This window comes from Streptomyces typhae (assembly GCF_009755605.1).
Classification (GTDB): domain Bacteria; phylum Actinomycetota; class Actinomycetes; order Streptomycetales; family Streptomycetaceae; genus Streptomyces; species Streptomyces typhae.
Genome location: NZ_WPNZ01000004.1, coordinates 230,687 through 287,458, shown reverse-complemented (window position 1 = coordinate 287,458; position 56,772 = coordinate 230,687). Strand labels below are relative to the sequence as shown.

The window sequence follows — 56,772 nt, the reverse complement described above, 5'->3', positions numbered from 1 at the left end:
ACGGCGCGATGTCCACGTACGAGGTGGACGGCATCTCGGCCGACATGTCCTTCCTGGAGATGCTCGACACCCTCAACGAAGAGCTGATCGTCAAGGGCGAGGACCCCGTCGCCTTCGACCACGACTGCCGCGAGGGCATCTGCGGGGCCTGCTCGCTCGTCATCAACGGCGACGCGCACGGACCCGAGCGCACCACCACCTGCCAGCTGCACATGCGGTCCTTCGAGGACGGCGACACCATCGACGTCGAGCCGTGGCGCGCGGCCGCCTTCCCGGTCATCAAGGACCTGGTCGTCGACCGCTCCGCCTTCGACCGCATCATCCAGTCCGGCGGCTACATCAGCGCGCCCACCGGCTCCGCCCCCGAGGCGCACGCCACGCCCGTGCCGAAGCCGGACGCCGACTTCGCCTTCGAGCACGCCGAGTGCATCGGCTGCGGCGCCTGCGTCGCGGCCTGCCCCAACGGCTCCGCGATGCTGTTCACCTCGGCCAAGGTCAACCACCTCAACGTGCTCCCGCAGGGCGCCCCCGAACGCGAGACCCGGGTCCTCGACATGGTCACGCAGATGGACGCCGAGGGCTTCGGCGGCTGCACCCTCACCGGCGAGTGCGCCACCGCCTGCCCGAAGGGCATCCCGCTGCCGTCGATCGCGGCCATGAACAAGGAGTGGCTGCGGGCCACGCGCAAGGCGCGGCGCTGACGGCGCCTGCCGCCGGCTACGGCCGGGGCCGCAGGTCGGCCCCGTACGCCGTCCGGTAGTCCGGCACCACGATCCGCGAACCCGGACTGACCTCACGAGCTCGGTCGAGGAAGTCGTCCAGGTCCGTGCCGTCCCTGCGGGGCGGCAGGGTCAGCGGTCGCTCGAAGTCGTCCCAGTGCACCGGCACCAGCACCCCGGGGCGGCCGAGCGCGTCGAGCAGCCTCGGCACATAGCGGTGCGTCGACGCGGTCGACGCCACCGCGACCATCGCGATGTCGGGGGCGAGCCCGGCGAAGGACCGCTCGTCGAAGTCGCTCGCCCCCATGAACAGCGCCGACGGGGCGCCGTCGGGCGTCACCTTGAAGGCGAGCGTGTCGCCCTCGGGCAGGTCGCCGACCGTGCGGGGCGCGGTCGCGGGCGGTGCGTGCAGGGTGCCGGGCGCGAAGTAGGAGTGGGCGGCGTTGCGGCTGTGCCGGGAGCTCGCCACCTCGATCACGTATCCGTCGAAGGCGAGCACCTCGCCGCCCTTCACGACGGAGAGCTGCTCCGCCGCGACGCCGAAGGAGCGCAGGACGTGGTACGTCGTCTCCGTGCCGATGACGCGCGCTCCCGTGGTCCGCGCCAGGTGGGGGACGTCGTTGAGGTGGTCCCAGTGGGTGTGCGTGACGCAGATGACCTCGGGGGTGCCCGCGTGCCTGCGTACCAGGGGCTTGTCCACGCGCAGCCGCGTGCCGGGGTCGAAGGCGCCGGAGAACAGGCCGGTGGGGAACCGGGTGACGTAGGGGTCGACCAGGACGGTCGCGGCCCTCGGCCGCCGCCCGGCTCCTGTCCGGGCGCCGGTCCCGCCGCCCGTCCCGCCGCCCGTCCCGATGTCGATCCGCCAGCCCGAGGTCCCCAGCCAGCGGTACGAGACGGAGTCCGCGGCCCGTGCGGGGGCGCCCGGCGCGGGGGAGCCGGCCACCGCCGTGCCGGACAGGAGCGGGGCGGCCGTGCCGAGGGCGGCGCCGCGCAGGAGGGTGCGGCGGCCGGGGTGCCGCTCTTCGGCGGCTCTCTCGTCGATGCGCATGACGGAAGAAGACCAGGACGGTGACCGTCATGTCCAAGATCTGATCGATCTGTTAACGATACGGATTCCGATATGACGGCAGCTCAGAGACCGCGCTCATCGGGTCAGTCGGGGCGCGAAGTCGCACGGGCCAGATACGGCGCCGTCCGGCTCCCCGCCGCCGCGGCCACCTCCGCGGGCGTGCCGGCCGCGACCAACCGGCCCCCTTCCGTGCCGCCGCCGGGACCGAGGTCGATCACCCAGTCCGCTCCGGCGACCACGGACATGTCGTGCTCGACGACGACCACGGAGTGGCCCGCGTCGACGAGTTCGTGCAACCGCCCGACGAGTACCTCCACGTCGGCGGGGTGCAGCCCGGCGGTGGGCTCGTCGAGGAGGTAGAGGGTGTGCCCCCGGCGCACCCGCTGCAACTCGCTCGCCAGCTTGATCCGCTGGGCCTCGCCGCCGGACAGCTCCGTCGCGGGCTGCCCGAGCCGCAGATAGCCGAGCCCGACGTCGAGAAGCGTGCGCAGGCTGCGCAGCACCGCGGGGGTGTCGGCGAAGAAGTCCGCGGCGGCCTCGACGGTCAGGTCGAGGACATCCGCGACGGAGAGCCCGGCATGGGTGACCTGAAGGGTCTCCGGGTTGTAGCGGGCGCCCCCGCAGTCCGGGCAGGGGGCGTAGGTGCTGGGCAGGAAGAGCAGCTCGACGCTCACGAAGCCCTCGCCCTGGCAGGTCTCGCAGCGGCCGCCCGCCACGTTGAAGGAGAACCGCCCCACCCCGTAGCCGCGGGCCCGCGCCTCGTCCGTGTCCGCGAAGACCTTGCGGACGACGTCGAACAGCCCGGTGTACGTGGCGAGATTGGAGCGCGGTGTGCGCCCGATCGGCTTCTGGTCCACGCACACGAGCCGGTCCACGCCTGTGAGGTCCTCGGTCAGCTCGCCGATCAGCGTCGACTTGCCCGAGCCCGACACCCCGGTCACCGCCGTGAACGCGCCGACCGGGAACTCGGCGGTCACGTCCCGCAGGTTGTGCCGCGACACCGGACCGACCTTCAACCAGCCGCGCGGCGAACGCAGCTGACGTCGCGTCACCGGTTCCCGGCGGAACAGGAAGCGCGCCGTCGCCGACCCGGCCACCTTCTCCAGATCGGCCACCGGTCCGCTGTGCAGCACCCGGCCGCCGTGCTCGCCCGCCCGCGGGCCCACGTCCACGAGCCAGTCCGCGTGCCGTATCACGTCGAGGTGGTGCTCGACCACGAACACCGAGTTGCCCGCGGACTTGAGCCGGTCGAGGACGGTGAGCAGCGACTCCGTGGCGGCGGGGTGCAGCCCCGCCGAGGGCTCGTCCAGGACGTACACGACGCCGAACAGGCCCGAACGCAACTGCGTGGCCAGGCGCAGACGTTGCAGCTCGCCTGCCGACAGGGTGGGGGTCGCGCGATCGGGCGAGAGGTAGCCGAGGCCCAGCTCGGTGATGGTGGCGATGCGGGCGAGCAGGTCGTCGGTGAGGACACGCGCCGTCTCCGCGCCCGCCGCTCCCGCGCTCGATCCGGCCGCCTCCCGCAGGCACCGCGCGAGCTCCGCGAGGGGCAGCGCCGCCAGCTCCGCGACGGTGCGGCCCGCGAAGGTGACGGCGAGCGCCTCCGGGCGCAGCCTGCTGCCGCCGCACACCGGGCACGGCTCGCTGGTCAGGAAGCGCTCCGCCTTCGCGCGCAGCGTCTGGGACTTGGAGTCGGCGAACGTCTTCATGACGTACCGCCGCGCGCTCATGTACGTGCCCTGGTAGGGGCGCTGGATGCGGCCCGCCTCGCGCACCGGGTGGACCGTGACGACCGGCTGCTCGTCGGTGAACAGGATCCACTCGCGGTCCGCCCGCGGCAGCTCCCGCCACGGCCGGTCCACGTCGTGCCCGAGCGCGTCGAGGACGTCCCGCAGGTTCTTGCCCTGCCAGGCGCCGGGCCAGGCCGCGACGGCGCCCTCGCGGATCGACAGGGAGGGGTCGGGGACCAGGAGCTCCTCGCTCGTGCGGTGCACCCGGCCCAGGCCGTGGCACTCGGGGCAGGCCCCGGCCGCCGTGTTCGGCGAGAAGGCGTCGGAGTCGAGGCGGTCCGCGCCCGGCGGGTAGTCGCCCGCGCGGGAGAACAGCATCCGCAGCGAGTTGGACAGCGTGGTGACCGTACCCACGGAGCTGCGGGACGTCGGCGCCGCGCGGCGCTGCTGGAGCGAGACCGCCGGCGGCAGGCCAGTGATCTCCCCGACCTTCGGCGCGCCGACCTGGTGGATCAGGCGGCGCGCGTACGGGGCGACGGACTCGAAGTAGCGCCGCTGCGCCTCGGCGTAGATCGTCCCGAAGGCCAGCGAGGACTTGCCGGACCCGGAGACCCCGGTGAAGACGGCGAGGACGTCGCGCGGCACGTCCACGTCGACCCCGCGCAGATTGTGCTCCCGGGCACCCCGGACCCGTACGCAGGGATCGTGGCCGTGGTCGGGGCGGCTGTGCATGGGCGGGCTCCGTACGCGGATCGGGGGCAAACCCCACGATTCTAGGCCGGGAGGTTCTCCGCACCCCGGGGGCGTCCGGTGTCCGGTGCGGCGCCCCGCGCCGGGGCGGTGCCCGCGGGCGGGGTCAGCCCGGCGATCCGGGCGAGGCGCCGGAAGGAGTCGCGCAGGCCCTCGCGGTCGTAGGTGCTGGTGGTCACCAGGACCTCCTGCGCGCCGCTCTGCGCGATCAGCGTCCGCAGCGCATCGGCGACCTGGTCCTCGGTGCCGTGGAGGTGCCCGCCGAGCCCCGACTCGTAGAACTCGCGTTCCTTCCGGCCCATCGCGCCGCTCGCCGCGCGCTCCTCGACGCGTTCGGCGGGCGGCAGCGGCGGGAACGTGCCGCGGGTGCGCGAGTGCGCCATCGACCAGGCCTCCGGTACGAGCAGACGGCGGGCCGCAGCCTCGGACTCCGCGACGGCGACGGTGCCCGAGACCACCACGTACGGCTCGTCCGACCAGACGGAGGGCCGGAACGCGGCACGGTAGCGGTCGATCGCGGCCAGCATCTTCGCGCGCCCCCTGATGTCTCCGACGACCATCGGCAGGCCCGCCGCCGCGGCGATCGACGCGCCCTCCCCGATGGCGAGGACGAACGGCGGGACACGCAGGCCCTCGCTCGGCCGGGCGCGCACACCCGTCCCCGACGTGCCGCGGAACCAGCCGAGGAGTTCCTCCAGGCCGGCGGCGAAGTCCTGCGCGTCGTCCTTGCCGTGGCCGAGCGCCTTGCGCACCCCGTCGGTGAAGCCGACCGACCGGCCGAGCCCCATGTCGATCCGCCCCGGGAACAGCGCTTCGAGCACCCCGAACTGCTCCGCCACCACCAGCGGCTGGTGGTTCGGCAGCATCACCCCGCCGGTGCCCACGCGGATCGAGCGCGTGGCCGCGGCGACCGCCGCCGCGAGCACGGTCGGCGCCGAACCCGCGACCCCGGGCACGCCGTGGTGCTCGGACACCCAGAAGCGGTGGTAGCCGAGGTCTTCGACCTCCTGCGCCAGGGCGACGGTGTCCCGCAGGGCCTCGGTGCCGTCGTGCCCCTCACGGGTGCGGGAGCGGTCGAGCACCGAGAAGCGCACGGCTGCTCCGGCTCCTGAGGTCTCCCCGGCTTCCCCGGTCTCTCCGGTTCTTTCGGCTTCCCCATGGGAGTGGGGTCCGGCCGTCGCCCGGCTGGTCTCCTGTGCGCGCTCCATGATCGGTCAGCGGTTCGGGGCGGGCAGAAATTCCGTTCAGGCCCCGTGCCGTACGAGGACGGCCTCGACGAACGCGACGAGCCGTTCCCCGACGCGGTCCACGCTGCCGTTCTGCACGCTCACCTGGGCACCCTCGAAGACGAAGGTGATCTCGGCCGCCGCGTCCTCGGGGTCGGTGAGCCCGGCCGCCGCGCACATGGCGGTCAGGCGGGCGAGCTGGCGAGCCTTGTGCGTCTCGATCACCTGACGCGCGGGATGGTCGCGGTCGGGCAGCTCCGCCAGGGAGTTGATGAAGGGGCAGCCGCGGTGCGAGACCGTCGACAGCGTGTCGACGACGAACGCGGCGACGCCCCTGATCTGCGCCAGGGGCTCGTCCGGCCACCGCTCCTCGACCCGGTCGAACGCGGCGACGTAGTCCGCGGCGACGATCAGCAGCCACTGCGCCACCAGCGCGTCCTTGGTGCCGAAGTGGCGGTACAGGGCGGCCTTGGTGGTGCCCGCCCGGTCCGCCACGGCCTGGACGCCGACGCCTCTGATCCCCTCGGCGTGGAACAGCTCCTCGGCGGCGTCGAGGATGCGCTCCCGGGGCGGCAGCTTGGCCACGCGGGTCGCGCGGCCGGGCCTCGCCTCTTCCTCCGGCTCCGGCATGGCTGTCCCTTTCCGTTCGGGCTCTTCCCGTTCAGGCGATCGGCGCTCCGCGCCTCGTCCTCAAACGCCGGACGGGCTGGAACGGCCTCGTCCCCCGTCGGGGGGCTGAAACGGCCTCGTCCCCCCTCCGCCGGAAGGACCGCAAGGGTCATGTTACGGTACCGACCAGTCCTAGCTGGTACCGATCGGTATCACACAAGACTGAGCGGTTTCGCTCAGGAGGAGGGAGAGGGTTTCTCATGAAGCTGTCCGAGTACGTGGCGTACGACGCCGTCGGCCTTGCCGGTCTTGCGGCCCGGGGGGAGGTGACCGCGGCCGAACTCGAAGCGGTCGCGATGGAGGCGGTGGCCGCCGTGAATCCGCTGGTCAACGCGGTGGTGGAGACCTGGCCCTGCGAGGGCGGCGACGGGGCGGGCGGGGGAGCCGCCACCGGGGAGCCGCTCGGCGGGGTGCCGTTCCTGGTCAAGGACCTGGGCGTGACCGTGGCGGGCAGGCGCACGGAGCAGGGCAGCCGGCTCGCGGCGGGCCAGGTCGCGGCGGCCGACTCCCATCTGATGCGCCGCTTCCGCGCGGCGGGCCTCAGGACCTTCGGCCGCACCGCGACCCCGGAGTTCGCCTACGACATCACCACCGAGCCCGTCCTGTACGGGCCGACCCGCAACCCCTGGGACCTCGGCCGTTCGGCGGGCGGCTCCAGCGGCGGCGCGGCGGCGGCGGTCGCGGCCGGGATCGTCCCGGTCGCCCACGGCACGGACGCGGCGGGCTCGATCCGCATACCCGCGGCGAGCACCGGTCTGTTCGGCCTGAAGCCGACCCGGGGCCGGGTGTCCATGGGCCCCGACGTCGACGAGATCTTCAACGGGCTCGCCGTGCAGGGCTGCGTCAGCCGCACGGTGCGCGACAGCGCGGCACTGCTCGACGCGGTCCGCGGACCGGAGAGCGGCGACCCGTACACCGCCCCGGAGCCGGTACGCCCCTACGCCGACGAGGTCGCCCGGGACCCCGGCCGCCTCCGCGTCGGCGTCGTCGCGCAGGCGGGCGGCGGCCGCCGCACCGAGGGCCCGGTGGCCGCCGCCCTGACCCGCACCGCGGACCTCCTCGCCGCGCTCGGCCACGAGGTGTCGGAGGCGACCCTCGACCTCGGGGTGAGCTGGGAGGAGTACGTCCTCGCCAACGCCCGGCTGTGGACGGCCAACCTGGTGCCCTGGCTCGACGGCCTCGCCGCCGCCCACGGCCGTGTCGTCGGCCCGGCCACCGTCGAGCCCCAGTCGCTCGCCGGATACGCCTTCGGCCGCGGTGTCACCGCCGCCGACTTCGTCCGCGCGCTCGGCGTGCGCAACATCGTCGCCCGCGGCGTCGGCGCCCGCTTCCACCGGTACGACGTACTGCTCACCCCCACCCTGCCGGAACTGCCGCCGCGCATCGGCGAGCTCGCCGAAGGGGTCGAGGACCTCGACGGCGCGGGCTGGATCGACCGGATCTTCGACCGCGCGCCGTTCACCGCCGTCCACAACGTCGCCGGTACCCCCGCCATGTCCGTACCGCTGGAGTCCGACCCCGCGACCGGGCTGCCCGTCGGCCTCCAGTTCGCCGCCGCCCACGGCCGCGAGGACGTGCTGTTCCGTCTCGCCGGGCAGCTCGAACGGGCCGCTCCCTGGGCCCACCGCGTGCCGGAAGTGCGGGCATCCGTCAGTCGCAGCTGAGCATCCCCGTGCGCAGGCGCGCCAGGGTGCCCGAGAGCAGCCGCGACACATGCATCTGCGAGATGCCGAGGGCCCGGCCGATCTCGGCCTGGGTCAGCTCCTGGCCGAACCGCATCTCGATGATGCGGCGCTCCCGCTCGCCGAGGTCCGCAAGGAGCGGGGCCAGGGCGTGCAGCTGCTCGACGGTCTCCAGGGCGGGGTCGGGGGCGCCCAGGACGTCGGCGACCGAGCGGGCGCCGCTCCGGGTGTCGCCGTCCTCGCCCGGGTCGTTCGGGGCGTCCAGGGAACCGGCCGCGTACCCGTTGGCGGCCACGAGCGCCTCCAGGGCCTGCTCCTCGGAGACCTCCAGGTCGGCGGCCAGCTCCTTGACCGTCGGCTCGCGGCCGAGGGCGCCGGACAGCCGCTCCTGGGACCTGGAGAGCTCCGCCCGCAGTTCCTGGAGTCTGCGCGGCACGTGCACGGCCCAGCTCGTGTCCCGGAAGTGCCGTTTGATCTCGCCGAGTATCCAGGGCACGGCGAACGAGGTGAACTCGAAGCCGCGGCCCACGTCGAACCGGTCGATCGCCTTGATCAGCCCCACCGTCCCGACCTGGACGATGTCCTCCATGTGGCCGTTCCCGCGATGGCGGTACCGGCTCGCCACATAGTGCACGAGGCTCAGGTTCATCTCGATCAGGGTGTCGCGCGCGTACGCGTACTCGGGCGACCCCTCGGCCAGGGCCCCCAGCCGGTCGAAGAACAGCCTCGTCAGCTCGCGGGCGTCCTTGGGGGCGACCTCGACGGCCTCCTCGATCCAGGGCATCCCGGCGACTTCCCCGGAGGCGTCGCGCACACCGATTCTGCTTGGCACAGCCGTTCTCCCTCGCCCGGTTCGTGCGGTTCGCCCTGGTGGTTCCGCAGACCGCGGGCCCGCACACCGGGACCTTCCGCACGAACCCCCGGGACCAAGGCCCCGCAGGCGGGGAACCCAAGGGCCCGCCCGCGCTCTCCGGGCGAGCGCGGGCGGGATCGGGAACCCGGTGTGAGACTGCCCCTGAGGCGGTGATCGCAGATGGTGCACCAACCGAGGGCGTCCGGGCCCGGGGAGCAGCTGCTCGAAGAGCTCCTCGCCGCCGCGCACGCGGCGACCCCGACGGAGCTGCCCGGCCTGGTGCAGCGGTTCGCCGACGCCGAGGGCCTGGACCGCATCGACGTGTACCTCGTGGACCTCCAGCAGCGGTACCTGGTGCCGCTGACGCACGGGCCGCCCGCCCTGAGCGTGTCCGACTCCGTCGCAGGATCGGCCTATCGGGCGCACGAGCTGCGCGTCGAGGAACTCACCCAGGGCGGCAAGATCACCACCTGGCTGCCGCTGATCGACGGGGTCGAGCGGCTCGGCGTCATCGGTGCCACCGCGCCGGTGATCGACGGGGCGCTGCTGCGGCGCTGCCGCATGCTGGCCTCCATCCTCGCCATGGTGATCACCTCGAAGCGGGCGGCCAGCGACAGCTTCGCGCGCCGGACCCGCATCCAGACCATGCAGCTCCCCGCGGAGATGCTCCGGGCCTTCCTGCCGCCCCGCACCATCGGCAACTCCCGGGTGATCTCCACCGCCGTCCTGGAACCGGCCTACAACCTCGGCGGCGACGTCTTCGACCACTCCCTGACCAGTTCCACCCTGCACGTGGCGATCCTCGACGCGATGGGCCACAACCTCGCGTCGGGCCTGACGACCTCCGTCGCCATGGCGGGCTGCCGCAACGCCCGCCGCGCGGAGGCCGAGCTGCCCGAACTCGTCGACAACATCCAGCAGGCGCTCGCCGACTGGCTGCCCGAGCAGTTCTGCACGGGCATCCTCGCCCAGCTCGACCTGGCGAGCGGCTTGCTGCGGTGGTGCAACTGCGGGCATCCGCCACCGCTGCTCATCCGCGACCACCGGGTGCTCGGCGGTGCCCTCGAGCGCCCGCCGCAGCCGCCCCTCGGCACGCCCGCCGCCCTCGCCGGCGACACCTGGGAGGTCCACCAGGAACCCCTGGAGCCGGGCGACCGGGTGCTGATGTACACGGACGGCGTGACGGAGCTGCGCACCGGCGGCGGCGCCGAGTTCGGCCTCGAACGGTTCACCGACAGCATCATCCGGGCCACGGCGGCGGGGGAGTCCGCGCCGGAGGCGCTGCGCCAGCTCATCCGCTCCATCCTCGACCGGCAGGGCAACCAACTCCGCGACGACGCGACGCTGTTGCTCCTGGAGTGGTGTCCGCCGGGCAGCCGGTGATCCCGCCGCCCGCACCGTCCTTACGCTGGGCGCATGACGAACGACAGCAGCCGGTCCGGTACGGGCCCGCGGCGGACCCCGGGCTCCCGGCCCCTCGCCGTGTTCGACCTCGACAACACCCTCGCGGACACCGCGCACCGCCAGCGCCATCTGCGGCGCAGACCGCGCGACTGGAACGCCTTCTTCGCGGCGGCCCCCGCGGACCCGCCGCTGGAACAGGGCGTGCGGCTCGCCCGTGACAGCGCCGGGGAGTGCGAGGTCGTCTATCTGACCGGGCGGCCCGAGCGCTGCCGCGCCGACACCGAGGCGTGGCTGGCCGCGCAGGCGCTGCCCGCCGGGCGGATCTGGATGCGCGGCGACCAGGACCGGCGCCCCGCACGCCACACCAAGCTGGAGATCCTGCGACGGCTCGCCGGGGACCGGGAGATCCGCATGCTGGTGGACGACGACGAGCTGGTGTGCGACGACGCGGAGCGCGCCGGGTTCACGGTGGTGCGGGCGCGCTGGGGCAGCGCGTCGGCGGAGCTCCGGGACGCGCAGGAGCGGCAGGGGCGTACGTGACGCTCACGCCCCAGGAGGGCCTGGGAAGGCGGCGTCCCCTCGGCCCGAACGGGCCCGGACGGGGCCCGGACGGGCCTAGGAGGCGTCCTCCAGGCGGAATCCGACCTTCATGCCGACCTGGAAGTGCTGGATCTCCCCGTCCTCGATATGGCCGCGCACCTGGGTGACCTCGAACCAGTCGAGGCCGCGCAGGGTCTGTGACGCGCGTTCGATGCCGTTGCGGATGGCCTGGTCGACGCCCTCGTGCGAAGTGCCGACGATCTCGGTGACCCGGTAGGTGTGGTCGGACATGAGCGGCTTCTCCTCTCCGCGGCGGTGCGGTGCCCTCCACGGTAGTGCCGGGACCGGGTGCGGGCCTCCCGGCGGACTCGTGGGAACCTGTGGGCGCACGTCCACCGAAGTGACACAGATGTGACACAAATGTGCGCACGCCTCTTGACCGACGAGTTGGTACATACCAAAATCCTGCACACCCGTTCGAGCTTGTGCTCTTCTGAGCTTGAGCTTTCCCCACGTCGGGCTTCCCCCTTGCTGTCCGCAGTCAGAAAGTGACCGACGTGAACCCGCGCCGCCTCCGCATCGCCCTTTCCCTCACCCTCGCTCTCGCCTCCACCGCCGTGCTGCCCGGCTGCGGCGTCCTGCCCGGTGGAAGTGACGAACGCACCACCGTCACGGTGTGGCTGATGCGGGGGAGCGCGTCGGACGCCTTCCTGAAGCGGTTCACCGAGGACTTCGAGAAGCAGCACGGCGACCTCGACCTGGACATCAAGCTCCAGGAGTGGACCGGCATCGGCGAGAAGGTCAAGGCGGCCCTGAAGAACGACGACGGCCCCGACGTCATCGAGGTCGGCAACACCCAGGTCGCCCAGTACGTCGACCAGGGCGGCCTCGAGGACCTCACCCTGGAGTCCGCCCGCGACCTCGGCATGAAGGACTGGCTCCCGGGCCTCGCCGAGCCCGGCCGCTACGACGGCGGCCAGTACGGCATCCCCTGGTACGCCGCGAACCGCGTGGTGATCTACAACAAGGACCTGTTCGATCAGGCCGGCGTCGAGCAGCCGCCCAGGACGCGCCAGCAGTGGCTCGACGCCACCGAGCGGCTCAACTCCGGCTCCACCCAGGGGATCTACCTCGCGGGCCAGGACTGGTACACCCTCGCGGGCTTCATCTGGGACGAGGGCGGCGACCTCGCCAAGGACAGGTCCGGCAACTGGCAGGGCACCCTCGACACACCCGAGGCCCTGAGGGGCATGGACTTCTACCGGCAGCTCCAGGCGCTCGGCGACGGCCCGCCGAACGCGGACGAGGAGCACCCGCCGCAGGCGGAGGTGTTCGCCAAGGGGGACGTCGCGCAGCTCATCGCCGTGCCCGGCGTCGCCCGCGCCATCGAGGAGAAGAACCCCGAGCTGAAGGGCAAACTCGGCTACTTCCCCGTCCCCGGCAAGACCACCCGCAAGCCGGGCGCCGTCTTCACCGGCGGCTCCGACCTGGTCGTACGGGACGGCACCGACCAGCGCAAGGGCGCCGTCGAGGTCGTGAAGGCGCTCGCGGGCGAGAAGTGGCAGCGGGACCTCGCGCGCACCATGGACTACGTGCCGAACAAGACGAAGCTGTCCTCCGCCGTCTCCGGGAAGGCCGCGATCGCCGCCATGGCCGCCGGTGCCGCGCAGGGCCGGGCCACGCCCAACTCGCCCCAGTGGGCGGCCGTGGAGGCCGACAACCCGATCAAGAAGTACATGTCCAAGGTGCTCGGCGGCGCCGACGCGCCCGCCGCGGCGAAGGCCGCCTCCCGCCGCATCACCGAGGAACTTGACGCCTCCTGACCCCGACCGAGGGGCCGGGGACCGCGGACCGGGGGCCGGGGCACGTGACGTGCCCCGGCCCCCGGGCCCTCCCGCGCCGGTGCCGCGGTCCGCTCAGGCGGGTGTGCTCAACGACAGCGCGAAGCGGTTCCGCTCGTCCGTCCACCAGTGCGTCAGGGACAGACCGGCGTCGGCCAGCTCCGACCGCACTCCTTCCTCGCGGAACTTCGCGGAGATCTCCGTACGCATCTCCTCGCCCCGGTCGAACTGCACCGCGAGGTCGAGCGCGGGAATCTTCACGGTCTGGTCCACGTCCGAACGCAGCCGCATCTCGATCCACTCGTGGGCCGGGTCCCAGACCGCGACGTGCGTGAACGCGCCCGGATCGAAGTCCGCGCCCAGCTCGCGGTTGATGACGTGCAGGACGTTCTTGTTGAACGCGGCGGTCACCCCCGTCGCGTCGTCGTACGCCGACACGAGCACCGACTCGTCCTTGACCAGGTCCGTGCCGAGGAGCAGCGCGTCACCGGGCGACAGCAGGTCGCGTACGGAGCCGAGGAAGGCGGCACGCTCGGCGGGCAGCAGATTGCCGATGGTACCGCCGAGGAACGCGACCAGGCGCGGCCCCGGCGTGCCGGGAAGCGCGAGGCCGCGGGTGAAGTCGGCGACGAGGGCGTGCACGTCCAGCGCGGGCCGCTCGGCGAGCAGCGTGTTCGCGGCGCCGGTGAGCGCGGACTCGCTGACGTCGACGGGCACGTAGGTGTGCAGCGCGGGCAGCGCGTCGATCAGGTGCCGGGTCTTCTCGGAAGACCCCGAACCCAGCTCGACGAGCGTGCGCGCGCCCGTCACCCCGGCGATCTCGGCGGCACGGGACACCAGGATCTCCCGCTCGGCGCGCGTCGGGTAGTACTCGGGCAGGGTGGTGATCTCGTCGAACAGGGCGCTGCCGCGCGCGTCGTAGAACCACTTCGGCGGCAGCGACTTCGCCGCCGGGACCACGGCCGGGCGGATGGCGGCGACGGCCGGGCCGGTGGCGGGTCCGGCAGCCGGGTCGTGGGCGGCTCGGGTGAGGCCGTGCAGGACGTCGGCGCGCAGCGCGGCGCCGGTCGCGTCCTCGGGCAGGGTACGGGTCAGCAGGAACGGGCTCACGCGGTGGGCTCCTTGAGCGGGGTCAGCAGGATGTCGGTGCGGCCGGCGGCCAGCAGGGTGCGGTCGGGCACCTCGCGCCAGCGCGGGTCCTCGTCGCAGGGCTCGGAGGCCACGACGGTGCTCCGGCCGGGGTCGGCGCGGTACCACAGGGTGTCGCCCCAGGCCGTGGCGGCGATGGTCTCGCCGTCGGTGAGCAGCAGGTTCAGCCGGGAGCCCGGCGCGGCCCCGGCGACCTCGACGGTGACGTCGGCGAGCGCCTGCGCCATGGCGTCGCCGCGCCGCAGCCGCTCCAGGACCAGGGCCCACACCAGGGCGGAGTCGCAGCGCGCCTCCAGGGACAGCAGGTCGGCGGGCGGCAGCGCGGTCGCGACCCGCGCCAGCGTGCCGGGCCAGCCGGACACCGCGCCGTTGTGGCTGAACAGCCACGGCCCCGAGCCGAACGGTGCCGCCGCGGCCTCCCCGTCCGCGCCCGCCTCGGTGGCGTCGCGCACGGCGGCGAGCACCGCCGCCGAGCGCACCACGCGGGCGAGGTCGGCGAACGACTGGTCGGCCCAGATCGGGCCGGCCCTGCGGTAACGCGCCGGCACCGGATCGCCGTCCGCGTACCAGCCCACGCCGAAACCGTCCGCGTTGACCGTCCCGTACCGCTGTCTGCGGGGCGCCCACGACTGCCGGAAGAGGCTGTGCGGGGGCGACACGAGCAGCGCGCCGAGGCTCTCGGGCTCGCCCACGAAGGCGAGGTGACGGCACATCAGGCGAGCCCCGCGGCGGTCTCGGCGGCCGTCAGGTCGCGCGCCGTGCGGAAGCCGGAGAATATCTGCCGCCGCACCGGGTGGTCCCAGTTGCGGAACGTGCCGCGGCAGGCGACGGCGTCCACGGAGAAGGCGCCGCCGCGCAGCACCTTGTAGTCGCCGCCGAAGAAGACCTCCGAGTACTCCCGGTAGGGGAAGGCGACGAAGCCCGGATAGGGCAGGAAGTCGCTCGCCGTCCACTCCCACACGTCGCCGATCAGCTGCCGGATGCCGAGCGGCGACGCGCCCCGCGGATAGCTGCCCGCGGGCGCCGGACGCAGATGCCGCTGGCCCAGGTTGGCGCGGTCCGGCGTCGGCTCCGCGTCCCCCCACGGATAGCGCGTCGAGCGGTCCTCGCCGGGCTGGTGGCGGGCGGCCTTCTCCCACTCGGCCTCCGTGGGCAGCCGCCGCCCGGCCCAGCGCGCGTAGGCGTCCGCCTCGTACCAGCTCACGTGCAGCACCGGCTCGTCGTCCGGTACCGGCTCGACGTGGCCGAAGCGGCGCCGCAGCCACTGGCCCGCCTCACGCCGCCAGAACAGCGGCGCGGTCAGCTTGTTGCGGCGTACGGTCTCCCAGCCGCGCTCGTCCCACCAGCGCGGGTCGTCGTAGCCGCCCGCGTCGACGAAGCGCCGGTACGCGCCATTGGTGACCGGCGTGGTGTCGAGGAAGAACGGCGGCACGAACTGCCGGTGCGCGGGCCGTTCGTTGTCGAGCGCCCACGGCTCCGTCGTCGTGCCCATGTGGAACGGGCCGCCGGGGACCAGGACCTCGGCGGGGCCGGTGAAAGCGGGAGCGGGCTCCGGCTCGGGGGCGGTGAGCGCGGGGGCGCCCGCGCGCAGCTGATGGGTGATCAGCATGGTCTCGTCGTGCTGCTGCTCGTGCTGCGCGATCATCCCGAAGGCGAAGCCCGCGTCGGTGAGCCGCGAGCCGTGGAACGGTGTGCTCTCCAGGACGTCGAGGGCACGGCCGCGCACGTCGGCGGCGTAGCGGCGTGCCTCCTGCGGCGCGAGCAGCGGCAGCGAGGGACGGGTGGCCCGCGGGTGCTCGAAGGCGTCGTACAGCGAGTCGATCTCGGGTCGCAGCGCGTCGCGGCCGCCGACGGCGCGCAGCAGCCACTGCTCCTCCTGGTTGCCGATGTGCGCGAGGTCCCACACCAGCGGTGACATCAACGGCGAGTGCTGTGCGGTCAGTTCGGGGTCCTCGACGCAGGACGTGAGCAGCGCGGTGCGCTCCCGGGCGGCGAGCAGCGCGGTCCGCGCCCGCGCCCGCAGCGCTTCGGGGTCGGTGGCGACGTCCTGGTCGTGGGGGTCGTGGGGGTCGTGGGGGCGGTGGGGGTGGGTCGTGGCGTCGTGCTGGATTCCGGTCCTGTCACCGGTCATCGGTGTGCGTCCTTCCCGGGAGGGGTGTCCCAAGTCCCGTGTGCGTCCCGTGTGCGGGCTCGCCGTCGGGCAGGCCGTCGAGCAGGTCGTCGGCGGGGCAGCGGCCCCGGGCGACGTACCGCTCGGCGTACGCGGCGACGGCCGCGAGCACCTGCCGGTCGGCGCCGAGCCGCGGCAGCGCGTCGAGCGCGGCGGCGAAGCAGACGACGGCGGCCTCGTGCAGCTCCGGATCGGCGAGGCCGTGCCTTGCCGCGTCCAGCCACAGCGGGCTGTGCGGCGGCGGCACGGCCCCCGCGCGCTCGGCCAGCGGCTTGACGGTGCGGTAGGCCGTCTCGGCGGCCTCCGCGTCGTCGAACAGCGCGCAGGTCACCGCGAGCGGCACGATCCACCCGTCGTCGCCCGGCTGCGCGTCGACCATCCGCAGCTCCAGGTGCCCGCGCGGTCTGACCGGCGGGAACAGCGTCGTCAGGTGGTAGTCGAGGTCGTCCCGGGTGGGCGCGCGGGGCGCTCCGGAGCGGGCCCAGGACCGCAGGGTCAGACCCTCGGGCACCAGCCACGGCGCGCTGTCACCCGGCTCGGCCCGCACGCACATCACCGGTGCGTCAAGGGCGTGCCGCGACCAGGCCGCCCGCGGCTCCTCGTCGAGCGCGGGCGCCCCCGACCTGCCGGGGTCGATGCCCGCCCACACCGCCTGCCGGGTGGAGCGCCAGCCGGTGGGCCTGCCCTCCTGGAGCGGGGAGTTGGCGAACGCGGCGACCAGGACGGGCCCGAGCAGATGCGCGAGCCGCCAGCGGCGGGCGTAGCCGAGGGGGCCCGGCTCCTCGTAGCCCGCGTCGAGGCAGATCTGTACCGACGCCGTGGAGCACATCATCCGGCGCCCGGCGTCACCCGCGCGGTCGAACCAGCACTCCATGGCGTCGTAGCGCGGCTCGTGCAGGATGCGGCTCGGCGCGCGCCAGGGGTCGGCGCCGAGGCCGGTGAGGGTCAGATCAAGGGGTCTCAGGGTGTCGCGCACGACGGCCAGATCGGCCGATACGGCTGCTGTGCACTCCATGAGCGAGGCGGCGGGCAGCGAGCTGAGCTCCAGCTGGCCGCCGGGTTCGACGGTGACCGCCGAGTGCAGGGACTTCGTCGCGAGAGCCGCGCGGGCGGCTTCGACGCGGGCGGACGTCACGGGGGCATCGGGTGCGTCCGGTCGGTGCAGAAGCCATTCCAGCTCCACACCGGTCACGGCGGGCGGCCCCGTCTTGAAACAGATGCCGCGCACCAGAGCCTCGATCTCCGCCTCCGTCACGGCTCGGCCGAGCCGCGCGGGGCGTTCCGTACAGTCTCCCTCTGGCATGTCGGGGATCCTCCTGTTCCGGCCTGCACGGGCGGACTGCCCGGCAGCGCTCGTAACACCCAAGACCTTGAAGCTATTTCGCACAAGACTGCCCGCGTGGCCGGTAAATACTGTTGCGATGGCTGTGGGACCCGGCACACCATCTGTTCATGTTCGACACGGGGGAGATCAGTGGGACCCACGTGGTCCCTGTGGCCACGGGGGTCGTGCCCAGCACGCTGTCCGGTGGGGCGCCCGGCTCGCCGAGTGCTGCCGCGGGTGCCGGGGCGGGGGCGCGGCCGTGAGCGCGCGGCTGCGCGGGATCGCGCAGGAGACGGTGGACATCGTCGCGGCCGGCGGGTACACGACCCCCGGCGGCCGGCACGTCGCGCTCGCGGACGCGGTGTCCGCCGCGCGCGCGGGCACCAGCCTGCACGGCCCTGAGCCCGTCGGCGTCCCCGCGCGGGCCCAGGTGGCGACGACCGTCGAGGTCACCGGCGAGTCCAGCCTGGAGGCCGCACACCGCCTGCACACCACCGGCGGGGGTCCGGCGGCCGTCCTGAACTTCGCCTCCGCACGCAATCCCGGCGGCGGCTTTTTGAACGGCGCACAGGCGCAGGAGGAGGCGCTGTGCCGCTCCTCCGCGCTGTACGCCTGCCTCCTGGAGCAGCGCGGCTTCTACGACCACCACCGCGCGCACCTCGATCCCTTCTACAGCGACCGCGTCATCCACGCGCCCGCCGTCCCCGTCTTCCGCGACGACCGGGGCAGGCTCCTGGAGGTGCCGTACGTGGCCGGATTCCTCACCTCGCCCGCGCCCAACGCGGGCGTGGTGCGGCGCACGGCACCCGAGCGGGCCGCCGCGCTGCCGCGGGCGCTGGCCGTCAGGGCGGAACGCGTCCTGGAGACCGCCGCGGCCCACGGCCACCGGCGGCTCGTCCTCGGCGCGTGGGGCTGCGGGGTCTTCCGGAACGACCCCGCCCAGGTCGCCGCGGCCTTCCACGCGCTCCTGCGGGCGCCGGGGCGGTTCGCGGGCTACTTCGACCACGTGGTGTTCGGGGTGCTCGACCGGAGCGGGGACACCGCGACACGCGCCGCGTTCGAGCGCGCCTTCGCGTCCGGCGGGTGAGGGCGTCGGCCCGGCTCAGGCCGTGCCCAGGCCCTGCTCGATGCGGTACTGCTCCGCCAGCTCGTCGAAGGTGTCCGTGACGGCGTCGCGGAGCACCACCCGGTGCGCGGCGCCGACGAACGCCCGTACTCGCGCGAGGACCTCATCGGCCTTCCGCGCGTCCGCGAAGATGCCGAGCACGAGGACGCACTCGTCGGGATCGTCCTGCGGCCCGTCCTCGCGCGGCTCGTCGCGCAGCGTGCAGCCCCACGGCACCTCGCAGGGGCCCTCGTGGTCCTCTACGGGACACAGCAGCCGGGCCAGGGGCTCCTGAAGGGCCAGCGCCTCGTCCGTCCCGGCGCATCCGTGGATGTGGAGTTCGTAGATCTGCACGTTCTGGACGTTAGGCGCACGGGCGCGCGTGCGCACAGGTTTTTCACCGCTTTCCGGTTTCAAGGTGCCGATTGCCGGTTACAGAGTGGCTGTTTCAGGGTGCGGCCCGGGTGTCGGCGAGCGGCTCGGGCCAGTGCTCGTGCCAGCGCAGGTCGTCCTCCAACTGGGCGGCGAGCGAGATGAGCAGGGGTTCGCTGCCCGCGGGGCCGAGGAGTTGGGCGCCGACGGGCAGACCGCCCGCGACCCGGCCCGCGGGCACGTTCACGCCGGGCCAGCCGAGGACGTTCCACGGCCACGCGTACGGGCACGCCGCGATCATCGCCTGGTCGGTGCGCCAGCCGCTCAGCTCGGCCATGGTGCCCACGCGGGGCGGCGGGGTCGCCGTCGTCGGCGCGAGCACCACGTCGTACGTGTCGAAGACGGCGCCGACGCGGCGGTGCAGCGTCGCCTCGGCGCGCCGCGAGAGCCGCAGCGGCGCGCCGCCGAGGAGGCGGCCGAGGCGGGCGGCCTCCTTCGTGCGCGGGTCGAGCAGCGAGGGGTCCGGCACCCGGCGCACCCAGTCGGCGACGCCCGCCGTGGCCCGCGGCACGAAGGCCAGGCCGATCTGGCCGTAGCGCGGATCGGCCTCCGTCACCTCGTGGCCGAGCGCGGCGAGGCGCTCCGCGAGCCCGAGGACCTTGCCGTGCACCAGCGGGTGCAGCCGCTTCGGCGTGGCGGTGAAGGGCATGCGCAGCGACAGGGCGATCCGCAGCCGCCCCGGGTCGCGCCGGGCCGCGTCCGCCGCCCGGATGGGTGCCGGCTGGTGCAGGTCGTCCTCGTGGTTGCCGCAGGCCGCGTCAAGGAGCAGCGCGGCGTCGGCGACGGTGCGGGCCAGCGGGCCGTTGACGGTGATGCCGTTGAACGCCTCCGGCCACGGCCAGGTCGAGATGCGCCCGCGCTGCGGCTTGATCCCGACCAGATGCGTCCACGCCGCCGGTATCCGCACCGACCCGGCGCCGTCCGAGCCGAGCGCGGCGGGCACGAGGCCCGCGGCCACCGCCGCCGCCGAACCCCCCGATGAGCCGCCCGGGGTGTGCCCGGTGTGCCACGGGTTGCGGGTGTCGCCGAACGCCGGGCCCTCCGTGAACGGCCACTGCCCCAGCTCGCACGTGTTGGTCTTGCCGACGACGACCGCGCCCGCGGCCCGCAGCCTGCGCACCGCCTCCGCGTCCTCGGCCTGCGGCGGGAAGGTCCCCGGGCAGCCGAACGCGGTGGGCTCACCTGCCACGTCGGTGTCGTCCTTCACGGCCACCGGCACACCGAGCAGCGGCGCCCGCACACCCGCCGCCAACTGCCGGTCCGCCGCGTCCGCTTCGGCCCGCGCGGCCTCGGCGCGCACCACCCGGAACGCGTTGAGCACGGGCTGCGCCGCCTCGATCCGGGCGAGCGCCCGCTCGGTCGACTCCCGTGCGGACACCTCACCCGCGGCGAGGGCGCGGGCGGTCTCCGCGAGTCCCGGGGAACGGTCGGCGGTCATGGGGGGCACCTTCGTTCGGGAGAGCTTGCCGTTGACCGGGCGGGTGTGCAGGTGACCGGTGGGTGTGCCGACGACTGGGCGGGTGTGCAGGTGGGCAGGTGGGTGGACAGGTGACCGCACGGTAGCCTCCGGCGCCCCAACGCGCCATCCGCGCGGAGGAGTTCACGCCGACCGTCGGGCGCGGCGACCCCCGTGACGGCGCGCGGGGGCGGCGCGCGACCCCCTGCCGGGGCCGTGTGTGCGCCGCTGCGGGCGTGCGTGACGAGGTGCGCGACCAGGCAGGACGGTGTGCGCGGCCGTGCCCCGCCGCCTGCCCGGCAGCGCCCCCGCGCCCGCCTGGGTGCGCCCCGGGTCCGTCTGGAAGGATTGCGGGCGTCATGGTGCAGATACCGAAGCAGCAGCCCGTGCCGGGCCCGGCGCCGGCTGCGCCGAGCCCCCCGCCCGACTCCGTGCCGCAGGGCACGCCGCACTCCGTGCCGACGAGCGCCGACGTCGCCCGCCTCGCCGGCGTCTCGCGCGCCACCGTCAGCTATGTCCTGAACAACACCAGCGCCGTCCGGATCAGCGAGCCGACCCGCCGCCGTGTGCACGCCGCGGCCAAGGAACTCGGCTACGTCCCGCACGCCGCCGCCCGCAGCCTGCGTGCCGGGCACTCCCGCATGGTCCTCATGCCCACACCGCAGATCGCCGTGGGGCCGCTGTTCAGCGCGTTCTTCAACGAACTCCAGTGGGCCCTCAGCAGATTCGACTACACGGTGGTGCAGTACGGCAGCCTCGGCCTGACCGGCGAGGAGGCGGCCCGCGCCTGGGCCGAACTGCGTCCGGTGGCCGTCCTCGCGCCCGACGCCACCGCGCTCGGCGCCCGCGGTGTCGCCGTGCTCAAACGCTCCGGCGCCAAGGCCGTCTTCACCCTCGGCCCGCAGCGGGCCGAGGGGGCGCACGCCCTGCTGATGGACCAGCGCCTGGTCGGCCGCGCCGCCGCCGAGCACCTGCTGGCCCGTGGCCGCCGCCGCATCGGCGTCGTCGTCCCCGAGGAACCCGGACTCGAAGTCTTCTCGCGGCCGCGTCTGGACGGCGTCCGCGCCGCCGTGCGCGGCGTCGCCGCCGGCGAGGTGACCGAGCTGCCGCTCGCGTACACGGAGGACTCCGCGGCCCACCTCACCGACCGCTGGTCCGCCCTCGGCCTCGACGCCGTCTTCGCGTACAACGACGACTACGCCATGCTCCTGACGCGCGCGCTCCAGGACCGCGGCGTCGCCGTCCCCGAGGACACCGCCGTCGTCGGTGCCGACGACCTGATGCTGGCCCGGCTCCTGAGACCCCGCCTGAGCAGCGTGCGCATCGAGCTGCCGTCGGGCCGCGGCCTGGCCGAGCTCGTCGACCGGGTGGTGCGCGAGCCCGGCGGGCGCCCCGAGGTGCACGACGTGCTCGGGGCGAGCGTGGTGCACCGCGAGTCGAGCTGACCGTACGCGCAGAGCCGGGTGGGGGCGGACAAACGTACGTTTGTCCGCCCCCACCCGGCTCTGCCCGGATTCCCGGAGGCCCCGGGGTCCGTCACTGCCCCTGGTCGGTGGCCTGCTGCTCGGCGACGGACTTGCGCACCTCGTCCATGTCCAGCTTGCGGGCCTGGCCGATGACGTCGTCCAGGGCCTCCTGGGGCAGGGCGCCCGGCTGCGCGAACACCGCCACCTGATCGCGGACGATCATGAGGGTCGGGATGGACTGGATACCGAAAGCGGCGGCCAGCTCCGGCTGGGCCTCCGTGTCGACCTTGCCGAAGACCAGATCGGGATTGGCCTCCGCGGCCTTCTCGTACACCGGGGCGAACTGGCGGCAGGGCCCGCACCAGGACGCCCAGAAGTCGATCAGGACGAAGTCGTGCTCCGTCATCGTCTGGTCGAAGTTTTCCTTCGTGAGCTCCACTGTCGTGCTGCTCATGGTCTGTCTCTCTTCCTGATGAGGGCGAAGCCGTCGTGCACAACGGCCGGGGCGACGGCCGTATTCCGCGCGCGTACCCGTGTGGCCACGCCGCACACCTGGGACCAGACTGTCCCCATGACGGAAGCCTCACATGCCACCCGGACGATTCCCTACGACGTCGTGGTCATTGGCGCCGGACCCGTCGGCGAGAACCTCGCCGACCGGGCCCGCGCGGCCGGACTCAGCGCCGCGATCGTGGAGAGCGAACTCGTCGGCGGCGAATGCTCGTACTGGGCCTGCATGCCCAGCAAGGCCCTGCTGCGCCCGGTCGTGGCCCGCGCGGACGCCCGCCGCGTCCCGGGCCTGCGCCACCTCGTCGACGGCGACCTGGACGCGGCCGCCGTCCTCGCGCACCGTGACGACTACACCTCGCACTGGAAGGACGACGGCCAGGTGGGCTGGCTGGAGTCCGTCGGTGTCGAGCTCCACCGCGGCCACGGCCGCCTCTCCGGCACCAAGGAGGTCACGGTCACCGGGCCGGACGGTGAGACGGTGCGCCTGAGCGCGCGGCACGCCGTCGCGGTGTGCACCGGCAGCCGCGCCGTCGTGCCCGACCTGCCGGGCGTCGCCGACGCCAAGCCGTGGACGAGCCGGGAGGCCACCAGCGCGGACCGGGTGCCGGGGCGCCTGATCGTCGTAGGCGGCGGTGTCGTCGGCGTGGAGATGGCCACGGCCTGGCAGGCCCTCGGGTCCCGGGTGACGCTGCTCGTACGCGGCGGGGGGCTGCTGCCGAAGATGGAGCCGTTCGCCGGGGAGCTGGTCGCGGACGCGCTGCGCGAGGCGGGCGCCGACGTGCGCACGAACGCCTCCGTGACGGAGGCCCGCCGGAACGGGGACACCGTCACCGCCGTCCTCGACGACGGCACCGTCATCGAGGCCGACGAGATCCTCTTCGCCACCGGACGCGCCCCGCGCACCGACGACCTCGGCCTCGACACCGTCGGCCTGGAGCCCGGGAGCTGGCTGTCCGTCGACGACAGCTGCCGGGTGGCGGGCAAGGACTGGCTGTACGCCGTCGGCGACGTGAACCGGCGCGCGCTCCTGACCCACCAGGGCAAGTACCAGGCGCGTGTCGCGGGCGCCGCGATCGCCGCCCGCGCCCAGCGGGTGCCCCTCCTGGAGACCGACCGCTGGGGCGCGCACAGCGCCACCGCCGACCACGCCGCGGTGCCGCAGGTCGTCTTCACCGACCCCGAGGCGGCGTCGGCGGGCCTCACCCTCGCCGCCGCCGAGTCCGCCGGACACCGGGTGCGGGCCGTCGACTACGACCTCGCGAACGTCGCCGGCTCCGGCCTGTACGCCGACGGCTACCGCGGCCGCGCCCGCATGATCGTCGACCTCGACCGCGAGGTGCTCCTCGGCGTCACCTTCGTCGGCCCCGGCGTCAGCGAGCTCCTGCACTCGGCCACGATCGCCATCGCGGGCGAGGTCCCCATCGACCGCCTGTGGCACGCGGTACCGGCCTATCCGACGATCAGTGAGGTGTGGCTGCGTCTGCTGGAGACCTACCGGGGGTGAGGGGTACTGCCACCGGGCGGCGGTGCGCTCGGTGCCCGGCCCCCGGTGCCGGCCGCGCCCCCGCCCGACGGTTGGGGGCGGCGGGTCAGGGTGACCGGGCTGCCCGGCCGGGCGGGGGTGTCTAGGCCGGTCGGGTCGGCTGGTCTCGCTGGAGGGGTCGGCCGATCGGACGGGGGTGTCTCGGTCGGTCGGTTGGCCGGGCGGGCGGCCGGTCGTGCGGGTGGCGGCTCGGTCAGCTGGGTGGTGTGTCTGCCGACATCGGTCGGCCGGGCGGCAGGTGGTGTGTCTGCCGGTGTCGGCTGGCCGGGCGGCCGGTCTCGGCGGACGGGCCGTCCGGCCGTGCGGGCGGCGTTTCAGCCGGCGTCGGCTAGTCGGCGGCCGGTCCCGGCGGACGGGCCGTCCGGCCGTGCGGGCGGCGTTTCAGCCGGCGTCGGCTGGTCGGCGGCCGGTCCCGGCAGTCGGGCCGTCCGGCCGTGCGGGCGGCGGCTCCGGTCGGCGTCGTTCGGCCGGTGGTGTGTCTGGCGGTGTCAGTCGGCCGGGCGGCGGGTGGTGTGTCTGGCGGCGTCGGCCGACCGGGCGGCCGGTCTCGGCGGACGGGCCGTCCGGCTGTACGGGTGGTGTGTCTGCCGGTGTCGGTCGGGCGGGTGCCAGGCGGTGTGTCTGCCGGTGTCGGCCGGGCGGCCGGGGCCGCGTGTCAGCCGGCGCGCCGGAAGCCTGCCTCCGCCGCCTCCCGGGCCGCGACCCCGGGAGGCGCCCCGCGTCGCTCGGCCGCCCGGCGCCTGCGCCGCAGCGCCGCCAGTTCGCCCTCGTCCTTGCCGCCCCACACCCCGGCCATCTGGCCGGTCCGCAGCGCGTACGTGAGGCACTGGCGCGCCACGGGGCAGCGTTCGCACACCCGTTTGGCCTTTTCCTGGTCCCGTTCCGCCGGGCCGGTCGTCCCGACCGGGAAGAACAGCTCCGGATCCTCGTCGGCACACGCGGCCTTCTGGATCCACTCCTGTCGCTGTGGTACCTCATCCATGCGTCGGCGGGTGCCCGACGCATCGGCGCACAAACGGAGTTCGGAGAAAACAAGGTGTCCGGGCCACGGGCCGGACCCGGGCTCAGGCCGCGTCCGCGAGGATCGCCTCCAGATGGCGCAGCGCCGTGGTCACCCGAGCCGGGTCCTGCTGGAAGAACGGATCGTCGGGAACCGGAAGCGACCCGGCGAGCGCGATCCCCCGGCCGCGCGCCCAGGTCGCGTCGTCGGCGCCGACCGCCGCACGGAACGTCGCACGGGCCTCGGCGGGCAGGAACATCCACGCCGGTATCAGGTCGCAGGCGGGGTCGCCCACGGCCAGCGTGCCGAAGTCGATCACCGCGGAGAGGTGCCCGTCCACGGCGAGCAGGTTGCCGGTGGCGAGGTCCCCGTGCAGCCACACCGGCGGCCGGTCCCACGCGGGCGCCGCGAGCGCCTCCTCCCACACGGCCGTCACCGCGTCCGTGTCGACCGTCCCGCGCAGCTTCGCGATCTTGGCGCGGACCAACGAGTCGGCGGTCAGCGCGTCGCACTCGGCACCCACCCGGGCGCCCCGGAAGGCGTTGCTCCACTGCGGCGCGGGCCCGCCCGTCGCGTCGATCCCTCGCAGGGCCGTCACGAACGCACCGAGCTCGGCCGCCGTACGGTGCGGATCGGCCAGGGTGTCCGTCGTCGCCGGCACCCCCTCCAGCCAGCGGCACACCGACCACGGGAAGGGATACCCCGCACCGGGCTCGCCCTGCGCCAGCGGCCGTGACACCTCCAGCGGCAACTGCGGCGCCAGCCACGGCAGCCAGCGCTGCTCCCGCTCCACCTGCCCGACCCAGCGCTCGTACCGGGGCAGCCGCAGCGCCATGTCGTCACCGAGGCGGTACGTCGCGTTGTCCATCCCCGACCGTGGCACCGGCCTGATCGGCAGGTGGGCCCACTGCGGGAACTGCGCGGTCAGGAGCCGCCGCAGCAGTGGCTCGTCGATGCGGGGGGCGCCGTCGTCGCCGGTGCCGTCCGCGGGCCCTTCCGCGTCGTCCTCATGGTCCTCGTGGTCCTCGAACTCGTCGTGGTCCGCGAACTCCGCGTACGGCATCGGCTCCTGGGTACCACCTGTTGACACGAACTCTCCTCTGCGGATCTGCGGATCTGCGGACTCCGCCGACATCCCACCCACCGGGCGAAAGGATGTCCACCGAGTTTTCGTTCCACCGCCTACCGGGCCCCCGCCCGGCGGCTTCTCGTACGCCGCCCGGACGGCCCGGGTGGTCCGGCCCCCGGGGCGGCGGCTAGCCTGTCACCGCGGTGATCTTCTGCGATCGCCGCGCGGCGGTGGGGCCCGCCGCACCCCAACCGCGGCGACGGTGCCGCCAACGGTCCCTGCTTGCGACGGAGCGCGCCCGGTGCCGGGTGCTCGGCGAGTAGGAGACGTGCGCATGTCCATGGGAGCCGACCGGCGGTCCGCCGGTGCGGGGGAGCCGATCGATCCGGACGTCGGCCCGGCCGCCGCCGCCACGCCGCCCGGCCTGCTGCGCGGGCAGGGACCCGTCGTCGCCGTGGTGGCCGTCGGTGGCGCGCTGGGCGCCGCCGCCCGGTACGGTGCCACGCTGATCTGGCCGGTCGCCACCGGCGCCTTCCCCTGGACGACGCTCGCGGTGAACGTCGCCGGGTGCGCGGCGATCGGCGTGCTGATGGTCCTTGTCGCTGAGGGCGCTGACCTCGCTGAGGGCGCTGAGGGCACAGACACCGCCGAGACTGCCGACACCGCCGAGACCAACGAAGTCGCCGACGCCGCTGGTGCCCCCGGCTCCGCCGAACTCACCGAAGCCGCCAAAGCCGCCGAACTCACCGCAGCCGCCGAACTCACCGAAGCCGCCGAACGCACCGGCAGTACCGCCAGCACCACCAGCACCGCGAGGCGCCCGGCGCATCCGCTGCTCCGCCCGTTCCTCGGCACCGGCGTGCTCGGCGGCTTCACCACGTTCTCGACGTACACGGTGGACGTCGAACGCCTCGCCGACGCGGGACACCTCCGCACCGCCCTGGCCTGTCTGGCCCTGACGCTGCTGGCGGCGCTCGCCGCCGTGTGGTGCGCGGCAGCGCTGACGCGGCGCGCCGTCACGCGGCGGCGGGCGCGCGCGTCCCGTGCGGGGGAGGACCGGTGACCTGGCTCCTGGTGGTCGCCGGGGCGATGATCGGCGCCCCGCTCCGCTACCTCACCGACCGCGCGGTGCGGGCACGGCACGACACCCTCTTTCCGTGGGGCACGTTCGCCGTCAACGTCGTGGGCAGCTTCGTCCTCGGCGTGGTGACCGGCGCGGCGACGGCGGGCGTGGCGTCCGCGCACACGCAGGCGTTCCTCGGCACCGGTCTGTGCGGCGCCCTCACCACGTACTCGACGTTCTCGTACGAGACCCTCAGGCTCGCCGAGGAGGGCGCGCGCCCGGCCGCCGTCGGCAACGCCGTCGCGAGCGTGCTCGCCGGACTCGGCGCCGCGTTCGCGGGGGTCGCCTGCGCGCGGGCCTGGTGGGGGTGACCACCCCGCCCGCACCGCAGGCCCCCATCCACACGGCAGGGCCCGTACGCCTCCGCCCGAACCGCACGGCACGGCACGGCACCGCAGACCCCAACCGCACCGCACCGCCGGGCGCCGCACGCCCGGAGCACCGCACGGAGGGGCAACCCAGGCGCCTCAGCGGGCAGGCCGCAGCCGCCGGAGCACCCGGCCCGCCAGCTTCCGGGCCCGCCGCACGGCCCGCTTCGGCGCCTGCCGGACGGCGCGCTTGCGGCGGGCGGTGCGCAGCTCGGCGAAGAGGCGTTCGTGGCGGGCGGCGATCGGCGCCGGGTCGTAGCGGCGGGCGCTCTCCAGGGCCGCGGCGCCCATCGCGCGCCGCGCCCCCGGGTCCTCGATCAGCTCGATCAGGGCCTTGGCGAGCGCCGGGGCGTCGCCGCGCGGCACGAGCCTGCCGTCGTGCCCGTCCGTGATGATCTCGGCGGGGCCGAGCGGGCAGTCGGTGGACACCACCGGCACTCCGCAGCGCATCGCCTCCACCAGCGTCATGCCGAACGACTCCGCGTCCGAGGCCGAGGCGGCGATCGACGCACGGGCGAACTCGGCCTCGATGGGGGAGCGCACCCCCGCCAGCTCCACGTTCCCGCCGAGCCCCAGCTCGTCGATCAGGTCCTGCAGCGGCTCCTTCTGCGTGCCGCCGCCGTAGATCCGCAGCCGCCAGTCGGGATGCTGCTCCGCCACCGTCGCGAACGCCTGCACCAGCAGGTCGAACCGCTTGCCCGGCACGAGCCGCCCCGCCGCCGCGACGACCTTCGCGGTGCCGTCGGAGGGTTGCACGTCCGGAGCGGGCACCATGTTGGGCACGGCGAGGACCCGCACGCCCGGCAGCGCCATCCGCTCGCGGTAGACCGCGGCGTCGGCCTCCGTGGTGGTGACCAGGGCGTCCAGCTTCCGGTAGTGCGGGGCGAGTTGGCCGCGCAGCCGCTTGCTGTGGGCGTCGTGGCGCAGATGCTCCTGGGCGATGCGCAGGGCGCCGCGGGGGCCGTAGCGGGCGAGGTAGACGTTCAGACCGGGCCGGGTGCCGATGATCACGTCGGCGTCGCAGTCCCGCAGACAGGCCGCGGCCCGCGCGTCGTGCAGACGGGAGTACTGCCGGTGCCGGCCCTCCGCGGACGGGAAGGCCCTGGCGGGCTCCGCGAGCAGCGGATCCGCCGCGTCCGCGCTCTCGGGGCGCAGGTCCACCAGCGGTACGAGGGTGACACGCGGGTCCAAGGTGAACCGCGGCGTCTCACGGTGCCGCTGCAACGAGACGACGGTGACGTGGTGGCGATCGGCCAGCGCGGCGGCGAGGTTGAGGGTGGTGCGGATCGTGCCGCCCACGCCGTAGGCGTTGTGCAGCAGGAACACGACCTTCAGAGCCTTCATGCGGAAAGGTCCCCCTGGGTGGAACTCGATTGGGTGAAACTCACTGGGTGAAACTCGATGGTGTTCGACGGACCGTGCGAGAGGTCGGTTCACACGGATATGTACGGTCAAGGGTAAGGACGATGCGCATCGGTGAACGGTGCGGGTCGGTACGGGAAACGAAAGGCCACTCTTGTGCCCCGGGGTAAGCCGGGAATCCGGCCAAGGTGAGAGGCCGGTAAGAACACGCCATCCCTGGTGGGCACGGTGTGCGAACCCCCGCCCGGGGCGCGGCCCGTGCTTGGCAGACTGGGCCGATGCCTCACACCGTGCTGCTCGCCGAGGACGACCGCGCCATCCGCACCTCCCTGGAGCGCGCGCTGACCCTGGAGGGCTACCGCGTCACGGCCGTGCCCGACGGCGTCCAGGCCCTCGCCCGCGCCCACACGGACCCGCCCGACCTGCTCGTGCTCGACGTGATGATGCCCGGCATCGACGGCCTCCAGGTCTGCCGGGTACTGCGCGCCGAGGGCGACCGCACCCCGGTCCTGATGCTCACCGCGCGCGTGGAGACCGCCGACCGCATAGCCGGGCTCGACGCCGGCGCCGACGACTACGTGGCCAAGCCCTTCGACGTCGAAGAGGTGTTCGCACGGCTGCGGGCCCTGCTGCGCCGGGCGGACGGCGGACCCGCCGGCAGGGGAGTGCCCGGCTCCGGCGGCGAGGGCCCCGGCGCCCAGGTCGTGGCCGGCGACCTGCGCATCGACCCGCGGGCGCGGCGGGCCTGGCGCGGCACCCGCGAAGTCGAGCTGACCCGCACGGAGTTCGACCTCCTGGAACTCCTCGCCCGCAACGAGGGCATCGTCCTCGACCACGGCACCCTCTACGACCGCATCTGGGGCTACGACTTCGGCCCGGCCTCCAAGAACCTCGCCGTGTACGTCGGCTATCTGCGCCGCAAGATCGACGTGCCGGGCGCGACCCCGCTGATCCACACCGTGCGGGGCGTCGGCTACGTGCTGCGGGCCTCGTGAGGGGCGCGTGCGGCGGGGGCGGTGTGCGGGGCGTCCGGCTGCGCCTCGCGCCCGTCGGCAGTCTGGCCACGACCTTCGCCGCGCTGTTCGCGGCGGTGGCCGTCGCCGTGACGCTGCTCGTGGGCTTCCTCAGCTACGACGCCGCGGCCCGCCTCGTCCGCAGGGACCAGCAGACACAGTTCACCGAGGTCGTCGAGGAGCTGCGCACCCAGGTGCGGCAGCGCAGCATCGACGCCGACGAGTACGTGATCATCACCGATCTGGACCACGACGGCGTACGGGACGACCTGACCAGGACCGCGCGCTCCGACGCCCAGGTCGTCGACCCCGGCGGCAGGGTCGTCGGTCGCGGCACCCCGCGGCTGCCGGTGTCCGGCGCGGACCGCCGGGTCGCCGCCGACCGCCGGCCGGGCGTCGTGTCCCGCCGCGACGTGGAACTCGGCGACGAGGACTACCGCGTGGCCACGGTGTCCCTGGGCGGCGGGCGCGGCGCCGTGCAGCTGGCCCAGCGGTTCAGCGACACCGAGGACCTGCTGCACTCCCTCCAGCGGCGCACGCTGCTGCTCGCCTCCCTGGTGGTGGTCGCGGCGGGCGTCAGCGGCTGGTGGCTGGCGCGCCGCATCACCCGGCGCCTGGTGCGCCTGGCCCGCGCCGCCGAGCACGTCGCCGCGACCGGCAGGGTCGACCGGCCGGTGCCGGTGGCCGGGCGCGACGAGGTGGGCCGCCTCGGCCGCTCCTTCGACCGGATGCTGGGCCGCCTCGCGCAGGCCGAGGACGACCAGCGACGGCTCGTACAGGACGCGGGCCACGAACTGCGTACCCCGCTCACGTCCCTGCGGACGAACATCGCGCTGCTCGACCGCGTCGACGCGCTGCCGCCGCAGGCGCGCGCCGAACTGGTGGCCGACCTCGCCGACGAGTCCCGCGAACTGACCGACCTGGTCAACGAGTTGGTGGAGCTCGCCGCGGGGCGGCAGGACGACGAGCGGCCCGCCAACATCTCCCTCGCCGAACTGGCGGAGGAGGCCGCGGCCCTCGCGCGCCGCCGCACGGGCCGCACCGTCACCGTCGACGCGGTGGGCGCCGACGTCGTCCGGGCCCGGCCCGTCGCCGTGCAGCGCGCCGTCACCAACCTCCTGGAGAACGCCGCCAAGTTCGACCGCGACGGCACGGCGCCCATCGAGCTCACCGTCCGCGGCGGCCGGATCGACGTGCGCGACCGCGGCCCGGGGGTCGCCGCCGCCGACCTGGGCCGCATCTTCGACCGCTTCTACCGCGCGGACGACGCCCGCAGCCTGCCCGGCTCGGGCCTCGGCCTCGCGATCGTCCGGGAGGTGGCCACGACCCACGACGGCCGGGTGTTCGCCCACGCGCGGCCGGGCGGACGGCTCGCGCGCGACGGCTCAGACCACGGCCTCACCCGACATCGCCGCCGCCATCCGCAGGTGCGCCGCGGCCTCGTCGTCGCGGCCCTGGCGTTCGAGCGTGCGGCCCAGCATCAGCCGGGCGTACCCCTCGACCGGGTCGAGGTCGACGACGGTCCGCAGCTCGGCCTCCGCGCGCCGCAGCTGCGCCGAGTGGTAGTAGGCGCGGGCGAGCAGCAGCCGCGGCGCGACCTGCTCGGGCACCTCGTCGGCCAGCGGGGCGAGGATGCTCGCCGCCGTCGTGTACTCCTTGGCGTCGAAGAACTGCTGCGCACGCTCCCAGCGCTCGGCGGCCGTGCCGTGGTCGAAGTAGGTGAACTCCACCGTGTGCCTCCTCTGTGTTCCTCGGCGTTCCTCGGCGGCGACAACGGCACTCAGTGGTTGAATATTCCACTACCCGGGTTTCGGGTCCTGCCCTGCGGTCCGCTCCCTGCCCGCGGCCTTGGCGATGTTGCGGGCCATGCCGCCGAAGACCACGGTGTGGAACGGCGCGACACTCCACCAGTAGGCGTGCCCGAGCAGCCCGCGCGGATGGAACAGAGCACGCTGCCGGTACCGCGTACGGCCGTCGTCGCCCTGTTCGGCGCGCATCTCCAGCCAGGCGAGGCCGGGCAGCCGCATCTCGGCGCGCAGCCGCAGCAGCCGTCCGGGTTCGATCTCCTCCACCCGCCAGAAGTCCAGGGAGTCCCCGACCCGCAGCCGCGCGGCGTCCCTGCGCCCGCGCCGCAGCCCGACCCCGCCGACGAGCCGGTCGAGCCAGCCCCGCACGGCCCAGGCCAACGGGAAGGAGTACCAGCCGTTGTCGCCCCCGATGCCTTCGATGACCCGCCACAGCGCCTCGGGGGAGGCGTCCACGGTGAGCTGCCTGCGGTCGGTGTAGAGGCTGCCGCCCGACCAGCCGGGGTCCGTGGGCAGCGGGTCGCTGGGCGCGCCCGGCACGGAGGCGGAGGACCAGCGGGTGGTGACCTGCGCGTCCTGGATCCGCCGCAGCGCGAGACGCAGGGCCGCGGCGCAGGTCAGCGGCTTTCTGGGCTGGTCAGGCACATACTGCGTGATGTCGTGCTCCGCGCAGACCACCTCGTGCCGCAGGGACTCCGCGAGCGGCCGTGCGATGGCGTGCGGGACGGGCGTGACCAGGCCGATCCAGTAGCTGGACAGGGTCGGGGTGAGGACGGGCACGGGCAGGATGACCCGGCGCGGCAGGCCCGCGGCCGAGGCGTACGCGCGCATCATGTCGCGGTACGTGATGATGTCGGGGCCGCCGATGTCGAAGGTGCGGTTCAGGCCCGCGGGCAGCCGGGCCCCGGCCACCAGGTAGCGCAGGACGTCGCGTACGGCGATGGGCTGGATGCGGGTGCGGACCCAGCTGGGGGTGATCATGACGGGCAGCCGCTCGGTGAGGTAGCGCAGCATCTCGAAGGACGCCGAGCCCGAGCCGATGATGACCGCGGCGCGCAGCACGACGCTCTCGACGCCCGAGTCCAGGAAGATCCGCCCCACCTCGGCGCGGGAGCGCAGATGCGGGGACAGCTCGGCCTCGGGCTTGCCCGCGGGGGTGAGCCCGCCCAGATAGACGATCCGGCGGACCCCGGCAGCACGGGCGGCCTCACTGAAGACGCGGGCGGCACGCCGGTCCGTCTCCTCGAACCCGGATCCGGTACCGAGCGCGTGCACCAGGTAGTACGCGACGTCGATGTCCCGCATCGCCTCCGCGACGGACTCCGCGTCGGTCACGTCGCCGCGGACGACGTCGGCGCGCCCGGACCAGGGGTGGTCGCGCAGCTTCTCCGGGGTGCGGGCGAGGCAGCGTACGCGGTGCCCGGCGTCGAGCAACTCGGGCACGAGACGCCCGCCGATGTAGCCGGTGGCGCCGGTCACGAGGACGTGGAGGCCGGGTTCGGCGTCCGGATCGCTTCCCACTTCTGTCATTCCTGTCATTGGAATCCGTTCTTCCCCATTCGCCCATGGTGATGCCCGCTGTCCGGTGCCGCGACCGGGCGATCGCAGGTGCGGCGACCGGGCGATCGCGGGTGCGGCGACCGGACGACGGCAGCCGCTGCGACCGGGCGACGGCAGGTGTCGCGACCGGACGGCCGCGGGTGCGGGGGCGGCGGCCTCCGGGACCGCATGCATCGCGGGGATCGGGAAAACGGAGTTGTGCCGGACACCGGAGGGCGTGCGGCCGCGCGGGGTGGACAATGGCCCGACTCCGCGCGCACCGCGCACAAGGCGTACCAGACGTACGAGACGTACGAGACGTACACCCGCGTACACCCGCTTACACCGAACGAGCCGAAGCCGAACCGCGTACATCGCGAGAACCAGGAGCGCATGCCGTGAACGACATCTGGGCCTACCCGCCCGGCAGTGGTCACCGAGGCGATCAGCAGGAGTCCCTGACCGGGTTCACGGTCGAGGCGACCGACGGAGTCATCGGGCAGGTGGACCGGCACGTGGACCAGCCGGGCAGGCAGCACCTGGTGGTGGACACCGGCGTGTGGGTCTTCGGCAAGAGTGTGCTCATCCCCGCCGGGGCGGTCACCCGTATCGACCGCGAGGCGGGCACGGTGACGGTCGGTCACTCCAAGGAGCAGGTCAAGGAGGCGCCGCAGTTCACCACCGACAGCGAGACGACGGATCCGGCCTACCTCAACGAGGTGGGCGCGTACTACGCCACGCTGGACACCGGCTCCGAGCTCTGACCGGCCGGCGCGGACCCGGAGCGGAGAGTTGCCCTGTCCGCTCCGGGGGCCCCGGGCTAAGTTGGGCGCCATGAGCAATCTTGATCGCGAGGCGGTGCCCTCCCTGTGCGGCGGCCGCGGGTTCGTCGTCGCGGAACCGGTGCGGGAGCTCCTCAGTCCACGGCGGGTGAAACTGGGCGAGGCGACCGAGGTGCGCCGCCTGCTGCCCAACCTGGGCCGCCGGATGGTCGGCGCCTGGTGCTTCGTCGATCACTACGGTCCCGACGACATCGCCGACGAGCCCGGCATGCAGGTGCCGCCGCACCCGCACATGGGCCTGCAGACCGTGTCCTGGCTGCACGAGGGCGAGGTCCTGCACCGGGACAGCACCGGCAGCCTGCAGACGATCCGCCCCCGCGAACTGGGCCTGATGACGTCCGGGCGGGCGATCTCGCACTCGGAGGAGTCCCCGAAGTCGCACGCCCGCTTCCTGCACGGCGCGCAGCTCTGGGTGGCCCTGCCCGACGCCCACCGGCACACCGAGGCGCACTTCGAGCACCACGCGGACCTGCCGCTGGTAACGGCGCCGGGCCTGAGCGCCAAGATCCTCCTCGGCGCCCTGGACGGCGCCGAGTCCCCCGGCACGACCTACTCGCCCTTGGTGGGCGCCGACCTGACCCTCACTCAGGGAACGGACACCCGCCTTCCCCTGCTTCCCGACTTCGAGTACGCCGTCCTGTCCATGGCGGGCGAGGCCCACGTGGACGGCGTCCCGGTACTCCCCGGCTCCATGCTGTACCTGGGCTGCGGCCGCACCGAACTCCCCCTGCGCGCCGAGTCCGACGCAAGCCTGATGCTCCTCGGCGGCGAGCCCTTCGAGGAGGAGTTGATCATGTGGTGGAATTTCATCGGGCGCACACAGGAGGAGATCGAACAGGCCCGGTCCGACTGGATGACGGGCTCCCGCTTCGGCGAGGTGAAGGGCTACGACGGCGGCCCACTGCCCGCCCCCACCCTCCCGACGGTCCCGCTGAAGCCGCGGGGGAGGGTGCGCTGACCTGCGGAAATGAGGACTGTCGGCCGCTCGGGGCAACGGGCGAGCGTGATCGACGGAGCGGCCGCCGGGTACCGAGGAAAGCAGCCGATGGCCGCCCGCTCGTGACCTCGCCAGCGTCGAACGCGATTCCATTCTGCGGGTAGGTGTGATCGGCTCTAGTCGGACGCTTGCTGACCTGATGCTGACTTTCCTGATGGAGTGTCAGGCTCTGTTTCGGTCTCGTTCCGGCTGGTCGCACGCGTAGGGGGCGTGCGGGGGTGCGGGCGGGGCTTGGACTCATGCTGAGTGGACGGCGTGAGACGTGTGAGTGCTCGCAGCGAAAGTTGCCCAGTTGTAGAAGGTCGACAACCTGGCTGAGGCGGGAATGACTCGGCCGACCCTGCTGCGCGCTGCGGTCGCACCGGTGAAATTCTTGGTCTGCTGGTTGCAGGCCGTGCATGGCGACCCACCTGCGAAAGCCAAGATATTTCCTTTATCATGTATGACGCTGGCCTGCGGATGGACCGGACATTTCCCTGAGGGGCAGCCGCCGCAGCCACGAGGGACGCAACAATCACCCTTTCCCGAGCAGGCAGCTAAGGGCGCGGATGTAGAGAGGTCGCTTGGCTGCTGGCGGGTCATCTCATGTCGAATGTGTGGCAGGTTGGGGCGAGGAAATCTTCTTGAAGTCCTCTACCGCGCCTCGCTGACCAGGGAATTTGAGCTACGGAGGCAACCTGACCTGGGGTGATGCCGCTTTCTGGGTCTTTCACACTCGTTCAGCTTTGCGCAGTCGATTCTCCCCAGACGCTCCCCACGGGGCTCGATTCTCCCCAGGTCCTCCCCGGCGGGCTTGCTGGGTAAGGGTGCGTCGTGAGGGTCCGGGATTTGGTTGGCTAGTCACTCCACGCTGCGACTGAGTCCGACGTTCGTGCCTGGCCAGGTCCTCTGATCGGGGTGCCTCAATCTATTCCCGATGACCCATCACGTTGAATGCGTCGCAATCCTTGAGCCCGTTGGGAAGGGCCGCTGACCTGCGGTTTCTTCAAGTGTGCATTATGGGCGTTGTGTGCGTTACGGGCGACATCTTGACGCACGAGCGACGCACGTGACGCACGTCTGGCGCACGCTCTGATGCGGCATCAAGCATATGAAAGCCGCTTCTCCCTGCGGGTAACTGAACGGGACGAAGGATCCAGCAGCTGTACCGGGCTGAGCAGGTGCCGGTCCGGGCGATCGCGCCGCATCTGGACCTCTCGAAGAACACGGTGAAGCGGACCCTGGCGAATGGTCGGCTGCCGAGGTACCCGCGGTCGGTCAAGAGTCGGTGGTCGACGCGGTCGAGGAGCAGATTCGTGATTTGCTGCGGAAGCCCCAGCCATGCCCGCGACGGTGATCGCCGAGCGGATCGGCTGGGAGAGGGGCATGGCGATCCTCAAGGACGGCGTTCGTGAGCTTGGGCAGGTCTGTGTTCCGGTCGATCCGGTCTCCCGCACGGTCTGTTGCCTCGGTGAGCTGGCCCAGTGCGCCCTGTGGTTCCCTGACGCGGGCGTCCCGCTGGGATACGGGCAGACGGGCCAGCCGTTGGTGCTCGTGACGGTGTCCGGTTACTCGCGTGTTATCACTGCCCGGATGCTGCCGCCCAGGCGAACCGGAGACCTGATCGACGGGTCCTGGCGGCTGCTGGCCGAATGGGGTGCCGTCCCCAGGACACTGGTCTGGGACAACGAGGCCGGTCTCGGCCGCACCCGTCCGACATCCGAGTTCGCCGTATTCGCAGGTTGCTCGCCACTGGCATCTACCCGTGTCGCGCCCCGGGATCCAGAGGCGAAAGACACGCGGAGCCGACCGAGGTGCGCCACCGCCGAGGGCAGCCTGCCCCGGTCTGCCCGCGCGGAGCCGACGAGTGTGCTCGCCGACTCCAGCACGCCGACCGCGATCAATCTCCGCTCAGGAGGAGGTGAACCGGGTGCTGGGATTCAGCGCCCCTGTCCCGCTGGGTCCGCTCCGCGCAGGCGGAGGTGAATCGCCAGCGGCCGCAGGCATTGGTGGGGGCGACTAGCGCCGTGCACGACCTGGCCGTCCTGGTGGGCGCCTGCATCGCAGGACGCCTTCCGTGCACAGGGCGTGCGGGGTGGTCGCGTGCGGGGGCTGGGGCTGGGGCCTGTACTTGCCCTCGTAGTATCAGTGGCTTGGCCTGACGGCCAGTCCCACATCGCCAGGTTGCCGCTGCGCCTGATCCCCGCCGTCGTGTTGTGTCCCGCCCGGTCAAGGGCCATCCGGTGGTGTGGGCAGAGCCCCCACCCGGCATGATCTGGCCGTAGGCGAGTCTACGGCGGCGAATTCGGGTTCCGTTGCGGTAGTTGTCGAACCGGGCCCCCAGGCGCAGGGATGGTTCCGGCTCATTAAAGCTTTCCAGGTCAACGTCACCTGCCCCCCTCCCGCAACCGCTGGGGCCACGCCTGCCGGGCCGAGCCCTGCAGACTTCGCTTGCCCCCGTGGAAGCAGGTCACCACGGTGCCTCGAACTGTGCGTCTGGCGGAGAGCTTGACGCGCTGACGCGGTTGGGGCTTCTGTATTCGCTCTGGCCGTTGCAGACGTGCACGAGGTAAATGACGAAGGCGTCTGCCACGGGTAGCAAGGCGGCGCGCCGTCTTTGCTTTGCGCTACGGCGAGTTGGCCGGACCGCCCAGCAAACTGGCGCATCACTCTGGCGCATCACTCCCTAGTTGCTCCCTGGGTGCGGTTGATGAACTCACCGCGAGTGACAGCGGTACCGCTGAACACTCCTGTTGCTGTTCGTGAATGTCTGCGGGGAGAGATATGCGACTGAGGCGCCTGCTCTTAGCTGGTGCCACGCTGTGCGGGGTCCTGGGATCAACGATCGTGGTCAGCGCGGCGGAAGCCGAGCCGCGCCCAGCTACTGGCGGCCCGACTGCCACCGAACATGCGGAAGCTCTGCCGAAGCCGGTTGCCTCCGGAGGGCCGTCGTTGGTGACGCAGCCAGGTGCCTGCGTGAGTGCCGCGAGGAGGGCTGTTGATACCGAGCAGTCCACGGCATGCGTCACCACGACCGGCGCGTCCCTGAGCGCATGGGCACTGGCTCGTGTCACGGCCCGTGAACCGGTGTGGAAGTGGCCCGACTGGTGTGACGACCACGGCATCGCCAACGGCTGGTACGTCACGCGCACTAACGGGTGCGGAGTATGGAACGCCACGCTGCAGGTCTTCGACAGCCGGGGCCGGGTTATCGGCGGTATCGAACACCTCAGAGGGCGGTATGTAATTGCATAGGCGATTTGCCGTCACCTGAACGTGTGGCAGCACGGTATCCCGGCCGGTCGGCGGGCTCGGGCGTGCTGGGCTGGGCACCGTGAGCGAGCGCAAGCCCTGCAAGACCGACCTGTCCGACGAGCAGTGGGTACTTGTCGAGCCGGTGATCGCCGCATGGAAGGCCGCACACCGCTCGGTCAGCGGTCACCAGGGCCGGTACGAGATGCGGGAGATCGTCAACGCGGTCCTCTACCAGGGCCGCACGGGCTGCCAGTGGGACCTGCTTCCGCACGACCTGCCGCCGCGCGGTGCGGTGATGTACTACTTCACCAAGTGGCGCGATGACGGCACCGACCAGACCATCCACGACCTGCTGCGCTGGCAGGTGCGGGAGAAGGCGCGGCGGAAGGCGGACCCGAGCCTGGTGGTGCTCGACACCCAGAGCGTGCACGCGGCGGCCGGGGTGCCTGCACAGTCGACGGGGTGTGATGCGGCAAAAAAAGTACCGGGCCGCAAGCGCGGCCTGGCCGTTGATGTTCTGGGCCTGGTGATCGCGGTGGTGGTGCTCGCCGCATCCGTGCACGACAACGCCGCCGGCATCGCGCTGCTGGACAAGGTCGCCGCCGACACCGACACCGTTCAGAAGGCCCTGGTCGACCAGGGTTTCAAGAATGCCGTCGCCGCGCGCGGGGAGAAGGTGGGCATCGAGGTGGAGATCGTCGAGCGCAACCCGGCGCAGACCGGGTTCGTGCCGATCCCCAAGCGGTGGATCGTGGAGCGTGCCTACGGGATCTTGATGCTGCACCGCAGGCTGGTGCGCGACTGCGAGCACCTGCCGCGCAGTTCGGAGTCGCGGGTGTACTGGGCGATGACCGCGGTGATACTGCGCCGGCTGACCGGGGCCGCCGCTGCGGCCTGGCGCAGCACATGACCTGCGGGGAGCTGACTCTCGGGGCGGTACGGGCGCGGCTGGAAGAGCAGGAACGGGAACTCGCCGTGCAGGCCGAGGCGACGAGGGAGCAGATCGCGCAGCTGACCGCACGGCTGGACGAACTCGGCCGGGCCGCCGAGGAGGTCCGGATCACCCGCAAGACACTGCTGGCGCTGCCCGATCCGCAGCCGCCCGCGCCGCCGACGCCGAAGCTGCCGGACCATCCGGCCTACCAGCAGATCATGGCGGTGTTCGCCGCAGCCGACATGCCGCTACGAGCGCGGCAGGTGTGCGAGGCGATGGACCTGAAGATCGCGCCCAACAACATCAACAACACCCGCCTGAAGCTCAAGGGGCTCGCCGAGCGCGGGATCCTGGTCGAGACCGAGCAGGGCTTGTTCACCCAGCCGCGGCCGTAACCGCCAGGCGACGTCACGGCCGGTCCCTACACCTCTCCCGAAAGCGCGAAACGGACATCAAGTCACGTACCCCCTCTCAGAGGTACTGCCCGTGGTCTGCGCCCTTCACCGACTCCGGCCACACCTTGACCGCGACAACGTTGGCGAAGTTGACCAGTGCGATCCCGGTCTCGGTATCTTCCGGGCCGGTCAGCTGGAACCGTAACGTACGTCCCTGCTCAAGCGCCTCGCTCAGCGCGGTCACGGCTGACTCCAGCGACTCGAAGTCGCTGCTCTTGACGGCCAGCGCCTCCCCGTCAGCCGGCAGGAACCATATGTGCAGCTCCGGATTCTGTGTCATACAGTCGCTCCTCCACTCGACAGCGGAAGGCCACGATGCGCGCTCCACCCCTCGTGCACAAGTACGCCTCGCACGCGGACCGAGCGACCGCCAGAAAGCACGCCCCTGACCAGCATCGTGCCCCTCTCCCCGATGACTGAACTCTGGGCTTGCGCAGCTCGGAGGTGTCTTCAACGAGGCGACCGGCCTCCTGCGGGCCAAGGACGTCTGCGAGGCCTTCGGTCACGACTTGCTGCCGAAGAACATTGAAGGTACCCGGGCCAAGCGCAAGCACCTGGTCAAACTCGGCCTCCTCGCCCAAGCCGACACCGGCAACTTCGCCAGGAAGCAGTAGCCGGCACCGCGGCCACCACCCCTGCCGCAAGCATCACTTGGAAACGGACATACATTCACGAACCGTCCTCTGAATGAGGACGCGGATTACGGTCCCGCCACCAAGAGGGGCGTTGGCTATGTACAGAGGTGCAATGACACCACCGGGGGCGTCGACTACCAGGTAGGCCCGAGCACCTGGTACCGGCTCTACCACCCGAAGCCGCACTGTGCCCTGTGAGATGCTGCCCTGCCGGTTCCCACCGACACTGTTGGGAAAGTTCTGCGTCCTGCCGGAGCCATCTGGCAGGACGTAGAACTGCGAAGGGTATGACGCGGGCCGGGGCGAACGGTTTGCCGCGACCCCGGTAGGCCGCCGAGCCGTCGTGGCAGACCACATCGATGCCGGGGGGTACCTCTCCTACGGTGAGGCGGCAGGCCGCCCACGCGATCCGCTCCGAGGCCGATCGCCGCAAGCTGGCAGGTGATCAACGGACGGCCGCCGACAAATCCTGTCAACACCGCAACAACAACGCTGACGTCGTCCACTACGACCGGGCACTCGCCGTCGGCTGGCCCATCACCGATGGCGTCGTCGAGGACGCTGCCCGCCACTTCACCGACCGGTTCGACATCACCGGCAGCAGATGGAGCGTCCCAGGCGCCGAAGCCCTCGCCATCCTCCGCGCCGTCATCAGCAACGGCGATCTCGACTCCTACTGGAACTATCACTGTGCGCCAGGAACGTATACGCCTCTACCTCCAAACTGACCAGCCCAAGCAACGCCTGACGGCCTGAACGATCTCACTCAGGAAGAGCCGCACCCATCTAATTTGTGGGTGGGGGGTGCTGGACATCCCCAGCACCCCCCCACTCCCCTCAGGCCCCGTTCAACCCTCGTGCGTGTGGCCCGCCGCTCACACGTCGGCCTGGACAGCGGGGTCCGGGCCGACCAGTTCGGACAGGACGGTCCTCCATGGTCACGAAGCCGATGACGGTGTCCTTCTCACCGGTGACGGCGGCCAGGTGGCTGTCCACGGCGCGCAGCGTGGCGAGGGTGTCGTCGAGCGGGGTGTCGATGCTCACCCGGGTGAGCGGGTGCAGTGCTGTACGGGGGAAGGGCTGCTCGCGTTCGGTGACGCCGAGGGTGTCCTTGATGTGCAGGTAGCCGAGCAGGGCCCCGCGCGTGCCGGCGACGGGGAAGCGGGAGAACCCGGCCTCCGCTGCCACCTGCTGGAGGTGGGCCGGGGTGACGGTGGCGTCGACGGTGTGCATGCGCGCGGCCGGGACGAGGATCTCGCCGACCGGGCGCGTGCCGAGCTCCAGGGCGTCCCGCAGCCGTTCGCCGTCGGCCGCGGAGAGCAGTCCGGCCTGGCTGGAGTCCATGACCATGCGGGCGAGCTGGTCGCCCGTGAAGACGGCCTCAACCTCGTCCTTCGGCTCCACCCGCAGCAGCTTCAGCAGGGTGTTGGCGAAGGCGTTGATGCCGAAGACCACCGGCTTGAGCGCCCGGGTGAGGGCGACCAGGGACGGGCCGAGGAGAAGCGCGGTCGGCACGGGGGCGGCCAGCGCGATGTTCTTGGGAACCATCTCGCCGATCAGCATGTGCAGATACGTGGCCACGGTGAGCGCGATGGCGAAGTCGATCGGGTGCACCAGGGCAGCGGGGACGTGGGTGGCTTCGAAGGCGGGCTCCAGCAGATGGGCGATGGCCGGTTCCGCGACCGCGCCGAGCACCAGCGAGGAGACGGTGATGCCGAGCTGGGCGGTGGCCATCATCGCGGAGATGTGCTCGACGCCCCAGAGCGTGATCCGGGCCCGGCGGTTGCCTGCCTACGCCTTGGGCTCGATCTGGCTGCGGCGTACGGAGATCAGGGCGAACTCGGCGCCGACGAAGAAGGCGTTGGTCAGCAGGGTGAGGGCGCCGATGAGGAGCTGGACGGTGGTCATCGGGCGTCCTCCATGACCTGCCGCGCCGCCGGTGCGGTGATGCGGACGCGGTCGGCGCGGTGGTGGTCGACCGCGAGGGCGGTCAGGTGCCAGCCGTCGATGTCGATGCTGTCCTCTTGGGCGGGGATGCGGGTCAGGCGGGTCGCGATGAGGCCCGCGAAGGTCTCGTACGGGCCGTCGGATGCTGTCAGGCCGATGGTTTGGAGCTGGTCGATGCGGGCGCCGCCGTCGGCCTCCGACACGGCCCGGCCGTCCTGGTCCTGGGCTGCGGGCACCAGGTCGGGGGCCTCGACGGGGTCGTGCTCGTCGCGGACCTCGCCGACGACCTCCTCGACGATGTCCTCCACTGCGGCGACCCCTGCGGTGCCGCCGTACTCGTCGATGACGACGGCCATGGTCCGGGTGGCCCGCAGGCGCTCCAGGAGTCGGTCGGTGGGCAGGCTGTCGGGCACCAGGAGCGGCTCGGTCGCCAGGTCGGTGACGGGGATGAGGTGGCGTTTGTCCGGGTCGAGGGCGAGGACGTCGCGGATGTGGACGGTGCCGATGACCTCGTCGAGGCTGTCGCGGTAGACGGGGAAGCGGGACAGGCCGGTGGCGTGCGTGAGGTCCGCCGCGTCGGCCGCGGTGGCGTGGGCCTCCAGGGCGCGCACGTCCACGCGCGGGGTCATCACATTCTCGGCGGTCAGCTCGTTCAGGTGCAGGGTGCGCACGAACAACTCGGCGGAGCCGTGCTCGATGGCGCCCTCGGCGGCCGAGTGCCGGGCCAGGGCGACCAGTTCCTCCGGGGTGCGCGCGGAGGCCAGCTCCTCGGCGGGCTCCAGGCCGAAGCCGCGCACGAACCGGTTCGCGGTGTTGTTCAGATGGTGGATGAAGGGCCGAAGGCGGCGGTGAAGCCACGCTGGGGATCGGCGACGACCTTGGCGACGGCCAGCGGGCGCGAGATCGCCCAGTTCTTCGGCACCAGCTCACCGACGACCATCAGGACCACGGTGGACGGCACCACGCCGAGGACGGTGGCCACGGGAGAGGCGGCCCCGTCCAGACCGGCGCTGGTCAGCGGTCCGCGCAGCAGCGCCGCGAGGGAGGGCTCGGCGAGCATGCCGATCACCAGGGAGGTGACGGTGATCCCGAGCTGGGCGCCGGAGAGCTGGAAGGTCAGCCGTCGTACGGCTTTGAGGGCGCCGCCCGCGCCCCGCTCTCCCGCTTCGGCGGCCCGCTCCAGGTCACCGCGCTCGACGGTGGTCAGGGAGAACTCGGCGGCCACGAACACGGCGCAGGCGAGTGTGAGGAGCAGGGCCAGGAGCAGCAGCAGGACCTCGGTCACCGTGCCACCCCCGATCCCTCAACCTCCGGCTGCGGGCAGGGAATGGCACGGCTGGTACTGGGAGGCTCACCCATCGCGGGTCCGTGGCTCCTTCTGATGTCGCGTACGCCGTTCAAGATCAGTGGGCACCGACGCGGCGCCCGCCTCTACACCCACTGTAAAGGAATGGCAAACCGTCGCGACAGGGGCTATGACCTCCATCATGCATCGCGACGGCGCAGCCGCCGAACGGCGAGTGCCAGCAGCACCACGGTGTACGCGGCCACCAGCGCGAGTGAGGGCCAGGCGCCCAGGGAGCCGACCGCGTCCGGGCTCGCGTCGGAGGTCTGGGTCAGCTTCTCCAGGGCGGCGGTCGGGGTGGCGCCCGCGATCCACCGCTGGGCGCCGCCGAAAAGTGGGCCGAACAGCGAGGGCAGCAGCATCACGGCGATCACCGTGGTCACGGCCCCGGCCGAGTGCCGCACCAGGACGCCGATGGCCAGGCCGAGGACGCCCACCACCGCGAACAGCCCGGCGATCCCGAGCACCGCGGGCATCGGCTCGCCGCGTGCGTACCTGCCGTCTTCCAGGATCGCACTGCCCAGCAGGTACGCCACCGTGCAGGAGGCCAGTGAGAGCCCGAACAGCAGTCCGGCGAGCAGGACGGCCTTGGTGGCGAGGACCCGCCCGCGCCGGGGCACGGCGGCGAAGGTGGACGTCACGGTGCCGCTGGCGTACTCGCCGCAGATCGTCAGCGCCCCCACCACACCGGAGATCATCAGCGAGACGACGCTGAGGGTGAGGCTGCCGCCGAGGACCGTGTCATCGGCCTGGAGGCTGCCGCTGAGCCCCACGAAGACGGCGCCCGCCATGGTGACCAGGCCGACAGCTGCCGTGGTCCAGCGGGTCGAGCGCAGGCTCGCGAACTTGGTCCACTCAAAGGCCAGGGCCTCGCGGAAGCCCGGGGGCGGTGCGGTGAGGGTGCTCATGGGATCAGTTCCTTCGTGTCCTGCGTGCTGCCCCGGTACTCCACCGAGGTCCGCGTCATCGTCGTGTAGATCTCCTCCAGGGAGGAGAAGAGCGGGGTCAACTCGTGGACGGCCACGTGGTGTTCGCGGGCCAGCTCCCCGATGGTGGCGGGCGGGATTCCGGCGACTCGCCAGCCGCCGCGCGCGTCGAGCCGCACCGTCCCTCCCGCTCGCTCAAGGAGCTGCCGCATGCGTTCGGCCTCGCTGTCGGCGGTGCGCACGAGCGTGGTGCCCTGTGAATGAGTCTCGATGAACTCCCGCATGTCGGTGTCGGCGAGCAGGCGCCCCCTGCCGATCACGATCAGACGGTCCGCGGTGAGTTCCATCTCGCTCATCAGGTGGCTGGAGAGGAAGACCGTACGCCCCTGGACGGCAAGGGACTTGAGGAGAGCGCGGATCCAGCGGATACCCTCGGTGTCCAGGCCGTTGACCGGCTCGTCCAGGATCAGCACCTCCGGGTCGCCGAGCAGTGCGGCCGCGATGCCGAGCCGCTGGCCCATGCCCAGGGACAGGCCCTTGGCCCGCTGGTTGGCCACTTCGGAGAGTCCGACCCGGTCCAGGACGGCGTCCACCTGGCTTCGCGGGATCGCGTTGGACCGGGCCAGGCCAAGGAGGTGCTGGCGCACGCTGCGCCCGCCGTGCACGGACTTGGCGTCCAGGAGCGAGCCGACCTCGCGCAGGGGCGCGGCGAGGCGGTCGTAGCGGCGTTTGTTGACGGTGACCGTGCCCGAGCTGGGGGCGTCCAGGCCGAGGATCATGCGCATGGTGGTCGACTTGCCCGCGCCGTTGGGGCCGAGGAAGCCGGTCACCAGGCCCGGCCGCACCGTGAAGGTCAGCCGGTCGACGGCTGTCTTGTCTCCGTATCGCTTGGTCAGTTCCCGTGCTTCGATCATGCGGTCGACGCTACGGACGCCGCGCCCGTCCGGGCATCTGCCGCCGGGAGTCGGCTGGTACTCCCCTGGGAGTACCAGCCGCGTGCCCGCGTGCCTCAGCTCTCACCGGGCCGCACCAGGCCGGTCTCGTACGCGAGGACCACCAGCTGCGCCCGGTCCCTGGCACCCAGCTTGGCCATGGTCCGGCTGACATGGGTCTTCGCGGTGAGCGGCGACATGATCAGGCGCTGTCCGATCTCGTCGTTCGACAGGCCGCGCCCGACCAGGGCGAGGACCTCGCGCTCGCGGCCGGTCAGCGGTTCAAGGCGCGCGCGTGCCTCGGTCCGCGGTGTCTTGAGGCGCGCGAACTCCTCGATCACGTGCCGTGTCACCGCCGGCGCCAGCAGCGACTGCCCGGCCGCGACGGTGCGGATCGCGTCTCGCAGGTCATCGGGTTCGACGTCCTTGAGCAGGAAGCCCGCGGCCCCGACGCGCAGCGCCTCGAAGACGTACTCGTCGGCTTCGAAGGTCGTCAGGACAAGGACGCGCACCTCGTCCAGGTCCCGGTCGGTGACGATGCGGCGTGTGGCCTGTAGTCCGTCGGCCCGGGGCATGCGGATATCCATGAGCACCACGTCGGGCCGCGTGGTGCGGGTCAGGTCGACGACCTCGGCGCCGTCGGCGGCCTCGGCGACCACGACCAGGTCGTCGGTGAGGTCGAGCAGGGCACGGAAACCCGCCCGCACAATGGTCTGGTCATCGGCAAGGAGCACCCGGATCACGCCGCCTCCACCGGCAGGACCGCCCGCACTCGCCAGCCCTCGCCCGGGACAGGCCCCGCCTCGAAGCTCCCGCCCACGGACGCGGCCCGCTCCCGCATGCCGATCAGGCCGTAGCCGCCGGTGACCGCGACGTCCCCGGGCGGCCCGTCATCGGTCACCTCCACCACCAGGGCACCCCCGGTCACTGCGACCGATACGGCCGCGTGCGGTGCCCGCGCGTGCTTGATCACGTTGGTCAGCGCCTCCTGGACGATCCTGTACGCGGCCAACTCCACCAGCTGCGGCAGCTCCCGGCCACCCGTGTCCCGGTGCAGTGACACCTCCACCCCCGTCCCCCGTACGCGCTCGGCCAGTTCTCCCAGCTGGTCCAGGCGCGGCGCCGGCTCCTTCCCCTCCTCGCCCTGCCCTTCCCGCAGCACCGCCACGGTCGCGCGCAGCTCGCGCACCGCCTCCTTGCCCGAGGCCCGCACCTGCCGCATCGCCGCCCGCGCCACCTCCGGCCGCTTGTCCAGGGCGTCGAGCGCGAGCCCGGCCTGCACGGTCATCGCCGACACGGTGTGCGCCACCACGTCGTGCAGCTCCCGCGCGATCCGCACCCGCTCCTGCTGCACCTTGCGCCGCGCCTCCCACTCCCGCTCGGCCTCAGCACGGGCCACACGGTCGGCGTACTCCCGCAGCAACTCCCGCCGCCCGCGCACCACTTCCCCAAGCAGCAGCGGTACGAGCGGCCACAGCATCTCCAACAGCGGCGCGCCCTGCGGCTGCGCCACGTCGATGCCCGCGATGAGCGACACGGCTCCCGAGACGAGGGCCGCGATCACCGCCGTACGCAGCGTACGCCGCCGGCCTCCCTGCACGGCGAGCGCGTACAGCGCCACCATCACCGGCAGATTCAGCAGCTCCCCGATATGCCCGTACAGCGCCCAGCCCGCACAGGCCGCGCCCGTCACCACGCTGACGGCCACCGGCCACCGGGTCCGCACCAGCAGCGCCGCGATGGAGACCCCGTACAGCAGCCAGGTCAGCCAGTCGGCCTGCCGGTGCGAGGGGTCGTTGACCGCCGCGTCGGCACCGGTGAGCACCGCGACCACCGCTGCCACCGCCAGGTCCGCCAAGGGCGGGGACAGCGACCACCGGAGGTGACGCGGGCGGGGGAGAACAGGGCTGTGAGGGGGCACGTTCCGAACGATAGGGGGCCGATCAGTGCTCTGCGTACGTCATCAGGAGTACGTATTCCCGCTGCGCTGTCCCAGCCGGGCGCATCCGCTCCATCTTCCTTCTACAGCCCTGAAGATACGGGCTCCTGACGGAACGTCGAACAAAGGTTGCGAGCCGTTCGCGATCACCCTGCCCTGGGAGACACCGGTCACCGAGCTGTACGGACAGGGCCTGGGCATCGTCCTCGGCGTGCGCACCGAGCTGTCGGTGGCGGGCGCCATGGACAAGGGCGACCTGGACGCGCTGGCCGTCGCCCCGCTGCCCGTCCAGGAAGCGATCCTGGAAGCCTTCGGCCAGCTCGGCTTCGGCTTCAAGTCCGCCGACCTGTAACTGGGTCACATCGGCGGTACCGGTCAGCAGCTGCCCTTCTACCAGGAGGTCGAGCTGGCCCCGTCCCCGGAGTACGCGCACGCGGTCGACGAGATCGAGGTGACCTTCCTCGCCCACCGTGACGAGATGGAGATCGTCCTGGAAGCCGACAAGCGCGGCGGCTTCTTCTCCTCCGGCCACGACGCCGTCACCCGCTTCGCCGTCCCTCTCGAGCAGTCCCACCACCAGGACTGGAACGCCGTGGTCGACGGCTGGGTACGCCAGATGGTCGAACACCGGGCCTCCTACGGACACGGTGACGTGTACGGGCACGGCGGGCACGGGCACGGCTTCCACCCCCACGGCCATGACAGCCACGGGCGCGGCGGGCGCCACCGCTCGGGGCCCGGCATGGGCACCGCCGTCGCGGCAGGTGCGGCCGGCCTGGCCGTGGGCGTCGTCGGCGGCATGGTCGCGGCCGAAGTCGTGGACGAGGTGGGGGACTTCTTCGAAGGCCACGATGGAGAGGAAGAACAATGAACAGTGAGCACGCCAGGCGGATGGCTGGGATTCTCCTGCTAGCTTCTACATTGCTGTAGAAGCTAGGTGTTGTCCGGGCCGCGCTCCCTGCGGCCCGGACAACACCTCTGACGACGTACGGAGTTGAGCGGGCATGGCCCTGTGGGACCATCTGAAGGAATCCGCGTCGCAGATGCAGACGCAGCTCAATGCGAAGAAGCACGACCTGAAGAGCGGCGCCTTCCGGGACGCCAGCATGGCGATGTGCGCCCTGACAGCCGCCGCCAGGAGCACGAGCAGCAGCACCGGCAGCCCGGTCACGGCCAGGTCCCCGGTCCCCGGCCGTGTCCGCCCGGCGGGACGCACATCTAAGCCAGCGCGCCGGCGCCCGGCACGCACCCGGCGCCCCGACCCTGGAGATATCAGGGCGCAGCGAGAGTACGGGGGACCGTCCCCGTGAACGACGAGGAACCCGTGGTCGACCTGATCCTGACACAGCTCTCGCCGAGCAGCGGGAGCGTCTGGAAGAGCCAGCCCGTCTCGGTTCGCTGCTTCCTGCGGAGCTGAGCGAGGACCTCCTGCTCCGCATCCTCCGACCCCCGGTCGGCGGGCGGCACGACGGGCGTCGCCTGCACGCGGGCGTGTGCGGGCCGTCAGTCGCAGACCTGCCGGTAGGGCGCGTCCGGTACGTTCTGTTCCCACTCTGCCCGGGTCAGGTTCTTCGCCCGGTGCACCCGTTCGCAGATCGTCCGGGCGAGCCGGTCCGGATCGAGGTTCAACGGATGGGAGCGGACCCGTTCCCCGGCCAGGCGCAGGTCTCCCTGGTCGTCGAACGCCACGTCGAGCAAGCGGTCCTCGACACCGGGCAGGACACCGCCCAGCGACTGTTGGGAGCCCACGTCCCAGATGTGGATCTGTTCGCCTCCCATTACACCGACGAGTTGATCGCCGTCCGGGGAGAACCGCAGATGTGAGACCGCCGGGCCGGGCAGCCGCCCCACCCGCCGGGTTCCGTCCGCGTTCCACAGCGCGACGCCGTTCGGTTCGGCGGCGGCCAGCGTCTTCCCGTCAGGGCTGAATGCGACGGCGTTGAGTTCGACCCCGCCGAGCGCACCGCGCGCCGTCGTCCCGTCCGACAGGTCCGCCCGGTCTCCGGAGGAGGTCACGAGGACCAGGTCGTCCCCTGAGCCGCCCAGCGCGATCCGGTAGCCCCCGATGCCGTCCAGCGTCCGGGTTTTCCGGCCCGTTTCGACGTCCACGACGTCGACGGACCACGCGTCCCGGTCGACGTCGACCAGGCGGCTCACCGCGAGTGTGCGCCCGTCGGCGCTGAACACCAGCTTGATGGCCCTGCCTCGCTCCGGGGAGCCCAGCGCGACGGAGTGGCGGACCTTTCCGGTGCGCACGTCCTGCACCAGCACGTCGAACGACTCACCCTCGGCGGGCTCCCGGTCGGGGTAGGCCGCCAGGGTCCCGTCGGTGCTGAACGCGGCCGGAAGCTCGCCTTCTCCGAGGAAGGGGCCCACCACGTTGTCGGTGGCGACAGCCACGTCGGACGTCCTGTTCGGTGCGGCACCGCTCGAGCGCGTCGCATCCGGAACGGACCAGGAGCGCAAGCGGGAGCCCTCCTCCGCACGGTGTACTGTCCGCAGGCTCGCGGCCCCGGAGTCGTAACTGCCTATGTCCTCCTGCTCCGCCTGCCGCGGAAGACGTGTCACAGCCACGTCCAGGATGTGTACCGAGGCGCCGTCCATGTAGACCAGCTCGCGTGCCGCGGAGTCGATCGCCAACGCCTGCCCGACGTGCTCCCCGAGCGACTCCTGCTCCCGTGGGCCTGTCTCGTAGGTCAGCAGGGGTTGTTCAAGGTGTTCAGCGGTGGAGAGGACTACGGCACTGCCTTCGATCCTGGCCACGAGCCGCCCGTCCGTGCTGATCGCGGCGGTCATGTCCTCGGGGGCGCCGTCCACGCGGATGTCCGAGATCAGTTTCCGGGTGCGGGTGTCCCACACGTACAGATTCTCGCCCGCACTGGTCAGCAACCTGCCGCCGTCGGCGCTGGACCACACCTGGGACGCCTCGTCGCACCGCGTCTCGGGGTCCGCGTCCCGCATTCTTGTCCGCTTACCGCTGCCGAGGTCGTGCAGCAGAGGACGGCTGCCCGCGGGGCAGGACACCAGGGACCGTCCGTTGTCGACCAGGTTTGGGCCGACGGCGGACAGCCGGAGCAGGGTACGGCCCGTGCGTGTGTCGACGACGTTGCTGCCCTCATCCTTGGTGAGGGTGAGCGCCCGCCTGCCGCCCGCCGCCAGCTCCAGGACGGTACCCGCTGTCTTCGGTACTTTCCCGACGGGCTCGTCCGTGGCGAGGTTCCACACCACATCTCCGGACACGGCGAATCTGCCGTCCGGCGCCACGGGGCCGAGCGTCTTCTCGGCAGTGCCGATGCTGATTGGCTTTCCGGTGCGGATGTCGTAGTGGTACGTCTGCGAACCCATTGCCTTGTTCACCTCCGTCGTCAGGTAGCGGCCGCCCGCGGAAAGCGAGCGGGACATGGACGTCTCGATGCCGTTCGGGGGAGTCGTCGGGTCGTTGAAGACGGTGGTCTCACGTTGCAGCGCCGACCGGTACAACGCCGACCGTGCCTCGGTCGCTGGTGCCGTCTGCCACGCGGCGAGGCTCAGCAGAGCGGCCGTCCCCGGATCGGACGTCCGTATGCCCTCTGCCACCGACGCCACGGTCCGCGCGGTGGCCAGCGCCTGCTGCTCCGCGTTGGTTCGCCGCAGATTCCAGGCCACGGTGCCCGCCGCCAGAACAAGGACCAGCAGCACCGCGATCCCGCCCTGCAGCCTGCGCCGCTGACGGGCGCGGCGGGACTGTTCCTTGCGGGCAGCGTCAAGGAAAGACCGCTCCAGCGCGTTGGGCCGCAGCGCGACCGGTGCGGTCGCGGCCTGATCCAGTGCGGCGCGCAGAGCACTGCCGTGCGGAAGGTCGTCCGCCTTCCGCCCGGCCTGCTGCCACTCCCGCGCGGCATCGCCGGTCCTGCGCAGCACCCGCAGCGCGGCCCGATGCTCGGCCGCCCACGCGCCCAGCCGCGGCCACGCCTTGAGCAGGGCCGCACCGGCCGGCCGGACGGAACCGTCGGGATCGGCGACGAGGATCCGCTCAGCGGTGAAGACGGTCAGCGCTTGCCGGGCGGCGGCAGCCTCATGCGCGGGACGCCCGCCGAACAGCTCCTCGGGCCCGGCCGCGCGCACCTCGTCCTGTGAGCCGTCCGGTGCCTCACCCGGCGCCACCAGCCGCAGGAACAGCTCTTGGGCGGCGGCCTGGGCGGCAGGGCTCAGCTCCACGAACACCCGCTCGGCCACCGCACCCCAGTCCGGCAGAGTGGCGAAGGCGTGCCCGGCGAGATCCGGCAGGGTAGCGGCACGCGCACCCCGGTTCAGCAGCTCGGCAGCCGAGGTCGCGGGCGGCAGCCGGTCACCGCCGGTGAGCAGACCGAACAGCAGCTCGTCCGAACCCGGCCGGAGTGAGGGATCCTTGGACAGCGCCGCACCCACCAGCGGCCGCAGCCGCTCCGGCAGCGGCGTGAGATCGGGATGCAACTCCGTGACCCGGACGACGATCTCGCCTAGGTTCTCGCCGTGGAAGGGGGCCCGGCCGGTAGCCGCGAAAAGGACCACCGCACCCCAGGCGAACACGTCGCTCCGCACGTCCGCACGCGAGCCGCGCAGCACCTCGGGCGCCATGTAGCCGGGCGTACCCATCATCCCGCCGGTCGCGGTGAGCGACATCTCCTGAGTACGGGCGATCCCGAAGTCGATGACCCGGGGACCGTCCGGACCGAGCAGCACATTGGCGGGCTTCAGATCCCTGTGCACCACGGAGGCAGCGTGGATGGCGGTGAGTGCGGTGGCGATCCCAGTGGCCAGGCGGCCCAGGGCGTCACCGATGAGCGGGCCGCGCTGTTGTACCACCGTCTGCAGATCACGGCCGTCGATGAACTCGCTGGCGATGTACGGGGGATCCGCCTCCAGGTCCGCAGCGAGCACCCGGGCGGTACAGAAGGAGTCGACCCGCTGGGCCGCCGCGACCTCTTTGCGAAAGCGGTCCCTGGCGAAGGCCTCGGCCGCACTGTCTATGCGGAGCACTTTCACCGCGCACCGTGCCCCCGCACTGTCGTAGGCCTCGTACACGACACCCTGCCCGCCGGCCCCGAGACGCGAGGCCAGCCAGTAGGAGCCGATGCGCTGTGGGTCGTCGGGCGTCAGTAAATCTCGGTCCACAGAACCTCTTCCAGTAGAGACTGCTTCGATCTACGGCGATCCAGCCTGTCAAAGGACACACCAGCGCGACAGGCGGACGCGTGGCCGACACCGCAAGCAAACACGCTCCGCACCCCGTTACGGTGCGCGTTGGCGACCTGACACGGGCACCTGCCCTCAGAGCGCGGCGGTCACGGCCTGGGCTGGTGGGCGGCGCAGGAGACCCGGCCCGCGAAGAGGCCCAACGGCCCTCGTACTCAGGGCAGTACACCGGTGGCCGGCCGCCTGCCGCGCACCGCGCGGGGCCGCCGCCGGGGATGAGTGGGCGCGATGGACTCCACCGCGCGCCCGTGCACGGAGAGGAGCGGAGTCCACGGTGGCGCGGATCGGCCGGTCCACTCGGGGCGCTCCACTCGGTGGGGAGTGCGGAACATCCCGGCACCCGGTGAGCTCGGTGCGGTGCATCGGGTGCACCGTTGCGCCCGGCCGATGCTGTCGTGCACTCCCACCCACCGCACCGGCGCGCCGCACGTTCCACTGGCGCGCGTCGGAGTGGCTGCCACTCCCGCCCGCTCCACCCGACACGTGTACAGAGGGTGACCGTGCATCGGGTGTGGTGCACTCGATGCACCCCCCTTGACCGGGTGTGCCGCCGGATTCCACCCAGCCCATCCGGTGGAATGCAACCCTTGTCCAGCTACGAGATTCGTCGTGATCTTCGATGTTTCCCCTTGACGCACTCCGCTACCACCACGGAGACCTCAGCGCCAGCCCTCGCGCCGTCTCTGCGGTCAGGCCGACGGTATCGAAGCCGCCGGCGGCTTGGACGAACTCCAGCGCGATGTCGTGGAAGCGCGGACCGCGGAAGTAGGAGACGTGCGTGTCGTCCGGGGCCAGAGGCTGGCCGCTCTCGTCGGACACGAGCGTGTGGGACGCCTTGCGGGACTCGTAGTAGGCGTTGAGCTGCGGCTGGGCCCCGGTGCGCATCGCGGCCTTCACCCGCTGCCGGTGGGTAGGGGCATCGAGGCACTTCTGGTACGAGAAGGCGACCTTGCTGCCATCGACGAGAACCGCTTCCCGGCCTTTGTGTTGACCACGCGGGGTGGGGATGATCCGAAAGCGGTCCACCCCCGGGCCGACCTTCTCCGCCGCGTCGGGATGCATGTCGAGCAGGTCCCGCAACAGCAGGTCGTCGTCCTCCTGGTCGACGTCCTGCCCGAGGCCGTAGCGACCCAGGACCGCCTGCACCGCTTCCTGCCGGTCCTTCTTCGTCGCTCAGCGGCGCGGGCCGATCCAGACCTCGGACACGTTGAGCTCATTCGCCAAGCGGGTGACAGGAGTGCTCACGCTAGAGCACGTCCCCGGCCCGGACGGAGCTTCGCTCCTGCTGTCATCCCGCCGGGGGACAGGGAGCAGATCGTGATGCTGCTCACGAACAAGTCGTCCCTGGCGAGGCGTTTCTGGGGCACAGAAGACACCGATCAGTGTTGAGCGTCAGACAGCGGACAAGGGGGTCCTTCCGACGGTGGCTCCGGCCCGCACGCACACCCGCGTACGGGCCGGACGACCGCCAACCCGGCCTTGTACGGACGGAGAAACCCGAGGATCCGATGACCACCGCATCCGACCCGCACATCCCGCCGACCCCGGCGGACACCGCTGCGACGGCGAGCCCCACGGCGAGCCCTGAGACGGGCCCCGCGCCCAACCCCGCAGCTGTCGGCCGCCGCCTGAGCATTGTTGCTGATCAAACCCCCGATTCGCCTGCCCCGGCCGGTTGCGACTCCTCCTCTCCAGGTACTGATGTACCTGGAGAAGCGTCCCGGGCCCGGAAGTCCGCGCCGGCGAAGGCCGGTGCGGACCTGTGCGGCGAGGTCCTGCTCACGCTCGCCCAGCTGCGCCTGGCCACACCCCGCCAGCTCAAGGCACTGCTGCTGCCCCACCAGCAGGACACCGACCATGTCCGCCGCGCGTTGCGCAACCTGCTCGCCGAATCCCCGGCCCTGGTCGGCCGGACCCACCGCGCCCAGCAGAGCTACTGGTACTGCACCGCGGCAGGTCTCGCCGAAGCCGCCGCCTCCGGCGAGCTCGCGCCGATGACCGGCCGGACCACAGGAAAGCGCATCGCGGCCAGCAAGACGGGTCTGCGGGAGCACGGCCTCGCCCTGGTCGACACCGTCATCGCCTTCCACCGCGCGGAGGTGGCCGACCACGCCGACTGGCGGGGCGGAAGTCGCCCACCCCACCCGGGCCGGGAACCTCGTGCCCGACGCCGTGGTGCTGCTGGCCGACGGCTCCAGCGCGTTCGTGGAGATCGACCGCACCATGTCCTACGCCCGCCTGCTCGCCCAGCTGGAGCGCTACGACGCCTACCGCAACGCACCTGCGTCCGGGCGTGGCAACGCCGCCCGCGCCCCACGCTCCACTGGCAGGAGACCTACGCCGGGCCGCCCCTGGATCGGCCCTTCCCGCCGATGCTGTTCGTCTTTGCCCCGGCCCCGCGCCGCGCGGCCCCGGACACGAGGGAGGCCGCCTTCCACGACCGTGCCCGGCCGAACTGGCGGATCACCGTGGCGACGACGACCCTGCACCGGCTCACCCGCGACGGGGCCGACCGGCCCGTGTGGCGGGTCGTCGGCCACGGTGAGGACCGGTGGGCGCTGACGGCGCTGCCCAAGCCGCGTTGACCACAGCGGGCCCGGCCTCCACCCAGGCCGGGCCCGGTTGTCGGTGTCGGCTGAAAGGCTGGTCGGATGAACGGTGACGAGCAGCTGCTGACCGGTCGCGTCTACGGCGCGGACCGTGACGACCCCACCCCGGCCTGCTCCCGCACCGGCCCTACGCCGAACTGGTCGGCGGCCCGCTGGACGGCCTGCTGCTCGACATCCACGGCCGGCGCACCGAGGGAGTTGACGACGGCGTCGCCCTGACCACCGAACTCTCCCCGCTGGCCCGGCGGCCGCGCCCTGTACGACCCGCAGCCCGGCGAACCCCGCACACCCGGCCCCGGCATCAGCTGCCGCTTCTGCTACTCCGGCGACACACCCTGACCCCGGCCGTCGGCTCCGGCGCCCGGGGCGCCCTCGGTCAGCTGGGCGGCGGTGTTCTCGATCCACAGCAGTGTCCATTCGACTCCGGCCCGCCACCCGGGTTCCGCGCTGTCGTAGCGGCCTTCGGCGCCGACGCGGATGTTGGCGGCAAGGGCGCGCAGATCCTTCTGCAGTCCCTGCCGCTTGGCCGCGTCCGCGGTCTGGATCACTTCGTCGGTGATGTCACCGGGTCGCGGTGCGCTCATCGCCCCACCCTGGAGGACCGACCCCGCGCAAGGCCACCCGTGCCTCTGCCTCGTGCGAAGGGCCTCGCGGCAAAGTCCTGGTCACCGCGTGATCTTCCGTGTCAGGCTCGTGACCTTGCAGGCGGAGGGAGCGAGAAGCCGAAGAACGGCTTCGGGGAGGCGCCGGGGAGATGTGCCCGGACTGCACAGCGGGTCCTGCCTGGGAGAACGTCCGCGTCGCGGGCGGCATGCCGTACGAGATCTGGCACACTTTCGACTGCCCGGAGTGGGCCGTCATGCAGAAGGCACGGCACCACCTACGAGACCAGGCGGTTCTGATGACCAACGCCGACGTGGTCAACTGGCTCACCGACCCGGCGGGCGACGAGAGCTGATCCGAGACGGACACACCACTGGTCCCGGAGACGAGCCGTGAGGTCCGGGGCTTGGCTATTGGATGTTCGTCATCACTACGCCGCGCGGGACCGGGCCACCATAGGCTGGGCGAATGCCGAAGGAATCTCCCGCGGCGAAGCGGGCTCGGAAGGCGGCTCTCAAAGCCGCTGCGCGCGCTCGCGCCGCTCGGATCGTGGCAGGCGAAATCCCCGACTACTTACGGAAGCCGAGCACTGGCCGACCGGAGCCTCAACCGCTCACGCCTAAGCACAGGGTGGTCCAGGCCCCGCTCGAGCGGCCCACCAGAGCGCTCATCCCTCCCAGTAGCACACCGCTTGTGCCTCGGGACCGGGAGCAGTACGCGGACAACGCGCCGCCGGTGTGGGTGAGGGGAGGCTTTTGTGCCCAAGATGACTAGCGGCTCGGCGAGGTCATGGCATTCGGGGATGACCACCGCCTCGAAGGAAGACATTCAGCACATGCGTCCGAAGCAACGGAACAAGTACCGCCGCCTTGGGTACACCTGGTCAGAAATCAAGAAGATCGATCGTGCCATCGGCCGCGGCGAGGCAACCCTCACCCTCAAGACCACCGCTGGCGAGGTGACGATGACCCTTCCACCCCGATGGCGTTGACCGCAAGGCATGTGCCTCTTCTGGTTCTGGCAGGGGCACAACGCCACAACCTGCCCGAGGGCGCGGGGCCCTTGGCCTCGCGTTCTGCTCAGCGCTCATAGCTCGGTTTCGCCGACTGGATACCCGACGTGGCGGAGCAGTGGGCCGGAGGCCACGCCTACCTCCTGGTCGGAGTCGATGAGGACGCGATCCATGGAGTTCCGACACACGACATGGAGAAGATTTACGTCTGGCTGAGGCGCTACCTGGACG

At 72.3% G+C, this 56,772-nt stretch carries 45 protein-coding genes and 7 pseudogenes (2 of these 52 only partly in view); 23 read left to right on the top strand and 29 right to left on the bottom strand.

The annotated features are described in order from the left end of the window. On the top strand, nucleotides 1-701 hold the 3' portion of the coding sequence (locus GPA10_RS09685) for a succinate dehydrogenase/fumarate reductase iron-sulfur subunit (RefSeq protein WP_058852160.1). 46 nt of this gene lie to the left of the window's left edge; 701 of the gene's 747 nt are visible here — the last part of the coding sequence; its start codon lies beyond the left edge, outside the window; it ends in the stop codon at nucleotides 699-701. A gap of 16 nt (nucleotides 702-717) precedes the next feature. On the opposite strand, the gene GPA10_RS09680 is transcribed toward GPA10_RS09685, so the two are convergent. From GPA10_RS09680 to GPA10_RS09665, 4 genes are all read right to left on the bottom strand, one after another. Next, complete coding sequence (locus GPA10_RS09680; RefSeq protein ID WP_157165104.1) at nucleotides 718-1,767, bottom strand: MBL fold metallo-hydrolase; 1,050 nt, start codon at nucleotides 1,765-1,767, stop codon at nucleotides 718-720. 104 nt (nucleotides 1,768-1,871) lie between these two features. After that, complete coding sequence (locus tag GPA10_RS09675; RefSeq protein WP_157165103.1) at nucleotides 1,872-4,250, bottom strand: ATP-binding cassette domain-containing protein; 2,379 nt, start codon at nucleotides 4,248-4,250, stop codon at nucleotides 1,872-1,874. Nucleotides 4,251-4,291: 41 nt separating this feature from the next. Beyond that, entirely contained in the window at nucleotides 4,292-5,362 is a 1,071-nt protein-coding gene (locus GPA10_RS09670) for an MsnO8 family LLM class oxidoreductase (protein WP_343040593.1), read from the bottom strand. A 150-nt stretch (nucleotides 5,363-5,512) separates the two neighbouring features. Further along, on the bottom strand, nucleotides 5,513-6,124 hold the full coding sequence (locus GPA10_RS09665) for a TetR/AcrR family transcriptional regulator (protein ID WP_157165101.1): 612 nt from the start codon (nucleotides 6,122-6,124) through the stop codon (nucleotides 5,513-5,515). A gap of 239 nt (nucleotides 6,125-6,363) precedes the next feature. Here GPA10_RS09665 and GPA10_RS09660 point away from each other — a divergent pair, with 239 nt between their 5' ends. Continuing rightward, entirely contained in the window at nucleotides 6,364-7,827 is a 1,464-nt protein-coding gene (locus GPA10_RS09660; protein ID WP_157165100.1) for an amidase, read from the top strand. Here the strand turns inward: GPA10_RS09660 and GPA10_RS09655 are convergent. Further along, nucleotides 7,814-8,629: a SigB/SigF/SigG family RNA polymerase sigma factor gene (locus GPA10_RS09655; protein ID WP_157165249.1), complete on the bottom strand. Its 816-nt coding sequence runs from the start codon at nucleotides 8,627-8,629 to the stop codon at nucleotides 7,814-7,816. The two genes, GPA10_RS09660 and GPA10_RS09655, sit on opposite strands and share 14 nt — an antisense overlap. Before the next feature lie 249 nt (nucleotides 8,630-8,878). Between GPA10_RS09655 and GPA10_RS09650 the strand changes: the two genes are divergently transcribed. Next, nucleotides 8,879-10,081, top strand: coding sequence for a PP2C family protein-serine/threonine phosphatase (locus GPA10_RS09650; protein WP_157165099.1), 1,203 nt, complete (start codon nucleotides 8,879-8,881; stop codon nucleotides 10,079-10,081). Nucleotides 10,082-10,114: 33 nt separating this feature from the next. Further along, nucleotides 10,115-10,642, top strand: a complete 528-nt coding sequence (locus GPA10_RS09645; RefSeq protein ID WP_058852153.1) for a phosphatase domain-containing protein — start codon at nucleotides 10,115-10,117, stop codon at nucleotides 10,640-10,642. 75 nt (nucleotides 10,643-10,717) lie between these two features. Here the strand turns inward: GPA10_RS09645 and GPA10_RS09640 are convergent, their stop codons facing one another. Further along, on the bottom strand, nucleotides 10,718-10,933 hold the full coding sequence (locus tag GPA10_RS09640; protein WP_030571831.1) for a dodecin: 216 nt from the start codon (nucleotides 10,931-10,933) through the stop codon (nucleotides 10,718-10,720). 257 nt (nucleotides 10,934-11,190) lie between these two features. On the opposite strand from GPA10_RS09640, the gene GPA10_RS09635 reads away from it, so the two are divergent. Next, nucleotides 11,191-12,465 carry an extracellular solute-binding protein gene (locus tag GPA10_RS09635; RefSeq protein WP_425505709.1) on the top strand — a complete coding sequence of 425 codons (1,275 nt, stop codon included), beginning with the start codon at nucleotides 11,191-11,193 and terminating at the stop codon, nucleotides 12,463-12,465. Between the two features lie 93 nt (nucleotides 12,466-12,558). Here GPA10_RS09635 and egtD read toward each other — a convergent pair whose 3' ends face one another. Genes egtD through egtA form a run of 4 tightly spaced genes read right to left on the bottom strand, consistent with a single transcriptional unit; the run spans nucleotide 12,559 to nucleotide 17,105 of the window. Continuing rightward, nucleotides 12,559-13,593: an L-histidine N(alpha)-methyltransferase gene (gene egtD, locus GPA10_RS09630; RefSeq protein WP_343040591.1), complete on the bottom strand. Its 1,035-nt coding sequence runs from the start codon at nucleotides 13,591-13,593 to the stop codon at nucleotides 12,559-12,561. After that, the gene (egtC, locus tag GPA10_RS09625; protein ID WP_058852151.1) at nucleotides 13,590-14,345 is read right to left on the bottom strand and encodes an ergothioneine biosynthesis protein EgtC; all 756 of its coding nucleotides are present in this window, start codon (nucleotides 14,343-14,345) and stop codon (nucleotides 13,590-13,592) included. The genes egtD and egtC overlap by 4 nt, the downstream gene beginning before the upstream one ends. Continuing rightward, nucleotides 14,345-15,763 (bottom strand): ergothioneine biosynthesis protein EgtB, encoded by a 1,419-nt coding sequence (gene egtB / locus GPA10_RS09620; protein WP_246258964.1) that lies wholly within the window; start codon nucleotides 15,761-15,763, stop codon nucleotides 14,345-14,347. The genes egtC and egtB overlap by 1 nt, the downstream gene beginning before the upstream one ends. Further along, nucleotides 15,753-17,105, bottom strand: a complete 1,353-nt coding sequence (gene egtA / locus GPA10_RS09615; RefSeq protein ID WP_157165098.1) for an ergothioneine biosynthesis glutamate--cysteine ligase EgtA — start codon at nucleotides 17,103-17,105, stop codon at nucleotides 15,753-15,755. The genes egtB and egtA overlap by 11 nt, the downstream gene beginning before the upstream one ends. 280 nt (nucleotides 17,106-17,385) lie before the next feature. On the opposite strand from egtA, the gene GPA10_RS09610 reads away from it, so the two are divergent. Beyond that, on the top strand, nucleotides 17,386-18,213 hold the full coding sequence (locus tag GPA10_RS09610) for a TIGR02452 family protein (protein WP_343040588.1): 828 nt from the start codon (nucleotides 17,386-17,388) through the stop codon (nucleotides 18,211-18,213). Between the two features lie 15 nt (nucleotides 18,214-18,228). Here GPA10_RS09610 and GPA10_RS09605 read toward each other — a convergent pair whose 3' ends face one another. Beyond that, a complete protein-coding gene (locus GPA10_RS09605; protein WP_157165096.1) occupies nucleotides 18,229-18,585 on the bottom strand; it encodes a hypothetical protein in 357 nt (118 codons plus the stop codon). A gap of 94 nt (nucleotides 18,586-18,679) precedes the next feature. After that, nucleotides 18,680-20,101, bottom strand: coding sequence for an amidase (locus GPA10_RS09600; protein WP_058852147.1), 1,422 nt, complete (start codon nucleotides 20,099-20,101; stop codon nucleotides 18,680-18,682). 377 nt (nucleotides 20,102-20,478) lie between these two features. On the opposite strand from GPA10_RS09600, the gene GPA10_RS09595 reads away from it, so the two are divergent. Then, nucleotides 20,479-21,564 carry a LacI family DNA-binding transcriptional regulator gene (locus GPA10_RS09595; RefSeq protein ID WP_157165095.1) on the top strand — a complete coding sequence of 362 codons (1,086 nt, stop codon included), beginning with the start codon at nucleotides 20,479-20,481 and terminating at the stop codon, nucleotides 21,562-21,564. Between the two features lie 91 nt (nucleotides 21,565-21,655). Here the strand turns inward: GPA10_RS09595 and trxA are convergent, their stop codons facing one another. Then, a complete protein-coding gene (trxA, locus tag GPA10_RS09590; protein ID WP_157165094.1) occupies nucleotides 21,656-22,039 on the bottom strand; it encodes a thioredoxin in 384 nt (127 codons plus the stop codon). Between the two features lie 117 nt (nucleotides 22,040-22,156). Here trxA and GPA10_RS09585 point away from each other — a divergent pair, with 117 nt between their 5' ends. Beyond that, nucleotides 22,157-23,599 (top strand): dihydrolipoyl dehydrogenase family protein, encoded by a 1,443-nt coding sequence (locus GPA10_RS09585; protein WP_198351550.1) that lies wholly within the window; start codon nucleotides 22,157-22,159, stop codon nucleotides 23,597-23,599. Between the two features lie 694 nt (nucleotides 23,600-24,293). On the opposite strand, the gene GPA10_RS09580 is transcribed toward GPA10_RS09585, so the two are convergent. Then, on the bottom strand, nucleotides 24,294-24,620 hold the full coding sequence (locus GPA10_RS09580; protein WP_058852143.1) for a WhiB family transcriptional regulator: 327 nt from the start codon (nucleotides 24,618-24,620) through the stop codon (nucleotides 24,294-24,296). An 82-nt stretch (nucleotides 24,621-24,702) separates the two neighbouring features. Continuing rightward, nucleotides 24,703-25,728, bottom strand: coding sequence for an aminoglycoside phosphotransferase family protein (locus GPA10_RS09575; protein WP_343040587.1), 1,026 nt, complete (start codon nucleotides 25,726-25,728; stop codon nucleotides 24,703-24,705). Between the two features lie 319 nt (nucleotides 25,729-26,047). Here GPA10_RS09575 and GPA10_RS09570 point away from each other — a divergent pair, with 319 nt between their 5' ends. Further along, nucleotides 26,048-26,770, top strand: coding sequence for a fluoride efflux transporter FluC (locus tag GPA10_RS09570; protein WP_157165244.1), 723 nt, complete (start codon nucleotides 26,048-26,050; stop codon nucleotides 26,768-26,770). Continuing rightward, a complete protein-coding gene (gene crcB, locus GPA10_RS09565) occupies nucleotides 26,767-27,141 on the top strand; it encodes a fluoride efflux transporter CrcB (RefSeq protein WP_343040585.1) in 375 nt (124 codons plus the stop codon). The genes GPA10_RS09570 and crcB overlap by 4 nt, the downstream gene beginning before the upstream one ends. Nucleotides 27,142-27,297: 156 nt before the next feature. Here crcB and GPA10_RS09560 read toward each other — a convergent pair whose 3' ends face one another. Continuing rightward, entirely contained in the window at nucleotides 27,298-28,533 is a 1,236-nt protein-coding gene (locus tag GPA10_RS09560; protein WP_058852210.1) for a glycosyltransferase family 4 protein, read from the bottom strand. 305 nt (nucleotides 28,534-28,838) lie between these two features. On the opposite strand from GPA10_RS09560, the gene GPA10_RS09555 reads away from it, so the two are divergent. Together GPA10_RS09555 and GPA10_RS09550 are read left to right on the top strand one after the other, a co-directional pair. Further along, nucleotides 28,839-29,555 (top strand): response regulator transcription factor, encoded by a 717-nt coding sequence (locus GPA10_RS09555; RefSeq protein ID WP_157165092.1) that lies wholly within the window; start codon nucleotides 28,839-28,841, stop codon nucleotides 29,553-29,555. A 23-nt stretch (nucleotides 29,556-29,578) separates the two neighbouring features. Further along, nucleotides 29,579-30,940 (top strand): annotated as a pseudogene (locus GPA10_RS09550) (sensor histidine kinase); the annotation flags it as partial. 18 nt (nucleotides 30,941-30,958) lie between these two features. On the opposite strand, the gene GPA10_RS09545 reads toward GPA10_RS09550, so the two are convergent. Together GPA10_RS09545 and GPA10_RS09540 are read right to left on the bottom strand one after the other, a co-directional pair. Further along, nucleotides 30,959-31,303 carry a tetratricopeptide repeat protein gene (locus tag GPA10_RS09545; RefSeq protein ID WP_058852138.1) on the bottom strand — a complete coding sequence of 115 codons (345 nt, stop codon included), beginning with the start codon at nucleotides 31,301-31,303 and terminating at the stop codon, nucleotides 30,959-30,961. A gap of 69 nt (nucleotides 31,304-31,372) precedes the next feature. Next, the gene (locus GPA10_RS09540) at nucleotides 31,373-32,908 is read right to left on the bottom strand and encodes an SDR family oxidoreductase (protein ID WP_157165091.1); all 1,536 of its coding nucleotides are present in this window, start codon (nucleotides 32,906-32,908) and stop codon (nucleotides 31,373-31,375) included. 407 nt (nucleotides 32,909-33,315) lie between these two features. Between GPA10_RS09540 and GPA10_RS09535 the strand changes: the two genes are divergently transcribed. The 4 genes from GPA10_RS09535 to GPA10_RS09515 all read left to right on the top strand — a co-directional run bounded on the left by GPA10_RS09535 (nucleotide 33,316) and on the right by GPA10_RS09515 (nucleotide 39,319). Continuing rightward, nucleotides 33,316-33,681 (top strand): hypothetical protein, encoded by a 366-nt coding sequence (locus tag GPA10_RS09535; protein ID WP_058852136.1) that lies wholly within the window; start codon nucleotides 33,316-33,318, stop codon nucleotides 33,679-33,681. A gap of 70 nt (nucleotides 33,682-33,751) precedes the next feature. After that, on the top strand, nucleotides 33,752-34,717 hold the full coding sequence (locus tag GPA10_RS09530; protein ID WP_157165090.1) for a pirin family protein: 966 nt from the start codon (nucleotides 33,752-33,754) through the stop codon (nucleotides 34,715-34,717). A gap of 3,352 nt (nucleotides 34,718-38,069) precedes the next feature. Beyond that, nucleotides 38,070-38,900, top strand: a complete 831-nt coding sequence (locus GPA10_RS09520; protein ID WP_343040583.1) for an IS5 family transposase — start codon at nucleotides 38,070-38,072, stop codon at nucleotides 38,898-38,900. After that, nucleotides 38,897-39,319, top strand: a complete 423-nt coding sequence (locus GPA10_RS09515) for a hypothetical protein (RefSeq protein ID WP_157165089.1) — start codon at nucleotides 38,897-38,899, stop codon at nucleotides 39,317-39,319. The genes GPA10_RS09520 and GPA10_RS09515 overlap by 4 nt, the downstream gene beginning before the upstream one ends. Before the next feature lie 76 nt (nucleotides 39,320-39,395). Here the strand turns inward: GPA10_RS09515 and GPA10_RS09510 are convergent, their stop codons facing one another. After that, entirely contained in the window at nucleotides 39,396-39,659 is a 264-nt protein-coding gene (locus GPA10_RS09510) for a hypothetical protein (RefSeq protein WP_157165088.1), read from the bottom strand. A 738-nt stretch (nucleotides 39,660-40,397) separates the two neighbouring features. Here GPA10_RS09510 and GPA10_RS44005 point away from each other — a divergent pair. Then, nucleotides 40,398-40,742 carry a hypothetical protein gene (locus GPA10_RS44005; protein WP_157165087.1) on the top strand — a complete coding sequence of 115 codons (345 nt, stop codon included), beginning with the start codon at nucleotides 40,398-40,400 and terminating at the stop codon, nucleotides 40,740-40,742. A gap of 147 nt (nucleotides 40,743-40,889) precedes the next feature. Here the strand turns inward: GPA10_RS44005 and GPA10_RS09500 are convergent. The 6 genes and pseudogenes from GPA10_RS09500 to GPA10_RS09475 form a co-directional block, all read right to left on the bottom strand. Next, nucleotides 40,890-41,922 (bottom strand): annotated as a pseudogene (locus GPA10_RS09500) (hemolysin family protein). Then, a pseudogene (locus GPA10_RS09495) lies at nucleotides 41,919-43,246 on the bottom strand (hemolysin family protein). The pseudogenes GPA10_RS09500 and GPA10_RS09495 overlap by 4 nt, the downstream one beginning before the upstream one ends. A gap of 200 nt (nucleotides 43,247-43,446) precedes the next feature. Further along, a complete protein-coding gene (locus GPA10_RS09490; protein WP_157165086.1) occupies nucleotides 43,447-44,214 on the bottom strand; it encodes an ABC transporter permease subunit in 768 nt (255 codons plus the stop codon). Beyond that, entirely contained in the window at nucleotides 44,211-45,146 is a 936-nt protein-coding gene (locus GPA10_RS09485; protein WP_157165085.1) for an ABC transporter ATP-binding protein, read from the bottom strand. The genes GPA10_RS09490 and GPA10_RS09485 overlap by 4 nt, the downstream gene beginning before the upstream one ends. Before the next feature lie 95 nt (nucleotides 45,147-45,241). Continuing rightward, complete coding sequence (locus GPA10_RS09480) at nucleotides 45,242-45,904, bottom strand: response regulator transcription factor (protein WP_343040638.1); 663 nt, start codon at nucleotides 45,902-45,904, stop codon at nucleotides 45,242-45,244. Continuing rightward, complete coding sequence (locus GPA10_RS09475; RefSeq protein WP_343040582.1) at nucleotides 45,904-47,007, bottom strand: sensor histidine kinase; 1,104 nt, start codon at nucleotides 47,005-47,007, stop codon at nucleotides 45,904-45,906. The genes GPA10_RS09480 and GPA10_RS09475 overlap by 1 nt, the downstream gene beginning before the upstream one ends. 232 nt (nucleotides 47,008-47,239) lie before the next feature. Here GPA10_RS09475 and GPA10_RS09470 point away from each other — a divergent pair. Continuing rightward, a pseudogene (locus GPA10_RS09470) lies at nucleotides 47,240-47,974 on the top strand (sporulation protein); the annotation flags it as partial. A 133-nt stretch (nucleotides 47,975-48,107) separates the two neighbouring features. Then, nucleotides 48,108-48,248 (top strand): annotated as a pseudogene (locus GPA10_RS09465) (Tellurite resistance TerB); the annotation flags it as partial. A gap of 358 nt (nucleotides 48,249-48,606) precedes the next feature. Here GPA10_RS09465 and GPA10_RS09460 read toward each other — a convergent pair. Both GPA10_RS09460 and GPA10_RS09455 read right to left on the bottom strand, forming a co-directional pair. Next, nucleotides 48,607-52,236 carry a protein kinase domain-containing protein gene (locus GPA10_RS09460; RefSeq protein WP_157165084.1) on the bottom strand — a complete coding sequence of 1,210 codons (3,630 nt, stop codon included), beginning with the start codon at nucleotides 52,234-52,236 and terminating at the stop codon, nucleotides 48,607-48,609. Between the two features lie 723 nt (nucleotides 52,237-52,959). Beyond that, on the bottom strand, nucleotides 52,960-53,463 hold the full coding sequence (locus GPA10_RS09455; protein ID WP_343040581.1) for a DUF3223 domain-containing protein: 504 nt from the start codon (nucleotides 53,461-53,463) through the stop codon (nucleotides 52,960-52,962). A gap of 362 nt (nucleotides 53,464-53,825) precedes the next feature. Between GPA10_RS09455 and GPA10_RS09450 the strand changes: the two are divergent. Beyond that, nucleotides 53,826-54,879: pseudogene (locus GPA10_RS09450) on the top strand (replication-relaxation family protein). Nucleotides 54,880-54,968: 89 nt separating this feature from the next. After that, nucleotides 54,969-55,265, top strand: a pseudogene (locus GPA10_RS09445) (hypothetical protein). Here GPA10_RS09445 and GPA10_RS09440 read toward each other — a convergent pair. Beyond that, nucleotides 55,244-55,510: a hypothetical protein gene (locus GPA10_RS09440; protein WP_157165083.1), complete on the bottom strand. Its 267-nt coding sequence runs from the start codon at nucleotides 55,508-55,510 to the stop codon at nucleotides 55,244-55,246. The pseudogene GPA10_RS09445 and the gene GPA10_RS09440 sit on opposite strands and share 22 nt — an antisense overlap. Before the next feature lie 170 nt (nucleotides 55,511-55,680). On the opposite strand from GPA10_RS09440, the gene GPA10_RS09435 reads away from it, so the two are divergent. Together GPA10_RS09435 and GPA10_RS09430 are read left to right on the top strand one after the other, a co-directional pair. Beyond that, nucleotides 55,681-55,884, top strand: coding sequence for a hypothetical protein (locus tag GPA10_RS09435; RefSeq protein WP_157165082.1), 204 nt, complete (start codon nucleotides 55,681-55,683; stop codon nucleotides 55,882-55,884). Nucleotides 55,885-56,331: 447 nt separating this feature from the next. Then, complete coding sequence (locus GPA10_RS09430) at nucleotides 56,332-56,520, top strand: hypothetical protein (protein ID WP_157165081.1); 189 nt, start codon at nucleotides 56,332-56,334, stop codon at nucleotides 56,518-56,520. A 95-nt stretch (nucleotides 56,521-56,615) separates the two neighbouring features. On the opposite strand, the gene GPA10_RS09425 is transcribed toward GPA10_RS09430, so the two are convergent. Further along, on the bottom strand, nucleotides 56,616-56,772 hold the end of the coding sequence (locus tag GPA10_RS09425) for a hypothetical protein (RefSeq protein WP_157165080.1). The gene runs 248 nt beyond the window's last position; 157 of the gene's 405 nt are visible here — the last part of the coding sequence; its start codon lies beyond the right edge, outside the window; its stop codon occupies nucleotides 56,616-56,618.

What these genes read in the sequence shown, in the direction of transcription:
- GPA10_RS09680 (WP_157165104.1), bottom strand. Translation starts at nt 1,767, where the DNA reads ATGCGCATCGACGAGAGAGCCGCCGAAGAGCGGCACCCCGGCCGCCGC.
- GPA10_RS09675 (WP_157165103.1), bottom strand. Translation starts at nt 4,250, where the DNA reads ATGCACAGCCGCCCCGACCACGGCCACGATCCCTGCGTACGGGTCCGG.
- GPA10_RS09665 (WP_157165101.1), bottom strand. Translation starts at nt 6,124, where the DNA reads ATGCCGGAGCCGGAGGAAGAGGCGAGGCCCGGCCGCGCGACCCGCGTG.
- GPA10_RS09660 (WP_157165100.1), top strand. Translation starts at nt 6,364, where the DNA reads ATGAAGCTGTCCGAGTACGTGGCGTACGACGCCGTCGGCCTTGCCGGT.
- GPA10_RS09655 (WP_157165249.1), bottom strand. Translation starts at nt 8,629, where the DNA reads ATGCCCTGGATCGAGGAGGCCGTCGAGGTCGCCCCCAAGGACGCCCGC.
- GPA10_RS09650 (WP_157165099.1), top strand. Translation starts at nt 8,879, where the DNA reads ATGGTGCACCAACCGAGGGCGTCCGGGCCCGGGGAGCAGCTGCTCGAA.
- GPA10_RS09645 (WP_058852153.1), top strand. Translation starts at nt 10,115, where the DNA reads ATGACGAACGACAGCAGCCGGTCCGGTACGGGCCCGCGGCGGACCCCG.
- GPA10_RS09640 (WP_030571831.1), bottom strand. Translation starts at nt 10,933, where the DNA reads ATGTCCGACCACACCTACCGGGTCACCGAGATCGTCGGCACTTCGCAC.
- egtC (WP_058852151.1), bottom strand. Translation starts at nt 14,345, where the DNA reads ATGTGCCGTCACCTCGCCTTCGTGGGCGAGCCCGAGAGCCTCGGCGCG.
- egtB (WP_246258964.1), bottom strand. Translation starts at nt 15,763, where the DNA reads ATGACCGGTGACAGGACCGGAATCCAGCACGACGCCACGACCCACCCC.
- egtA (WP_157165098.1), bottom strand. Translation starts at nt 17,105, where the DNA reads ATGCCAGAGGGAGACTGTACGGAACGCCCCGCGCGGCTCGGCCGAGCC.
- GPA10_RS09600 (WP_058852147.1), bottom strand. Translation starts at nt 20,101, where the DNA reads ATGACCGCCGACCGTTCCCCGGGACTCGCGGAGACCGCCCGCGCCCTC.
- GPA10_RS09595 (WP_157165095.1), top strand. Translation starts at nt 20,479, where the DNA reads ATGGTGCAGATACCGAAGCAGCAGCCCGTGCCGGGCCCGGCGCCGGCT.
- trxA (WP_157165094.1), bottom strand. Translation starts at nt 22,039, where the DNA reads ATGAGCAGCACGACAGTGGAGCTCACGAAGGAAAACTTCGACCAGACG.
- GPA10_RS09585 (WP_198351550.1), top strand. Translation starts at nt 22,157, where the DNA reads ATGACGGAAGCCTCACATGCCACCCGGACGATTCCCTACGACGTCGTG.
- GPA10_RS09580 (WP_058852143.1), bottom strand. Translation starts at nt 24,620, where the DNA reads ATGGATGAGGTACCACAGCGACAGGAGTGGATCCAGAAGGCCGCGTGT.
- GPA10_RS09570 (WP_157165244.1), top strand. Translation starts at nt 26,048, where the DNA reads ATGGGAGCCGACCGGCGGTCCGCCGGTGCGGGGGAGCCGATCGATCCG.
- GPA10_RS09555 (WP_157165092.1), top strand. Translation starts at nt 28,839, where the DNA reads ATGCCTCACACCGTGCTGCTCGCCGAGGACGACCGCGCCATCCGCACC.
- GPA10_RS09540 (WP_157165091.1), bottom strand. Translation starts at nt 32,908, where the DNA reads ATGACAGAAGTGGGAAGCGATCCGGACGCCGAACCCGGCCTCCACGTC.
- GPA10_RS09530 (WP_157165090.1), top strand. Translation starts at nt 33,752, where the DNA reads ATGAGCAATCTTGATCGCGAGGCGGTGCCCTCCCTGTGCGGCGGCCGC.
- GPA10_RS09515 (WP_157165089.1), top strand. Translation starts at nt 38,897, where the DNA reads ATGACCTGCGGGGAGCTGACTCTCGGGGCGGTACGGGCGCGGCTGGAA.
- GPA10_RS09510 (WP_157165088.1), bottom strand. Translation starts at nt 39,659, where the DNA reads ATGACACAGAATCCGGAGCTGCACATATGGTTCCTGCCGGCTGACGGG.
- GPA10_RS09490 (WP_157165086.1), bottom strand. Translation starts at nt 44,214, where the DNA reads ATGAGCACCCTCACCGCACCGCCCCCGGGCTTCCGCGAGGCCCTGGCC.
- GPA10_RS09485 (WP_157165085.1), bottom strand. Translation starts at nt 45,146, where the DNA reads ATGATCGAAGCACGGGAACTGACCAAGCGATACGGAGACAAGACAGCC.
- GPA10_RS09440 (WP_157165083.1), bottom strand. Translation starts at nt 55,510, where the DNA reads ATGAGCGCACCGCGACCCGGTGACATCACCGACGAAGTGATCCAGACC.
- GPA10_RS09435 (WP_157165082.1), top strand. Translation starts at nt 55,681, where the DNA reads ATGTGCCCGGACTGCACAGCGGGTCCTGCCTGGGAGAACGTCCGCGTC.
- GPA10_RS09430 (WP_157165081.1), top strand. Translation starts at nt 56,332, where the DNA reads ATGACCACCGCCTCGAAGGAAGACATTCAGCACATGCGTCCGAAGCAA.